The 56,186-nt window shown below is 51.8% G+C and carries 57 protein-coding genes, 4 tRNA genes, 6 pseudogenes and 1 riboswitch (2 of these 68 running past the window's edge); of the genes and pseudogenes, 51 read left to right on the top strand and 16 right to left on the bottom strand.

The genetic code is table 11. The features are described 5' to 3' along the window. From H3L92_RS11045 to H3L92_RS11035, 3 genes are all read left to right on the top strand, one after another. On the top strand, positions 1 to 724 hold the 3' portion of the coding sequence (locus H3L92_RS11045; RefSeq protein WP_085366759.1) for a shikimate dehydrogenase family protein. The gene continues 119 nt to the left of window position 1, outside the view; 724 of the gene's 843 nt are visible here — the last part of the coding sequence; the start codon falls outside the window, past its left edge; the stop codon is at positions 722 to 724. Between the two features lie 74 nt (positions 725 to 798). Next, positions 799 to 2,136: an MFS transporter gene (locus tag H3L92_RS11040; protein ID WP_085366760.1), complete on the top strand. Its 1,338-nt coding sequence runs from the start codon at positions 799 to 801 to the stop codon at positions 2,134 to 2,136. 115 nt (positions 2,137 to 2,251) lie between these two features. Then, positions 2,252 to 3,604: a M16 family metallopeptidase gene (locus H3L92_RS11035; RefSeq protein WP_085366761.1), complete on the top strand. Its 1,353-nt coding sequence runs from the start codon at positions 2,252 to 2,254 to the stop codon at positions 3,602 to 3,604. A 262-nt stretch (positions 3,605 to 3,866) separates the two neighbouring features. On the opposite strand, the gene prfB is transcribed toward H3L92_RS11035, so the two are convergent. The 4 genes and pseudogenes from prfB to ftsY form a co-directional block, all read right to left on the bottom strand. Beyond that, complete coding sequence (prfB, locus tag H3L92_RS11030) at positions 3,867 to 4,970, bottom strand: peptide chain release factor 2 (protein ID WP_085366777.1); 1,104 nt, start codon at positions 4,968 to 4,970, stop codon at positions 3,867 to 3,869. A gap of 129 nt (positions 4,971 to 5,099) precedes the next feature. Then, positions 5,100 to 6,014, bottom strand: a complete 915-nt coding sequence (ftsX, locus tag H3L92_RS11025; RefSeq protein WP_085366762.1) for a permease-like cell division protein FtsX — start codon at positions 6,012 to 6,014, stop codon at positions 5,100 to 5,102. Continuing rightward, entirely contained in the window at positions 6,011 to 6,664 is a 654-nt protein-coding gene (gene ftsE, locus H3L92_RS11020; protein WP_085366763.1) for a cell division ATP-binding protein FtsE, read from the bottom strand. Before ftsE ends, ftsX begins: the two co-directional genes overlap by 4 nt. 207 nt (positions 6,665 to 6,871) lie before the next feature. Then, positions 6,872 to 7,792 (bottom strand): annotated as a pseudogene (ftsY, locus tag H3L92_RS11015) (signal recognition particle-docking protein FtsY); the annotation flags it as partial. A gap of 623 nt (positions 7,793 to 8,415) precedes the next feature. Here ftsY and H3L92_RS11010 point away from each other — a divergent pair. Beyond that, positions 8,416 to 9,747 carry a M16 family metallopeptidase gene (locus H3L92_RS11010; RefSeq protein WP_085366765.1) on the top strand — a complete coding sequence of 444 codons (1,332 nt, stop codon included), beginning with the start codon at positions 8,416 to 8,418 and terminating at the stop codon, positions 9,745 to 9,747. Between the two features lie 77 nt (positions 9,748 to 9,824). On the opposite strand, the gene H3L92_RS11005 is transcribed toward H3L92_RS11010, so the two are convergent. Continuing rightward, positions 9,825 to 10,259 carry a YiiD C-terminal domain-containing protein gene (locus tag H3L92_RS11005; RefSeq protein ID WP_085366766.1) on the bottom strand — a complete coding sequence of 145 codons (435 nt, stop codon included), beginning with the start codon at positions 10,257 to 10,259 and terminating at the stop codon, positions 9,825 to 9,827. Positions 10,260 to 10,519: 260 nt separating this feature from the next. On the opposite strand from H3L92_RS11005, the gene H3L92_RS11000 reads away from it, so the two are divergent. From H3L92_RS11000 to H3L92_RS10990, 4 genes and pseudogenes are all read left to right on the top strand, one after another. Then, on the top strand, positions 10,520 to 11,014 hold the full coding sequence (locus tag H3L92_RS11000; protein ID WP_085366767.1) for a hypothetical protein: 495 nt from the start codon (positions 10,520 to 10,522) through the stop codon (positions 11,012 to 11,014). Positions 11,015 to 11,048: 34 nt separating this feature from the next. After that, positions 11,049 to 11,189: pseudogene (locus H3L92_RS13445) on the top strand (lipoprotein signal peptidase); the annotation flags it as partial. A 40-nt stretch (positions 11,190 to 11,229) separates the two neighbouring features. Further along, a riboswitch (TPP riboswitch) is annotated at positions 11,230 to 11,330 on the top strand. 116 nt (positions 11,331 to 11,446) lie between these two features. After that, positions 11,447 to 12,664 (top strand): NRAMP family divalent metal transporter, encoded by a 1,218-nt coding sequence (locus tag H3L92_RS10995; RefSeq protein WP_085366768.1) that lies wholly within the window; start codon positions 11,447 to 11,449, stop codon positions 12,662 to 12,664. A 99-nt stretch (positions 12,665 to 12,763) separates the two neighbouring features. Further along, positions 12,764 to 13,093 carry a hypothetical protein gene (locus tag H3L92_RS10990; RefSeq protein WP_085366769.1) on the top strand — a complete coding sequence of 110 codons (330 nt, stop codon included), beginning with the start codon at positions 12,764 to 12,766 and terminating at the stop codon, positions 13,091 to 13,093. Between the two features lie 394 nt (positions 13,094 to 13,487). On the opposite strand, the pseudogene H3L92_RS10985 reads toward H3L92_RS10990, so the two are convergent. Next, a pseudogene (locus tag H3L92_RS10985) lies at positions 13,488 to 14,612 on the bottom strand (FUSC family protein); the annotation flags it as partial. Positions 14,613 to 14,813: 201 nt separating this feature from the next. Between H3L92_RS10985 and H3L92_RS10980 the strand changes: the two are divergent. Further along, positions 14,814 to 15,371, top strand: coding sequence for an RDD family protein (locus H3L92_RS10980; RefSeq protein WP_182115349.1), 558 nt, complete (start codon positions 14,814 to 14,816; stop codon positions 15,369 to 15,371). Positions 15,372 to 15,380: 9 nt separating this feature from the next. On the opposite strand, the gene H3L92_RS10975 is transcribed toward H3L92_RS10980, so the two are convergent. The 3 genes from H3L92_RS10975 to H3L92_RS10965 all read right to left on the bottom strand — a co-directional run bounded on the left by H3L92_RS10975 (position 15,381) and on the right by H3L92_RS10965 (position 18,708). Next, a complete protein-coding gene (locus tag H3L92_RS10975; RefSeq protein ID WP_085366772.1) occupies positions 15,381 to 16,808 on the bottom strand; it encodes a cryptochrome/photolyase family protein in 1,428 nt (475 codons plus the stop codon). A gap of 148 nt (positions 16,809 to 16,956) precedes the next feature. Further along, complete coding sequence (locus H3L92_RS10970) at positions 16,957 to 18,141, bottom strand: exonuclease domain-containing protein (protein ID WP_211276426.1); 1,185 nt, start codon at positions 18,139 to 18,141, stop codon at positions 16,957 to 16,959. A gap of 138 nt (positions 18,142 to 18,279) precedes the next feature. After that, a complete protein-coding gene (locus H3L92_RS10965; RefSeq protein ID WP_085366773.1) occupies positions 18,280 to 18,708 on the bottom strand; it encodes a surface-adhesin E family protein in 429 nt (142 codons plus the stop codon). A gap of 188 nt (positions 18,709 to 18,896) precedes the next feature. On the opposite strand from H3L92_RS10965, the gene recQ reads away from it, so the two are divergent. Continuing rightward, complete coding sequence (recQ, locus tag H3L92_RS10960; protein ID WP_085366774.1) at positions 18,897 to 20,726, top strand: DNA helicase RecQ; 1,830 nt, start codon at positions 18,897 to 18,899, stop codon at positions 20,724 to 20,726. A 350-nt stretch (positions 20,727 to 21,076) separates the two neighbouring features. Here recQ and rsmD read toward each other — a convergent pair whose 3' ends face one another. Beyond that, positions 21,077 to 21,628, bottom strand: coding sequence for a 16S rRNA (guanine(966)-N(2))-methyltransferase RsmD (gene rsmD / locus H3L92_RS10955; protein WP_085366775.1), 552 nt, complete (start codon positions 21,626 to 21,628; stop codon positions 21,077 to 21,079). An 88-nt stretch (positions 21,629 to 21,716) separates the two neighbouring features. Between rsmD and H3L92_RS10950 the strand changes: the two genes are divergently transcribed. From H3L92_RS10950 to H3L92_RS10850, 21 genes are all read left to right on the top strand, one after another. Then, complete coding sequence (locus H3L92_RS10950; protein WP_085366776.1) at positions 21,717 to 23,408, top strand: type IV secretory system conjugative DNA transfer family protein; 1,692 nt, start codon at positions 21,717 to 21,719, stop codon at positions 23,406 to 23,408. Between the two features lie 189 nt (positions 23,409 to 23,597). Further along, a complete protein-coding gene (locus tag H3L92_RS10945) occupies positions 23,598 to 25,400 on the top strand; it encodes a hypothetical protein (RefSeq protein WP_115336238.1) in 1,803 nt (600 codons plus the stop codon). 10 nt (positions 25,401 to 25,410) lie between these two features. Continuing rightward, positions 25,411 to 25,830, top strand: coding sequence for a UCP033725 family protein (locus H3L92_RS10940; RefSeq protein ID WP_245945437.1), 420 nt, complete (start codon positions 25,411 to 25,413; stop codon positions 25,828 to 25,830). A gap of 42 nt (positions 25,831 to 25,872) precedes the next feature. Then, positions 25,873 to 26,058, top strand: coding sequence for a hypothetical protein (locus H3L92_RS10935; protein WP_085367155.1), 186 nt, complete (start codon positions 25,873 to 25,875; stop codon positions 26,056 to 26,058). A gap of 11 nt (positions 26,059 to 26,069) precedes the next feature. Next, positions 26,070 to 26,477 (top strand): UCP033725 family protein, encoded by a 408-nt coding sequence (locus H3L92_RS10930; protein WP_169710499.1) that lies wholly within the window; start codon positions 26,070 to 26,072, stop codon positions 26,475 to 26,477. Beyond that, a complete protein-coding gene (locus H3L92_RS10925) occupies positions 26,470 to 26,727 on the top strand; it encodes a hypothetical protein (RefSeq protein WP_085367154.1) in 258 nt (85 codons plus the stop codon). The genes H3L92_RS10930 and H3L92_RS10925 overlap by 8 nt, the downstream gene beginning before the upstream one ends. A gap of 10 nt (positions 26,728 to 26,737) precedes the next feature. Then, entirely contained in the window at positions 26,738 to 27,151 is a 414-nt protein-coding gene (locus tag H3L92_RS10920) for a UCP033725 family protein (RefSeq protein ID WP_245945436.1), read from the top strand. A gap of 43 nt (positions 27,152 to 27,194) precedes the next feature. Continuing rightward, positions 27,195 to 27,386 carry a hypothetical protein gene (locus H3L92_RS10915; protein ID WP_085367153.1) on the top strand — a complete coding sequence of 64 codons (192 nt, stop codon included), beginning with the start codon at positions 27,195 to 27,197 and terminating at the stop codon, positions 27,384 to 27,386. A gap of 11 nt (positions 27,387 to 27,397) precedes the next feature. Further along, positions 27,398 to 27,844 (top strand): UCP033725 family protein, encoded by a 447-nt coding sequence (locus H3L92_RS13440; protein WP_245945424.1) that lies wholly within the window; start codon positions 27,398 to 27,400, stop codon positions 27,842 to 27,844. Positions 27,845 to 27,974: 130 nt separating this feature from the next. After that, a complete protein-coding gene (locus H3L92_RS10905) occupies positions 27,975 to 28,817 on the top strand; it encodes a hypothetical protein (RefSeq protein ID WP_143824378.1) in 843 nt (280 codons plus the stop codon). Between the two features lie 15 nt (positions 28,818 to 28,832). Then, positions 28,833 to 29,243: a UCP033725 family protein gene (locus H3L92_RS10900; RefSeq protein WP_085367151.1), complete on the top strand. Its 411-nt coding sequence runs from the start codon at positions 28,833 to 28,835 to the stop codon at positions 29,241 to 29,243. Positions 29,244 to 29,285: 42 nt separating this feature from the next. After that, entirely contained in the window at positions 29,286 to 29,708 is a 423-nt protein-coding gene (locus tag H3L92_RS10895) for a hypothetical protein (RefSeq protein WP_085367150.1), read from the top strand. A gap of 10 nt (positions 29,709 to 29,718) precedes the next feature. Then, on the top strand, positions 29,719 to 30,132 hold the full coding sequence (locus H3L92_RS10890) for a UCP033725 family protein (RefSeq protein WP_169710498.1): 414 nt from the start codon (positions 29,719 to 29,721) through the stop codon (positions 30,130 to 30,132). Positions 30,133 to 30,172: 40 nt separating this feature from the next. Beyond that, on the top strand, positions 30,173 to 30,604 hold the full coding sequence (locus H3L92_RS10885; RefSeq protein WP_085367149.1) for a hypothetical protein: 432 nt from the start codon (positions 30,173 to 30,175) through the stop codon (positions 30,602 to 30,604). Between the two features lie 11 nt (positions 30,605 to 30,615). Continuing rightward, positions 30,616 to 31,053, top strand: coding sequence for a UCP033725 family protein (locus H3L92_RS10880; RefSeq protein ID WP_245945435.1), 438 nt, complete (start codon positions 30,616 to 30,618; stop codon positions 31,051 to 31,053). A 134-nt stretch (positions 31,054 to 31,187) separates the two neighbouring features. Beyond that, positions 31,188 to 31,739: a hypothetical protein gene (locus H3L92_RS10875; protein WP_085367148.1), complete on the top strand. Its 552-nt coding sequence runs from the start codon at positions 31,188 to 31,190 to the stop codon at positions 31,737 to 31,739. An 11-nt stretch (positions 31,740 to 31,750) separates the two neighbouring features. Beyond that, positions 31,751 to 32,164, top strand: coding sequence for a UCP033725 family protein (locus tag H3L92_RS10870; protein WP_245945434.1), 414 nt, complete (start codon positions 31,751 to 31,753; stop codon positions 32,162 to 32,164). Positions 32,165 to 32,207: 43 nt separating this feature from the next. Beyond that, a complete protein-coding gene (locus H3L92_RS10865; RefSeq protein WP_115336237.1) occupies positions 32,208 to 32,852 on the top strand; it encodes a hypothetical protein in 645 nt (214 codons plus the stop codon). Between the two features lie 3 nt (positions 32,853 to 32,855). Next, on the top strand, positions 32,856 to 33,269 hold the full coding sequence (locus H3L92_RS10860; protein WP_115336236.1) for a UCP033725 family protein: 414 nt from the start codon (positions 32,856 to 32,858) through the stop codon (positions 33,267 to 33,269). Beyond that, positions 33,262 to 33,543, top strand: a complete 282-nt coding sequence (locus tag H3L92_RS10855) for a hypothetical protein (RefSeq protein WP_147286729.1) — start codon at positions 33,262 to 33,264, stop codon at positions 33,541 to 33,543. The genes H3L92_RS10860 and H3L92_RS10855 overlap by 8 nt, the downstream gene beginning before the upstream one ends. A 201-nt stretch (positions 33,544 to 33,744) precedes the next feature. Further along, positions 33,745 to 34,158, top strand: a complete 414-nt coding sequence (locus H3L92_RS10850; RefSeq protein WP_169710496.1) for a UCP033725 family protein — start codon at positions 33,745 to 33,747, stop codon at positions 34,156 to 34,158. A gap of 58 nt (positions 34,159 to 34,216) precedes the next feature. Here the strand turns inward: H3L92_RS10850 and topA are convergent, their stop codons facing one another. The 6 genes and pseudogenes from topA to H3L92_RS10825 all read right to left on the bottom strand — a co-directional run bounded on the left by topA (position 34,217) and on the right by H3L92_RS10825 (position 40,949). Next, positions 34,217 to 36,526 carry a type I DNA topoisomerase gene (topA, locus tag H3L92_RS10845; RefSeq protein WP_085366991.1) on the bottom strand — a complete coding sequence of 770 codons (2,310 nt, stop codon included), beginning with the start codon at positions 36,524 to 36,526 and terminating at the stop codon, positions 34,217 to 34,219. A gap of 172 nt (positions 36,527 to 36,698) precedes the next feature. Next, the gene (locus H3L92_RS10840; RefSeq protein ID WP_143824373.1) at positions 36,699 to 36,971 is read right to left on the bottom strand and encodes a hypothetical protein; all 273 of its coding nucleotides are present in this window, start codon (positions 36,969 to 36,971) and stop codon (positions 36,699 to 36,701) included. 653 nt (positions 36,972 to 37,624) lie between these two features. Continuing rightward, positions 37,625 to 38,080, bottom strand: coding sequence for a DUF494 family protein (locus tag H3L92_RS10835; RefSeq protein ID WP_085366989.1), 456 nt, complete (start codon positions 38,078 to 38,080; stop codon positions 37,625 to 37,627). Between the two features lie 19 nt (positions 38,081 to 38,099). After that, positions 38,100 to 38,279, bottom strand: a pseudogene (locus H3L92_RS13665) (DprA-like winged helix domain-containing protein); the annotation flags it as partial. A gap of 75 nt (positions 38,280 to 38,354) precedes the next feature. Then, a pseudogene (dprA, locus tag H3L92_RS10830) lies at positions 38,355 to 39,245 on the bottom strand (DNA-processing protein DprA); the annotation flags it as partial. A 423-nt stretch (positions 39,246 to 39,668) separates the two neighbouring features. Beyond that, on the bottom strand, positions 39,669 to 40,949 hold the full coding sequence (locus H3L92_RS10825; protein ID WP_085366987.1) for a LysM peptidoglycan-binding domain-containing protein: 1,281 nt from the start codon (positions 40,947 to 40,949) through the stop codon (positions 39,669 to 39,671). 154 nt (positions 40,950 to 41,103) lie between these two features. Here H3L92_RS10825 and def point away from each other — a divergent pair, with 154 nt between their 5' ends. The 20 genes and pseudogenes from def to rpoB all read left to right on the top strand — a co-directional run. Next, positions 41,104 to 41,607 (top strand): peptide deformylase, encoded by a 504-nt coding sequence (def, locus tag H3L92_RS10820; RefSeq protein WP_085366986.1) that lies wholly within the window; start codon positions 41,104 to 41,106, stop codon positions 41,605 to 41,607. A 25-nt stretch (positions 41,608 to 41,632) separates the two neighbouring features. Next, a complete protein-coding gene (fmt, locus tag H3L92_RS10815) occupies positions 41,633 to 42,556 on the top strand; it encodes a methionyl-tRNA formyltransferase (RefSeq protein ID WP_085366985.1) in 924 nt (307 codons plus the stop codon). Next, a complete protein-coding gene (rsmB, locus tag H3L92_RS10810; RefSeq protein ID WP_085366984.1) occupies positions 42,553 to 43,812 on the top strand; it encodes a 16S rRNA (cytosine(967)-C(5))-methyltransferase RsmB in 1,260 nt (419 codons plus the stop codon). The genes fmt and rsmB overlap by 4 nt, the downstream gene beginning before the upstream one ends. Further along, complete coding sequence (locus H3L92_RS10805; RefSeq protein WP_085366983.1) at positions 43,778 to 44,371, top strand: DUF4390 domain-containing protein; 594 nt, start codon at positions 43,778 to 43,780, stop codon at positions 44,369 to 44,371. The genes rsmB and H3L92_RS10805 overlap by 35 nt, the downstream gene beginning before the upstream one ends. A gap of 3 nt (positions 44,372 to 44,374) precedes the next feature. Further along, a complete protein-coding gene (locus H3L92_RS10800) occupies positions 44,375 to 46,501 on the top strand; it encodes a sensor histidine kinase (protein ID WP_085366982.1) in 2,127 nt (708 codons plus the stop codon). Continuing rightward, a complete protein-coding gene (locus H3L92_RS10795) occupies positions 46,494 to 47,774 on the top strand; it encodes a sigma-54-dependent transcriptional regulator (protein ID WP_085366981.1) in 1,281 nt (426 codons plus the stop codon). Before H3L92_RS10800 ends, H3L92_RS10795 begins: the two co-directional genes overlap by 8 nt. Before the next feature lie 594 nt (positions 47,775 to 48,368). Further along, positions 48,369 to 49,775: an OmpP1/FadL family transporter gene (locus tag H3L92_RS10790; RefSeq protein ID WP_085366980.1), complete on the top strand. Its 1,407-nt coding sequence runs from the start codon at positions 48,369 to 48,371 to the stop codon at positions 49,773 to 49,775. Positions 49,776 to 49,915: 140 nt separating this feature from the next. Beyond that, a complete protein-coding gene (locus H3L92_RS10785) occupies positions 49,916 to 50,167 on the top strand; it encodes a YfhL family 4Fe-4S dicluster ferredoxin (protein ID WP_085366979.1) in 252 nt (83 codons plus the stop codon). Positions 50,168 to 50,296: 129 nt separating this feature from the next. Then, positions 50,297 to 50,380: transfer RNA gene (locus tag H3L92_RS10780), tRNA-Tyr, on the top strand. 37 nt (positions 50,381 to 50,417) lie between these two features. Then, positions 50,418 to 50,491: transfer RNA gene (locus H3L92_RS10775), tRNA-Gly, on the top strand. 9 nt (positions 50,492 to 50,500) lie between these two features. Continuing rightward, a tRNA-Thr gene (locus H3L92_RS10770) sits at positions 50,501 to 50,575 on the top strand. Between the two features lie 48 nt (positions 50,576 to 50,623). Then, a complete protein-coding gene (tuf, locus tag H3L92_RS10765) occupies positions 50,624 to 51,808 on the top strand; it encodes an elongation factor Tu (RefSeq protein ID WP_115336235.1) in 1,185 nt (394 codons plus the stop codon). Positions 51,809 to 51,815: 7 nt separating this feature from the next. Further along, a tRNA-Trp gene (locus tag H3L92_RS10760) sits at positions 51,816 to 51,891 on the top strand. A 445-nt stretch (positions 51,892 to 52,336) separates the two neighbouring features. Next, positions 52,337 to 52,504 (top strand): annotated as a pseudogene (gene secE, locus H3L92_RS13435) (preprotein translocase subunit SecE); the annotation flags it as partial. 2 nt (positions 52,505 to 52,506) lie between these two features. Then, positions 52,507 to 53,043, top strand: a complete 537-nt coding sequence (gene nusG / locus H3L92_RS10750) for a transcription termination/antitermination protein NusG (RefSeq protein WP_085366658.1) — start codon at positions 52,507 to 52,509, stop codon at positions 53,041 to 53,043. A gap of 122 nt (positions 53,044 to 53,165) precedes the next feature. Continuing rightward, positions 53,166 to 53,597: a 50S ribosomal protein L11 gene (rplK, locus tag H3L92_RS10745; RefSeq protein WP_085366660.1), complete on the top strand. Its 432-nt coding sequence runs from the start codon at positions 53,166 to 53,168 to the stop codon at positions 53,595 to 53,597. Continuing rightward, positions 53,597 to 54,292 (top strand): 50S ribosomal protein L1, encoded by a 696-nt coding sequence (gene rplA / locus H3L92_RS10740; RefSeq protein ID WP_085366662.1) that lies wholly within the window; start codon positions 53,597 to 53,599, stop codon positions 54,290 to 54,292. The genes rplK and rplA overlap by 1 nt, the downstream gene beginning before the upstream one ends. 232 nt (positions 54,293 to 54,524) lie before the next feature. Further along, positions 54,525 to 55,025, top strand: coding sequence for a 50S ribosomal protein L10 (gene rplJ, locus H3L92_RS10735; RefSeq protein ID WP_085366664.1), 501 nt, complete (start codon positions 54,525 to 54,527; stop codon positions 55,023 to 55,025). A 51-nt stretch (positions 55,026 to 55,076) separates the two neighbouring features. Continuing rightward, entirely contained in the window at positions 55,077 to 55,451 is a 375-nt protein-coding gene (gene rplL / locus H3L92_RS10730) for a 50S ribosomal protein L7/L12 (protein WP_085366665.1), read from the top strand. Between the two features lie 249 nt (positions 55,452 to 55,700). Next, positions 55,701 to 56,186 carry the beginning of a DNA-directed RNA polymerase subunit beta gene (gene rpoB, locus H3L92_RS10725; protein WP_085366667.1) on the top strand. It continues 3,693 nt past the right edge of the window, so the window shows 486 of its 4,179 coding nt (coding positions 1-486); its start codon is at positions 55,701 to 55,703; its stop codon lies beyond the right edge, outside the window.

Below are 56,186 nucleotides of genomic sequence, written 5' to 3'. Positions count from 1 at the left end.
TGCGGTGGTGGTGCCGTTTTCGTGCGAGGCGCACAATTATCCGGCGTTTTTGAAAGCCGTGTTCGGCAACACTAATACCGCCGGCGCGCTGATTACCATGCCGCATAAAGTGGCCACCGTGGGGTTAATCGACCGTGTTGCGCCGGCGGCGGAAATTGCCGGTTCGTGCAACGCCGTGCGCTTGGGGGCGGACGGCAGGCTCGAAGGCGATATGTTCGACGGCGAAGGCTTCGTGCGCGGTATACGCCGCAAAGGCTTTGCGCCGCAGGGAAAATCGGCGCTGATTTTGGGCTGCGGCGGCGTAGGCTCGGCGATTGCGGCTTCGCTGGCGGCGGCGGGGGCGGCAAGGCTGGCGCTGTTCGACGCGCGCGCGGAGTCGGCCGCGGCGCTGGCAGGCCGTCTGAACAAGCATTATCCGGCGCTGGCGGTGGAAACCGGCGGCAATGATGTGCGCGGTTTCGATTTGGTGGTAAACGCCACGCCGCTGGGCATGTATGACGGCGACCCGCTGCCCGCCGACGTGTCGCGCCTGTCGCCCGAAACGTTTGTGGGCGAAGTGGTGTTGCGCGAAGCCACGCCGTTTGTGCGTGCGGCGCAGCAGCGGGGCTGTACGGTGCAGCTGGGCACGGATATGCTGTTCGAGCAGATTCCGGCCTATCTGGAATATTTCGGCCTGCCCTCAACCACGCCCGAAAACCTGCGCCGTTTGGCACAATTGGATTGAAACCCATATAGGCCGAGGCCTTTGCAAAAATACCGTAAGGCCGTCTGAAAACAACCCGACCAGAGTGACTGCTTATGACAACAACCAACGAAATCAATGTGCGCGAGCTGATTGATCACCGCCCCGTGGGCGCCTATCAGAAACTGGTGATCTTTTTATGTTTTCTGATTGTGGTGATGGACGGCTTCGATGTGGCCATTATGGGCTTTGTGGCGCCCTCGCTGAAAGAAGACTGGCAGTTGAGCAATAACGCGCTGGCGCCCGTGTTGAGTGCTGCGCTGGCGGGTTTGGCGGTGGGGGCGATGATTACCGGCCCGCTGGCTGATAAGTTCGGCAGGCGCAAGGTGTTGATTGCCAACGTGTTTACCTTCGGTTTGTTCACGCTGCTGGTGGCCTCGGCAAACTCGCTCAACCATATGATTGTTTACCGTTTTATCGCCGGTTGCGCGATGGGCGGCATTATGCCGAGCGTAGCTACGCTGGCCACCGAGTTTTCGCCCGCCCGCAGCCGTGCGTTTTTGGTAACGGTGGTGTTTGCCGGCTTTACCGTGGGTGCGGCGGGCGGCGGTTTTCTGGCTGCCGGTCTGATTCCGCATTACGGCTGGCACAGCGTGTTTTGGGTGGGCGGGATTGCGCCGATTGTGCTGAGTATTCTGTTGGTGTGGATGCTGCCCGAATCCATCGGTTTTCTGGCGCACAAAAAACACAAGCCCGAACGCATACGCAAACTGGTGGAACGCTGCGCCCCCGGCTCCACCACCGAACACAGCACCTTCGTGCTGCCGCTGCCCGCCGAGGCCGCGGCCGGCGAAGCGCCGATTAAAACCGTGCTCAACCCGCATTACCGCTTCGGCAGCATTATGTTGTGGTCGGGCTATTTCATGCACCTGTTTCTGGTGTATCTGTTGGGCAGCTGGATGCCCACCATGATTAAAGAATCGGGCATGACCGCCTCGCAGGCCAGCATTATTTCGGCCATGTTCCAGCTCGGCGGCCCGCTCGGCTCGGTGATGCTGGGTTGGCTGATGGACAGGTTCGAGCCGCACCGTGTGCTGGGTTTGTCGTATCTCACCGGCGCGGTGGTGTTGGTGGCCATCAGCAACGCCGGCCAGCAATATCTGCTGTTGTGCGTGTTGGCGTTTGTAGTCGGCGCGGCCTTCAACGGCGGCGGCACGGGCATGAACGCCTTGTCGAGCATGTTTTTCCCGCTCTCCGCCCGCGCCACCGGCAACGGCTGGATGCACGGATTGGGGCGCATCGGCGCAATTCTTTCCGCATTCGTGGGCGCGTGGATGCTGAACCTCGGTTGGGGCTTCGCCACCGTGGCCGTCGCCCTGACCGCGCCCGCCGCCGCCGTGGCCGTGCTGCTGGGCTTGAAACGCGCGTATTACCGCCGCAAAGAAGCGGCATAAACAAGCCCGCAAAGGTCTCAGGCCGTCTGAAAATATTGTTCAGACGGCCTTTGCCTTTACAGCCTTATTCAAAAACGTTTAACCTTGCGTTTTCCGCCCGATTAGAAAGTATGCCATGCCTTTGAAACCGACCGCAGCCCTGCTGATGCTGACCCTGCTGCCGCTTGCCGCCCATGCCGCCGTGAATATCCAGCGCTGGCAAACGCCCGAAGGAACCCAAGTGCTGCTGGTGGAGCGGCATCAAAACCCGATTGTTGATGTGCAGATCAGCTTTAAAGGCGCAGGCAGCGCCTTCAACCCCGAAGGCAAAGGCGAAGTTTCCGAATTTACCGCCGCACTGCTGACGGGCGGCACGCGGCGGCTCGACGAAGAAGCCTTCAAAGAGCAGGCCGACGGTTTGGCTGCCAGCATCAGCAGTGACGGCGGCGAAGAAGGTGCAACCGTTACCCTGCGCAGCCTGAGCCATCCCGCCAAACTCAAACCCGCTGTTAACCTGCTCAATCAGGCGCTCACGCAGCCGCGTTTCGATACCGCCGTGTTCGAGCGCATACGCAAACAGAGCATCACCGCGCTGCAACAGCAGGAAACCGACCCCGGCTTTATCGCCGATCGCGCACTCGCCCGCCTGAACTACGGCAGCCACCCCTACGGCCGCCCCGCGCAAACCAGCGTGGAAAGCATACGCCGCGTAACGCTCGACGACATCCGCGCGTTTTACCGCAGCCGCTACGGTAAAAACAATGCCGTCGTAGCCGTGGTGGGCGACCTCAACCGCCGCCAAACCGAAGCCCTGGTGCGGCAGGCGTTAAACGGCCTGCCTGCGCGCAGCAGCCAAAGCAGCGCCGTGCCCGCCGTGCCCGAACACCGCGCGGCGCATCAGAATATCCCGTTTGCGGGTGAGCAGGCGCAAATCGTGATGGGTATGCCCTTGATCAAACGCCACGATCCCGATTATTACGCACTGGTGGCCGGCAACTACACCCTCGGCGGCGGCGGTTTCGACAGCCGTCTGATGAAAGAATTGCGCGACAAACACGGCTACACCTACGGAGCGTCCAGCAGCCTCGCCCCTTCCTCTGAGGCCGGGCCGCTGACCATAGGCTTTTCCACCCAAAAAGCCAACACCGCCGCCGCGCTGGCCGCCGCCCGCAAAGTGCTGGCCGACTTTGCGGCGGAAGGGCCGACCGAAGAGGAGCTGCAACAGGCCAAAGCCAACATCACCGGCAGCTTCCCGCTGCGTTTCGACACCAACGCCAAACTGCTCGGCTATCTGAGCCTGATAGGTTTTTACAACCTGCCCGACGATTATCTCGAAGCCTATCCGAAAGCCGTTTCCGCCCTCACCGCCGAACAGGTCAAATCGGCGTGGCAGCGGCGTGTGAAAGCGGAAAACATGAATATCGTGGTGGTGGGCGCGGAGCAGGGCGCGGCAACGGCGGCGGATTACCGCCCGATAAAGCGGCGGTAGGCGGTGGCGGGAAAGTGTGGAAACAGGCGGGAAAACACTTGCATCGTCATACTCGGGCTTGACCCGGGTATCCCTATTTCTTTCAATCCAAAAAGATACTCGGCCCAAGCCCGAGTATGACAAAATCAAATATTCAGACGGCCTAAACAACTTGCAACGCTCCCGGCCTTAATGAGTTTGGCAAAGCGCTCAACTTGCAAAAATTTCAGGCCGTCTGAAAAGAAACAACCTTTTCAGACGGCCTGTTTGGTTTGCAGCCCGGCTACACGCCCTGTTTCAAACTGGCTTCGATAAAGCCGTCCAAATCGCCGTCCATCACGGCTTTGATGTTGCCCACTTCGTAAGAGGTGCGCAAATCTTTGATGCGCGACTGGTCGAACACATACGAGCGGATTTGGTGGCCCCAGCCCACGTCGGATTTGCCGTCTTCCAGCGCCTGCTTTTCTTCGTTGCGCTTGCGCATTTCCAGCTCGAACAGCTTGGCTTTGAGCATATTCATGGCTTCGTCGCGGTTGCGGTGTTGCGAGCGGTCGTTTTGGCACTGCACCACGATGCCGGTGGGGTTGTGGGTGATGCGCACGGCGGAGTCGGTTTTGTTGATGTGCTGGCCGCCCGCGCCGGATGCGCGGTAGGTGTCGATGCGCAGGTCGGCGGGGTTGATTTCCACTTCGAAGCTGTCGTCCACTTCGGGGTAAACAAACACCGAGGCAAACGAGGTGTGGCGTTTGTTGTTGGAGTCGAACGGCGAGTAGCGCACCAGGCGGTGGATGCCGGTTTCGGTGCGCAAAAGGCCGTAGGCATATTCGCCTTCGAGCTTGATGGTGGCGCGGTTGATGCCGGCGATGTCGCCTTCGTCTTCTTCGAGCACTTCTACCTTGAAGCCCTTGCGCTCGGCATAGCGCAGATACATGCGGTAGAGCATACCCGCCCAGTCTTCGGCTTCGGTGCCGCCGGCGCCGGCGGTGATGTCGATGAAGCAGTTGTTCACATCGGCCGGCTGGTTGAACATGCGTTTGAATTCCAAATCGGCCATCATCTGCTCGAGTTTGGCGATGTCTTCCTGCACGGCGGCGAAGCCGGCTTCGTCGTTTTCTTCCACCACCATTTCGAGCAGCTCGCGGTTATCGTCGATGCCGGCGGCGATGTTGTCGAGCGTGAGCACGATGCCTTCGAGCACTTTGCGCTCTTTGCCGATTTCTTGGGCTTTTTTGGGGTCGTTCCAAAGGTCGGGGTCTTCGGAGAGGCCGACCACTTCTTCGAGGCGGTCTTTTTTGCCGTCGTAATCGAGATAGCCGCGGATGTCGCTGCTGCGGCCGGCAAGGTCGCCCAGCATGGCGTTCAATTGGTTGACGGTTTCGGCTTCAATCATGGTTTTCTCTTGCTAAGGTCTTTATTTAAGGGGCGTATTGTACTGGATTTTACGGGGGCGGGCTATGGAGAAAGGCCGTCTGAAAAGGGTTTCAGACGGCCTGTAGTGTTTTTTGCTCTTGTCTGTTCAGCGTTTGGCTTTAAACCCAAGCAGGTGCTGTTGGGTGGCCAGCCATGCGCCGGCGATGCCGAGGGCGGCCACGGCGGCGAGCACCAGCAGCACTTCCCAAAAATAGAAGAAACGCCATTCGATATTCAGCCCGTAGGGCTTGAAAATCTGATCGACCAGCGGTTTCGACACGTTTACCAGCCAGGCACATAGCCCCAGGCTCACGGCCACGGCGAGCACGCTCTGCCAGGCGGCCAGGTAAAGGAAGGGGCGGCGGATAAACGAGGCGGGCGCGCCCAAAAGTTTGGTGATTTCGATTTCTTCTTTTCGGCTCAAGATTTGCAGGCGGATGGTGTTGTGCGCCACCAAAACGAAAGCCACGCCGAGGGTGAAGGCGAGAAACCAGAAAACCTTGTGCGCGAAGTCGTTGATTTGGTAGAGCGTTTGCATCCATTCGGTGTCGAGCTTGGCTTCTTCCACCATCGGCAGCTCGGCCAAATCTTTTTGCAGCGCCTTCATTTCTTCGGGCGGCGTGGCGGGGTCGGGGGTAACGATGAATACGTCGGGCAGCGGGTTTTCGTCGAGCATCGACACCAAATCTTGCCCGCCCATGCTGGTTTGCAGCTCTTGCAGGCCTTTTTGTTTGCTCACGAATTCGTTTTTCTGAATGCGTTTGTCTTGCGCGAGCAGGTTTTTCACGGCTTCGGTGTCGCCCGTGTCGGCGCCCAGCTCCATATAAACGGTGATTTGCGGCGATTCGTTGAGTTTGCCGACTACGGCCTGCGAGCTTTGCACGCCCAGATAGAGCGCGAGCGGCAGCGTCATCGCCACCGCCAGCATCAGCAGGATCAGCAGCGTGCCCACGGGCTGTTTCAGCAGTTTGCGGGCAGCGTTGGCGGCGGCGTCAAGGTGGAGCGATACGTATTGGCTCATGATGTGAACCTGCCTTCCTGCAAGCGCAGAATGCGGTGGCCGTAGTCGGCCATCAGGGTTTCGTCGTGCGCGGCCACGATTACGGTGGTGCCGGCTTCGTGGAAGGTTTTGAACAGTTCCATAATGTCTAGGGCGTAGGCGCGGTCGAGGTTGGCGGAAGGCTCATCGGCAATCAGCAGGCTGGGCTGGTGCACCACGGCGCGGGCGATGCACAGGCGCTGCTGTTCGCCGCCGGAAAGGGTGATGGGGTCGGAAAGCTCGCGGCCGCCCAAGCCCACTTTTTCGATGGCGATGCGGGCGCGTTTGTCGGCCTGTTTGGCATCGTAGCCGATGATGCGCAGCGGCAGCAGCACGTTTTGCAGCACGTTGCGGTCGTAAAGGATTTTGTGGTCTTGGAAAACGATGCCGATGTGCTGGCGCATAAAGCCGATTTGGTTGTCGTTTAAGTCGCCGATGTTTTGGTTGTTCATCCACACCTTGCCTTCGGTGGGTTTGGTGATGCCGGCGATGAGTTTGAGCACGGTGGATTTGCCCGCGCCCGAATGCCCGGCCACGAAAATCATTTCGCCTTTGCTGATTTTGAAGCTGACGTTTTTCAGCGCCTGAAAGCCGCCGGGATAGGTTTTGGAAACTTGTTCGAAACGAATCATAGGTTTATCCGGTGAAGTTGGTTTCAGACGGCATCAGGCCGTCTGAAAGGTTATGTGCGATTATACCGAATAATGTTGCGCCGTTCAGCCGGGCGCGACGGGCGGAGAAGATAGGAAACAAACTGTTTCGAGAAAACCGTTTTGGGTAAAAAACGCCCGCACGGCAGTGTGCGGTGCGGGCGGAAAGGTTTTCAGACGGCCTCGAAGCTAGTCGAGCAGTGCATCAACAAACGCTCTGGCGTCAAACGGGCGCAGGTCGTCGATGCTTTCGCCCACGCCGATATAGCGCACGGGAATCGGGCGGTTGCTGGCGAGCGCGGCGAGAATGCCGCCTTTGGCGGTGCCGTCGAGCTTGGTAACAATCAGGCCGGTGAGGCCCAGCGCGTCGTCGAAGGCGGTAACCTGGTTGACGGCGTTTTGGCCGATGTTGGCATCGAGCACCACGATGATTTCGTGCGGTGCGTCGGGCATGGATTTTTGCAGCACGCGCTTCACTTTTTTGATTTCTTCCATCAGGTGCAGCTGCGTGGGCAGGCGGCCGGCGGTGTCGGCCAGCACGATGTCGATGCCGCGCGCTTTGGCGGCTTCAACGGCATCGAAACACACGGCGGCGGAATCGCCGGTGGTTTGCGAAATCACGGTAACGCCGTTGCGCGCGCCCCATTCCTGCAACTGCTCGCGGGCGGCGGCGCGGAAGGTGTCGCCCGCAGCCAGTAGCACCGATTTGCCCTGCGATTGGAAATATTTGGCGAGTTTGCCGATAGAGGTGGTTTTGCCCGCGCCGTTGATGCCGGCCAGCATAATCACGAAAGGTTGGCCGTTGTCGGGGATAACCAGCGGTTTTTCGAGCGGTTTGATTAAATCGTAGATTGCGTCTTTGAGAGCGCCGCGCAATTCGTTGCCGTCTTTGAGGCCGCGCAGCGACACGCGTTTGCGCACATCCTTCATCAGATAGTCGGTGGCTTCCATGCCCATATCGCTGGTGATCAGCACGGTTTCCAGCTCTTCGTATAAATCTTCGTCGATCTGCCCGCCGCCGAACACGCCCGCCAGCGATTTGGCCATTTGGTCGCGCGATTTGGTAAGGCCTTTTTTCAGGCGCGCCGCCCAGCCGAGTTTGGCAGGTTCGCCCTCTTCGGCGGCTGCGGCAGCCGCGGCGGCAGGCACGGGCGCGGTAACGGTGGCGATGCTGTCGGGCTGTTTCAGGGTTTCGGCCATTTCGCTGCCGCTGAGTGTTGCGGCCGCTTCGGCAGGCGCGGCTTCGTTTTCAGACGGCCTGATGTGAATCTTGGCCACCGGCGCGTTGGGGTTATATTGCTCGGGCAGGTTGGCTTCGGGGTTGACGATGTCGGCCACCAATTGACCGACCGGGTTGTTTTGCAGGTGTGTTTCAACCGCTTCGAGCTGCGCTTCGGTGAGCGGGGCAGGGGCTTCCTCTGCCAACGGGGAGCCGCTTTCCGCTTCGGGCACGGCGGGCGTTTGCACAGGCTCGGCGGCGGGTTCGGCGTTATCCTGCTTTTTTTTGCGTTTAAAGAAGCTGAACATGGGTTTGGCCTTGTTTTGAAAATGGTTGCAGGGGTGGATTGTAACGTATTTTCAAATAATGGCTATGCCCCGAAAGTACAAGATACAGCGGGAACAAACACTGCTTCGCCAGGCCGTCTGAAAACAAGCGTTCAGACGGCCTCAAGCCTTGTTTAATCGGCAGGCAAAAGTTATCATGCCCCGCAATCCATTCCGAAAGAACCACCATGCTGCGCCGAACCGTTTTCCTGATGCTGCTTGCCGCCGCCCCCGCGTGGGCGCAAACGCTTTCGCAAACGCTGCCCAACGGCATGAAAGTGATTGTGAAAGAAGACCGCCGCGCGCCGGTGGCCGTGTCGCAGCTTTGGTATAAGGTGGGCAGCGTTGACGAGCAGCAAGGCAAAACCGGCTTGAGCCACGCGCTCGAGCACATGATGTTCAAGGGCACGCCTGCCGTGCCTTCGGGCGAATTCAGCCGCCGCGTATCGGCTTTGGGCGGCCAAAACAACGCCTACACCAACCGCAGCGAAACCGTGTATTTCGAAAACGTGGCCGCCAAAAACCTGCCCGAAGTGCTGAAAATGGAAGCCGACCGCATGGCCAACCTCAATTTCAGCGACAAAGAATTCGCCAACGAAATGAGCGTGATACGCGAAGAGCGCCGCCAGCGCACCGAAGACAACCCCTTCGGCAAGCTGTGGGAACACATTTACCTCAACAGCTACCAAACCCCCGCCCTGCGCGCGCCCGTTATCGGCTATATGAACGATCTGCACGCACTCAAAGCCGACGATTTGCGCCAATGGTACCGCCAATGGTATGCCCCCAATAACGCCGTGTTGGTGGTGGTGGGCGATGTGGACGCACGGCAAACCCTCAAAACCGCCGAACGGCTGTTCGGCGCGATTCCCGCCAAGCCCCTGCCGCCGCGCAACACCGTGAGCGAAGCCGCCGAAACCCGCCCCGCGAGCGCACAAACCGAATCGGCCGTAACCCGCCAGCCCGTGCTCGCGCTTTCCTACCGCGTGCCCAAACTTACCCGCATCGACGACAAAATGCCTTATGCGCTCGACGTGCTTTCCGACGTGCTCGGCGGCAATGCCTCCAGCCGCTTCGACAAAAACCTGGTGCGCGGCAGGCAGGCCGCGCTCGACATCGGCGTGAACTACGATATGTTCAGCCGCGAAATGCCTCTGTTCAGCATCATCGCCATGCCCGCCGGCGGCACGGGCGAACAAGAGCTGCTTGAAATGATACGCAGCGAAATCGCCGACATCGCCCGCAACGGCATCAGCCGCACCGAGTTGGAACGGGTGCGCACGCAGGCGGCCGCTTCCGAAATCTATGCCAAAGATTCGATGAGCGCCCAAGCCTCGCTGATGGGCAGGCTCGAAGCCCGCGGCTTCAGCTACGGCGACGAAGCCGAACTGCGCCGCCGCCTGCAAACCGTTACCGCCGCCGACGTGCAGGCCGCCGCCCGCCTGCTCACCCCCGAGCGCTCCAGCGTGGTGGTGGTGCAGCCAGCGCAGGTGCAGCCGGAATATGTGAAGAAGCCCTAACCTGCCGCGCAGGGTTTGCGCCGGAAACCGTTGGAAAAATTGAAAGGCCGTCTGAAATGTTTCAGACGGCCTTTTTATCAAGCCAGCACCACATATTTCCCCTCGAATTCCGCCGCCAAAATCCCTTCGCTGAACAGGCGGCAGGATAGGGTGATTTTGCCTTTGCCGCGCTCGGTCAGCATTTTCGTGCATTGCGCCCATGCTGCCGGGTCGGCGGTTTCGCACACGGCGGTTAAGTCGCCGGCGGCGGGTTTGAGATAGCGTGTGCGGCCTTCCTGTATCACGATTTTGCCGCGGTATTCGGGGTAGTTGAGGTGCACGAGCGACCAGCCGCACAAGGTGGCGAGCATGGCGATGCTGCCGCCGAACACGGTTTGGTGGTGGTTGCGGTTAACGGCGATGGGCGCGAGCAATGCCACCCGTGCGGGCGAGCTTTCGGTTACGGCCAGCGACAGGGCGGCAGAGGCGGGAATGTTGCGGTGAAGAAAGTTTTGCAGTTCGGCGGGGGTCATGGTGCTTCCTAATTCGGCGGGGCGGATATTATAAAACCTGCGGCGGCAGTTGCCCCACTTTTTGCCGTTTGGTCACGAGATTGAAACAAACGTTGGGTTTGATTGTGTTGTGAAAAGTGAAGCAAATATTCTAGCCGTGAGCGGGGCTTTATGCTTGAATGGCAGCCGTATATGCCGCATTCGGGGCGCAATGTGCAGGTTCTGCCGTTAAGTGCTTCGATTTCCGGCGGCAGGGTTTCGATGTTTTGGAGCAACCGACTATGAACAAATTATGCAGATCCATTCTGATTCCCGCCGCCGTGCTGGCATTCAGCGGGGCAGCCTATGCCGAAACGCAAACGTGCAACGGCACGCTGGCGGATATTTCGATAGACGGCGATGTGTTGGTGCCGGCCAGGCAAAGCTGCACCTTAAACGGTACGGGCGTTAAAGGCAATGTGAAGGTTGGGCGCGGCGGCAACCTGCAAGCGTTCGGCGCCATCATCGACGGTGATATCCAAGCCGACAAGGCCGGTGCGGTTACGGTTGAGCGCGCCCGTGTCGACGGCGACATACAGGTGAAGGAGTCGGATGCGATAAAAGTGGCGGATACATGGATTGACGGCGATTTGCAATTGTTCGACAACAACGCCGGTGCGTCTGTGAACGGCAACCGTATCGGCGGCAACCTGCAATGCAAAGGCAACAAAGGCCGCATCGGCGGCTCGGGCAATCAGGTTAAAGGCAATAAAGAAGACCAATGCCGCCGCCTGTGATCCGGCCCACCGTTTGTAAAACCGCCCGAGACCTTTGCAAAACCCTCAGATGCGGCGCATTTCTACGTTGTGCGCTGCTCGCTCGCTTGCCTATCTACTTGATATGTCTGCGCTCGCTGCGCTGCTACGCCTTGAACTGCATCCGCATCTGAGGGTTTTGCAAAGGTCTCCGCCCGTGCGCATTTACGCCGGGTGCTTTCCGTGTTTTAATCACCAAACAGAAACAGGGGTGCCGCGCCGTTTTCGGGCGCAGCTGAGAGTTACCCTTACACCCGATCAGGATAATGCCTGCGTGGGAAGTTTCGGCCTATTGTATTTTTCAGACGGCATCAGGCTTTATCAGGCCGTCTGAAACCGCAGCAACGGCGCTCCTGTTTCTTTCTATAAACGAGAAACAGGAGCATTTTTTATGACTGCCGGAAAGGAAATTTGATGAACAAACCGAGCTTCTTCCAAACATTCGGCCCCGGCATCATCATGGCCTCGTCGGCGGTGGGCGGTTCGCACATTATCGCCTCCACGCAGGCGGGGGCGTATTACGGCTGGCAGCTGGCCGGGCTGATTGTGCTGGTGAACGTTTTGAAATATCCGTTTTTCAGCATTGCGTTCGATTATGCCGCCCTGCACGGCAAAACCCTGCTCGAAGGCTATGCCGAACGTGGGCGCGCTTATTTGTGGCTGTTTCTGGCATTCAACCTGTTTGCCACGGTGGTGAACATCGCAGGCGGCACGCTGTTGTCGGCGCTGCTGCTGGGCATGGTGCTGCCGCAGGGCATCAGCCTGAACGTGCTGAACCTGATTGTGTTGGCGAGTTTTGTGGTGCTGCTGTTTTCGCACCAATACCGGCGGCTGGACCAAGTGTCGAAAATCATCATGCTGCTGTTGAGCGCGGTAACCGCCGCCGCTTTGCTGATGGCTTTCGGCAAGCCGCCCCCGCCGCCGGCGGCGGGCTTTACCGATCCTTCGCCGTGGACGCTGGCCGCCGTGCCGTTTCTGGCCGCGCTGATGGGCTGGATGCCCGCGCCGATGGAATTGAGCGTGGCCGGTTCGATGTGGGTGAAAGAAAAAAAACGCCGCCACGCGGGCTACCGTGAAAGGCGCATGGTCGATTTCAACACCGGCTACGCCGTTACCATCATATTGGCGCTGATGTTTATGATGCTCGGCGCGCGCGTGCAATACGGGCAAAACGTGCCGCCTTTGAGCGGCGGGAAGTTTATCGGGCAGTTTGTGGATATGTACACCGCGGCCATCGGCGGGTTTATGTATGTTCCGATGGTGCTGGCGGCGTTTGCCTGCATTTACGGCACCACCATCGTGGCGGTGGACGGTTATTCGCGCTGCAACCGGCAAGCGGTGGATTTGCTGCGGGGCAGGCCGTCTGAAGTTTCGGAAAGCGACGGCGTTTTGCGCGTGTGGATTATTGCGGCGGCGGTTGCGGCGTTTGTGCTGATTCAGTTTTTCAGCGGCGCGGTCGGCAAGATGATACCGTTTGCGATGACGGCTTCTTTTCTTTCCTCCCCCGTGTTTGCGTGGCTGAACCTGGGGCTGGCGGGCAGCCTGCCCAAACAGTCCGGCCTGCTGCCGCTGGCCTGGCTGGGGTTGGTTTATCTGGTGGCGATGGCGGCGGTTTATCTGTTGTGGGCGTGAAGGCGGCCGGATCGCCGGTTTTTGATTCAACACGGTTCGTTGCCGCCCGATTTGTGCCACAATGGAAGCCGTTGATATCGGAACCATCGGAGACACACTATGATGAATATCGTCAACCAACTGCCTGTGCCCGTGCTGCCCATCGACCGCGACCGGGCCGATTATGCGGTGTCGAAAAACCGGCTCAGCGATTATTTTATCCGCAACCCCGCGCTGTTCAGGCTGGCTTTGCAGCCCGAGCGCACCGAGCAGGCCGTGCGCATGGCCGCCCATGCCTGCGGGTTGTGGTTTGATCTTTGGCAAAATCCCGAAAGCCGCAAACGCGTGATTGTGGTGGCGAATAAAGATGTGATGCCGTTCGGCACGATGTTCCGCCAGGCGCTGCAACGCGAAGTGGTGCTAGCGGCCTTGAAACGGCGCAGCGGGTAGCAGCGTAGGCCGGGCATTTATATCCGACATTCCGTTATATTTTTCGGTTTTGTCGGGCATAAATGCCCGACCTACTCATTACCGAACGGTTTTCAGACGGCCGCAAGGCTTGGCAAAATATTCCGCTAACTTGTTTAAAAATAACGTCATACTCGGGCTTGACCCGAGTATCTTTTTATTTTTTAAAAATAGCCGGATACTCGGGTCAAGTTTGAGCATGACGAAAACGGTAGAAAAACAGGTCTTGCCAAGCCTTGCGGCCGTCTGAAAACATTTTGCGCGCCTATAGTGAATCCACTTACTCCGTTACGGCGTTGCTGCGCCTTGTCGTACTGCCTGTACTGCCTGCGGCTTGCTGCCTTGTACCGAAGTAATTGAATTCACTATATCCCTGCCCGTGTGCGCCTTTATCAATCAAATGCTTGCGCAGTTTGCGCAATTCTTTCGGCTCCAGCCACTTCTGCCGCGTGCGCACCAGCATCATCACCAAATTGGCCAGCTCGATGCGGATATTGATACTCAGCCAGATAAAACCCTGCCATTCAAACGGCAGCCGCTGCGAAAGGGCGCGCAGTTGCGGGTCGATGGCGGTGGAAATGTGAATGCGGTGGGCATAGCGGCCTTTGAGCATGTGCGACGTGAGGTGCAGCTCGTGTTGCAGGGCGGCGAAATGGCGGTTGAGCAGCGCTTCTTCCTCTTCGCTCATGTCGGGGCGCGGCAGTTTCAGCACGGCGTGCAGCAAAAGGTCGGTGCTGCTGACGATTTTGCGGTGGGTGTGCTGTATGGTTTCCATCATGGTGAGGCTGATGCGGCTCTCTTGCGCGGTGGGGGTGAGATGGCTGCGGCTGCGCACCAGGCGGTTGTTGATCTGTTTGATCTTTTTCTGGTTTTTGCGCCACCGCTGCCTGCCCATGTATTCGCCGTTGCCGATTTCGGCCAGCACGCGGCTGGCGGCGGTGAGGTTGTCGGCCAGCAGAAAACGCCACATCAGGGTGGATTTCAGCGGCATCAGTTTGGCGGCGGCCACGGCGATGGCGGCACCGAGCAGCACGTTGAGCGCGCGCATCATGCTGTCGTGCAGCCATTCGCCGTTGTGAACGCCGCCCGCCAGCATACACATGGTCAGCCCCGCCAGCATGGGGATATAGCCGTTTTTCCCCACCGCCAGCCAGCCGGCCACGGCGCTGAACACGCCGATTATCAGGTAAAACGCGGCGTTGTCGTGCAGGTGGTTTTGGTTCAGCCACAAAATCAGCAGGCCGGCGGCCAGGCCGATCAGGGTGCCGAGCATACGTTCGACGGCTTTGGAATAAATCGCGCCCTGAAACTGCAACATACCCAGCACCACAAACACGGTGATGCTGATCCACTCGCCGTGCATCAGGCCGAAGCGGCGCGCAATCAGGGTGGCGCACAACACCGCCAAGCCCAGCCGCACTGCATGGATCAGGCGGCTGTAGCGGTAGCGTTTGTAGGGGTTGAACCAGCGTTCGGCGGCTTGTTGCAGCAGGGTTTTCATAATGGCACGGGGCGGGCGGGGCGGATAAAAAAGTGCATTAGAACACAAGGTTTGCGCCTGCGGCTTGCGTTAAGTCAGGCGGATGGGGCGGCCGTCTGAAAAGTTTCGGGCGGCACATATTATGAATATCGAACTGAACTTAATTGTTTCTCTGTGATTCTAACAGGCTTTGGGAGCACTGCTATGGGTGAACGGGCCGATTTGAAAACATTTAAATTTGAAGAATCAAACTTCCGCGTGGCGCCGGTGAGTGACAGGTTTGCGGCATTTACAATAGATTGCATTTTATTGTGGATAGTGGTGCTTTGCACCATGAACGATGCTGTGATGGCCGGTGATGCCAAAGCCATTGAAGATGCCCTCCGTGCGCCTTCTGTGTTCCAGTACTCGGTTTATGCCCTGATACAAATCTGCATTATCTGCATTTTCGGCCGTTCGGCAGGCAAATGCGCGCTTTATCTTGCTCCCATCAATATCCGCACAGGGCAGCGGACCAGTGCGCTGGAATATCTCCTGCTCCGAACGCCGGCATGGCTTATTTTTAGCAATTTTTTGATTTTCGATGATTTTTTAGACGGATGGCCTATTTGGATCAACTGCCTGATGATTGTGTTCGGCTCCAACAGCCGCGGCATCCACGATTTTATCGCCGGAACGGTTATCGTGGATATGCCGCCCGACTCAAAAAAAGGCGGCTCGGCAAAACAGCAGGGTGATGCGCCGCCGCATCAGCCGGACACGGTCGGAAAGCAGGCATAGCAGCGGTTTTCAGACGGCCTTTTCAGGCTGCTTGAAGAGAGCCAGTGCCCGCAAACGCTGTTCGCCGTGGTTAACGATGGGGGGCGGGTAGCCGTGGGTGCGTATGCTTTCTTTCGCCAGCCACGGGGCGTGGATAACGTCTTTGCCCAAGTGCGCCAGCTCCGGCACATGGCGGCGGATAAAGCGGCCGTCGGGGTCGAACTTCTGCGATTGCAGCACGGGATTGAAAATGCGGAAATACGGCTGCGCGTCGCAGCCCGTGCCGGCCGCCCACTGCCAGCCGCCGTTGTTGGCGGCCAAATCGTAGTCAATCAGCTGCTCGGCAAACCACGCCTCGCCCAGGCGCGGGTCGGTGAGCAGGTCTTTCACCAGAAAGCCCGCCGCCAGCATACGCAAACGGTTGTGCAGCCAGCCGCTGCCGGCCAGGCAGCGCATGGCGGCATCGATAATCGGGTAACCGGTTTGCCCGTTTTTCCACCGCTCGAACCATTCGGCTTTGCCCGGCCAGGCCAGATTGCGGTATTCGGGGCGGAAACTTTCCCGCGCCGCGTTCGGGTGGTGGTAGAGCACCTGCTGGAAAAATTCGCGCCAAATCAGCTCGCCCAGCCATGCCGATGCGCCTTCGCTGTCGTGTTGTCGCGCGAGATAAACCAGATGGCGGGGCGAGAGCATACCGTGGGCGATATAGGGTGAAAGGCGGGCAGTGCCGCTTTTGGCGGGGAAATCGCGCTCGAGGCGGTAGCACCCGATATGGTTGAGAAACCGCCCTAACTGCGCCTGCGCGGCTTCTTCGCCGCCGGCAAACAGGGTGGTGCGCTCGTCGGGGCCGATGCCGAGGGCGGCAGGATCGGGCAGCGGCGGGGCGCGGCGGGCGGATTCGGGCAGGCGCGTTTGCAGTGCGGCAAGGTCGTGCCAGTTGTCGGCGGGCGCCCAGGTGCCGAAACGTTGGGCATAGGTTTGCAGCCAGGCGGTTTTGTAGGGTGTGTAAACCAGATAGGGGCGGCCGGTATGCGTCATCACGGCGGCTTTGGGCAGCACGGCAAAATCGTCAACCTGCACGAGTGCTCGGCCCGAGCGGTCGAGTGCGCGGCTGACGGCGTTGGTTTCTTCCCTGCCTTGCGGCTCGTAGCTTTCGGCGCACACCACGGCCTCGGCGGCAAGCGTTGCGGCCAGCTGCGGAATTTCGTTTTCGGCGTGCCCGTGCAGCACATACAGCGGCACGTTTTTGGCCGACAAGGCCGCTTGTAACGCCGCCACGCTGTCGTAGATAAAACCCAAACGGCGCCCGTTGCGCGCGAGGGCGGCCTCTTCGGCGGGGGCGAACACAAACACGCCCGCCACGGGCAGGCCGCGGCGTATGGCGGTTTGCAGGGCGGTGTTGTCGAACAGGCGCAAGTCGCGGCGGAACCACACCAGCGTAATCGGTTGAGCAGTCATAGGCCGTCTGAAAGGTTGGCGGTGCGGTTATTGTAATGGGTTTTTGTAAAGCTTGACCACCGGTAGTGGTTTGTGTGAAGAATTTTGAGTAATGGGGTGGTTAGAACATTAGGTCGAAACCTTTGCAAAATTTATTTATGCAATAAAATTACTTCTCAATATCTAGATGCTTCATCATTTCACAAAACACCAAACAACTAGAAACCGACCTTAATTTATCTATTTTCATATTTAATTTGTCAGCAGTGCACGACAAATTATATAAACCATTTTCCACTCCCAAACTATTCAAGTTGTAGAATACTTCATTTACAGATAACTCAATAAAATCAATTTCAGGCAATCCATATTTCTTATTTTCAAGATTGATGTTCTTTATTGTATTATTATTGATACAGAATACTTTTTTACTATCTAGTAAACTAAATACCAATTCATATAATTCATCCCACTTAGGAAAGTTTGAGAATTCAGCCGCTGATTTACCAATGAATTTCAAATATTTTGTATTGTCTGATATTTTTCTTTTTGGACAAACAAATGTATCAAGTAAAATGTTTCCCTGAGTGTCAATAATACCAATTTCAAGAATATTTTGACTTTTTATATTTCCTGAAACATTGAAACCGACAACAACTGCATCATCAAAAAGAAGAGAAGTTTTCCTTTTAAATTCATTGATCACTTCTTCTCGCATCAATTCAGGTGAATTGACGCCATTAATTGACTTCAAAACAGATAAAGTTGCCTTACAGTCCGTCAATGCCCTATGATTTTCTCCGCTAAATTTGTTTCCAGTAAACCTAACTGCTTTATATAATGACTGTTTGTGATACCGGCCAGGAAATGTATAACTTTTCTCACCATACCATTCGGAATAATGGTTCATCGCACAAAATGCAGTATCAATAGGAGCCTGTAAATCATATTTATCACAGGTTTGGCGAATCAACCTTAAATCAAAATCTGCATTATAAATAACCACCTGCTTACCGGATAAAATTTCAACTATTCTTGGATACATTTCTTTCCATGTTGGTGCACCATCTAACATTTCATTGGTAATGCCGTGAATCCGAACCGCTTCACACCAGTCAGGCATAGGCTTAGATGGCCTAATTAACGTATTCAGTAAAACATTGTCATCTATATCAATGATTGCAATTTCAATAATCTCTGCGTCATCATCAAGTCCCGTCGTTTCGGTATCCAAAACGACATAGTTATCGAATAGATCATTTTGATTATTTGCTGGCAGCGCATTTCCTCTTTCTTTTCTGAAAATCATCCAGACAGCAGTAATAGCAAAGACCAAAACTACAAACAATAGCATTATATTCCCCTTGTGATATTAATAGCGTTTATATCAACATTTTAAACTTAGGTCTTTTAGTTTTGTCTTTTGAACTTTACAAATATTTTAAGCCGTCTGAAAACGTTCAGACGGCCTTTCAAGCATTCGGTTTGCGGGTTATTGCCCGCACACCATTTCAAACTGTTTTTCGTTTACCGAGCCGCCGATGATGCTCATGGGGCGGATGCCGGCGGCGGTGTAGGTTTGGTTCAGCAGCACCGTGCCTTTTTCGTCCAGCAGTTGCAGGGCGGTTAAGCGGTAGGTTTTGTTGGTGCAGTGCATTTCCCAAGTGCCGACGGCGGTTTTATATTTGGGCGTGTTCACATAGCGTTCTTCATCGGTTTTCTGCACCACTTTGCGGTCGCGGAAAGTAACCAGGTTGCCGTTTTTGCGGATGCTGGCCTTATCGATATAAGCCCGGATGTTGCCGTTGGAAGTGGTGCCGATTTTTTCCCAACTGCCGCTCACCGAAGGGCCGGACGTGCCCGCACAGGCGGCCAGCAGCAAGGCAACCGCTGCGGCGGCGGAAAAGCGAAAAGCGTTCATAAATTCCTTTCAGACGGCCTTATCTGCCGCTCGGTTAAAACTGCATAATGTTAAGCCTTTTTATGTGAGGCGGCAAAAAAATAAACAAAACCGTGTAAAAAAAGCCACTTGAATTTTCAGACGGCCTGTTGCGAAAAACGTTAAAATACCCACTTTCCGCCCGTTACGCCCTTTTGCGAAAGCCGCCCATGCCCCAAACCGCCGCCCGAATTTTGCACGATGTGTTCGGCTACCCCGGATTCCGCGGCAGCCAGGCCGAGATTGTGGACACGCTCGCTGCGGGCGGCAGCCTGCTGGTGCTGATGCCCACCGGCGGCGGCAAATCGCTGTGTTACCAGATTCCCGCGTTGATGCGCGAAGGCGTGGCTGTGGTGGTGTCGCCGCTGATTGCGCTGATGAACGACCAAGTGGCCAACCTGCACGCCGCAGGTGTGGCGGCGGCCAGCGTGCACAGCGGCACTTCGCCCGACGAAGCCCGGCAGATTGCCGACGATATACAGTCGGGCCGTCTGAAACTGCTTTATGTTGCGCCCGAGCGCCTCGTTAGCGAGCGTTTTCTGCGCTTTCTAGACCAACACCCCGTCAGCCTGTTCGCCATCGACGAAGCCCACTGCGTGAGCCAGTGGGGGCACGACTTCCGCCCCGAATATCAACAGCTCGGCATTTTGGCCGAACGCTACCCCAATGTTCCCCGCATCGCGCTTACCGCCACCGCCGACGCCGCCACCCGCGCCGACATCAAACACTACCTGCATCTGAACGATGCGCCCGAATTTATCGCCAGCTTCGACCGCCCCAACATCTATTACCAGGTTATCGAAAAAAACAACGGCAAAAAACAACTGCTTGATTTTATTACCAAGCAGATGGCAGGGCAGAGCGGCATCGTTTACTGCCTGAGCCGCAAAAAAGTGGAAGACACGGCAGCCTTTCTGTGCGAACACGGCCTCGACGCCGTTCCCTACCACGCCGGCCTGAGCATGGAAACGCGTGAAGCCAACCAGCGGCGCTTCACCCGCGAAGACAACATTATCGTGGTGGCCACCGTTGCCTTCGGCATGGGCATCGACAAACCCGACGTGCGCTTCGTTGCCCACCTCGATATGCCGCAGAGCGTCGAGCATTTCTATCAGGAATCCGGCCGCGCCGGCCGCGACGGCCTGCCCGCCGCCAGCTGGCTGTGCTACGGCCTCAACGACTGGGTGGTTCTGCGCGAACGCATCCAAACCGGCGAGAGCAGCAGCGAGCAGAAACAAATCGAGCTGCAAAAACTCGACGCCATGCTTTCCGTGTGCGAAACCGCCGCCTGCCGCCGCGTGCTGCTGCTGCAACATTTCGGCGAGCAGAGCCAACCCTGCGGCCATTGCGACAACTGCCTGCACCCGCCCGTGCGCTTCAACGGCACCGTGATTGTGCAGAAACTCTTAAGCTGCGTGTACCGCGTCGGCCAGCAGTTTGCCGCAGGCTATGTGATTAACGTGCTGCGCGGCAAAAACGACGACTGGATCGCCCGCAACCGCCACCACGAATTATCCACCTTCGGCATCGGCGCCGATTTTAGCGACAAAGAATGGCGCGGCATCGTCCGCCAGTGCATCAGTTTGGGCTATCTCACCGTCAACCCGCTGCACCACCAGGCGCTGGTGCTCACCGAAAAGGCCAAAGCCGTGCTCAAAGGCAGCGAAGAAGTGTGGCTGCGCCCGCTCAAGCGCGAAAAAGCCGCCACGCAGAAACCCAAAGAAGAATGGCTGCGCACCGAGCGCGAAGAGCGCATCTGGCAGGCGCTGCGAAGCTGGCGGCTGGCGCGCGCGCAGGCAGAGGAAGTGCCCGCCTATGTGGTGTTCGGCGACAAAACCCTGCGCGACATCGTTGAAAAACTGCCCGCCACGCCAAGCGATCTGCACGACATCTACGGCATGGGCGAAGCCAAAATCAACAAATTCGGCAGCGACATCATCGAGATTTGCCAAACGTTTATCCAAAACGATCAGGCCGATACCTTTGCAAAACTACCTTGAGGCCGTCTGAAATGCCTAAATTCCGTCATTCCCGCGTAGGCGGGAATCCAGTCGTTTTTTTGTAAACTATTGAAATAAAATACTTGATGGTTTAAAGGCTGGATTCCCGCCTACGCGGGAATGACGATAATCAGATGTTTCAGACGGCTTGAGACCTTTGCAAAAATACGTTTCCATACTGAATTCATTTATGCTTCGTCATGCCTGTGCTCAACCCGGTTATCTGTTATTTCTTTTGAAACAACAAGATGCTCGGGTCAAGCCCGAGCATGACGCAAGTGTTTTAAGGTATCGAAAAAATTTTGCAAAGGTATCGGCCTAAACGGCTTGCAAAGACCTCATTCAGTGATTTAACTATATTCCAACAAAGCAAACTTGCTCATCCCCGCCTTGCCTTCGCGATACGGCGCAAGCCAGTCGGGAAACGGCGGCAGGCTGCCCGCTTCAATATAAACCATCGCCCCGATATTCAGACGGCCTTGCAGCAACGCAAACAAATCCGGCCATTGCTGCCAGCTGAAAGGCGGGTCTAGAAATACCGTGTCGAACGTTTCGCCGCAATGTTTCAGATAAAGCAGGCCGTCTGAACACACGGTTTCAACCTGTTTCAAACCCAGATCGCGGATATTGCCCTCAATGGTTTGCAGCGTGCGGCGGTTGTTTTCCACCAGCACCACCGAAGCCGCATTGCGCGAAGCCGCCTCCAGCCCCAGCGCGCCGCTGCCGGCAAACAAATCCAACACGGCCTGGCCGGTTAAATTCTGCCCAAGCCAGTTGAACAAACGCTCGCGCACACTGTCGGGTGTGGGGCGCAGGCCGTCGGCATCGTTGAAATGCAGTTTCCTGCCGCGGCAACTGCCGCCGATGATGCGGATCTGGTTTTGGTGTTTGCTGTGTTTCATGGTAATGTATTACAGTTAAATGGCAAATAAATCATAGAATGTCGGTGAGCATCACTGATATTCTGAATGGCATAAAAGGATGTTTAAAATGATATTGACTTTAAGGCAGAAAATCCTGCTTGCCCTATTATTTTTATTTATGGCTTTTTTTATAGGGACTTATTTTTCAGGTTGGATTTTGTTATTGTGGATTAAAAATAATGATAGTTTGAGCTTTATCACGATTTTCAAGTATTTGTATTACTATGGCGGGCATGCGTCTTATGGGACGACGGTTATGGTATCGGCTGTTTTAGGGTACGGTATAGTATTCCTGTCGACATTCGGCTTGATTTATTTTGTATTGTTCCGCAACAAGCACAATTTATATGGAAAAGCTAGATTTGCAAAGTCATCGGAGTTAAAAAAAGCCGGATTTTTCAAATCAAGCAATACCGGCATTGTTGTTGGTAAGAAAGACGGTAAATATCTTTTTTACAGCGGCCAGCAATTTGCCCTGCTCGCAGCACCTACACGCTCTGGTAAAGGTGTGGGGATTGTTGTTCCAAATCTATTGAGTTATCAAGGATCAATTGTTGTACTGGATATCAAACAGGAGAATTTCAAACTTACCAGTGGCTTTCGCCGCCAATATGGGCAAGAAGTTTATTTGTTCAACCCGTTTGCGGAAGATAAGCGCAGCCACCGCTGGAATCCCTTAAGCTATGTTTCCACCGATCCGAATTTCCGTGTTTCCGATTTAATGAGTATTGCCAATATGCTTTATCCGATAGGTGAGAACCCTAAAGATCGCTTTTGGCTTGGCCAGGCACAAAACGTATTTTTGGCATTGGCACTATTTTTATTCGAATCAAGTGAAAACGATAAAAAACTTGCTTCTACATGTACTATGGGAGAGCTGCTCCGTACTGCTTCGGGGGACGGAGGTGACTTGCGTGAATATTTTCAGGGGTTGGCTTCTTTGCCTTTTCTCAGCGAAACCTGTAGAACGGCATTTGCGGGCATACTTGGTCAAGCAGAGGAAACATTCGGCAATATCATGGCAACTTTCAAAGAGCCTTTACTGCCATGGTTGAATCCCGTAGTCGATGCGGCAACAAGCGCAAATGATTTTCTGCTGACAGACGTCCGCAAACGCAAAATGACAATATACATTGGTGTCCAACCCAATAAACTGGCTGAGTCACGGTTGATTATTAATTTGTTTTTCAGCCAATTGATTAATCAAAACACCAAAGAACTCCCTCAAGACAACACGGATTTAAAATACCAATGCCTGTTGCTGATGGACGAATTTACTTCAATTGGTGCTGTTGACATTATTGCAAAATCAGTAAGTTATATGGCAGGTTACAATATCAGGCTCTTTCCGATCATTCAATCGCTGGCACAGCTTGATGCCGTATATGGTAAAGAAGTCAGCCGAACGATTGTTACCAACCATGCGCTACAAATAATCTACACACCGAGGGAGCAACGGGATGCCAACGAATATTCGGAAATGCTGGGTTACACGGCGGTGAAGAAGGCCAATACCACAAGAGGCACGGGCCAGCAGAGTATCAATGTCGGTGAAGAGCGCCGCTCACTGATGCTACCGCAAGAATTGAAAGCCATGCCTAATACCAAAGAAATCTTTATTTATGAAGGGCTGGAGCATCCTGTAATGTGCGATAAAATCCGATATTATGAAGATTCTGTGTTTGCTAAACGGGTGGTTAAAGAAGCCCCTGTTCCCGATCTGATAATACAAGTACAAAAAACAGCTGTTAAAACCTGAAGCCGGATGAGATAGCAGATTTTTCATCACGAACCCGAATTTTTGATAAATCCAAGTATCAGGCCGTTTGAAAACAAGTAGTGCAGTTTCTGCAAAACTGAAAGTTTCAGACGGCCTAAATGATTGAACTTCCCATAAAAGCCGTTGTCCTAAGCCGGAATCACCAAACAGTCACAGGAGCCTTTAAATATGGAACTTTCATTCGGGCGTTCCCAAAGCCTGAGCCAAGAGCAGCAATTACAGCAGCAGATGGAGCGGCAGCAGCAGCGGGAGCAGGAAATAGAACAAAGCATACCGAAGCTGAAACAGGAAGCGGCAGGGCTGTTTAAAAGCAACGAAGAAGTCCGCAGCGCAGTTTCCCGCTATACGCCCGAACAGCAGGAAGCACTGAGCAGCGCGGTTGGAGAGGCCGCGGCCAGGGCAGGTGCCCGCAATCCCCATATCACCGGCATACGGGTAGACGAAGACAACAACATCGTCGGCAGGGTCAACAAACACTACCCGTTCAAAACCAATATAGACCAAGCCGTTGCCACCGCCCGCAGGACAGATATGCCGGAAGAGGTCGTAGAGCTGCCCAGTATCACCGTTGTAGGCAAACGGCGCACGCCCAAAGAGCAGGAACAAAACATATGGGACCAAGCCGGCAGCTGGCTGGACAAAAACCTTGCCGAGCCGGTAGCCGAAGGCTACCGCAACTATATCAAAGAGCCGCTGGCCGAAGCCGTTAAGATAGAAGAAGACGACTGGGAGATTACCCGCAGCTTCAAACGCGGTGCCACCGCAGTAGGCGGAGCCGCACTGAGCGCAGTCGAATCGGTAGGGGAAGGCATAACCGAAACAGGCAGGCTGGCCAAAGAAGGCGCATCGCTGCTGCACGACAAAGCCGCGCTGGGGCTGGACAGGCATATAGACGTACTCGACGATAACGAAGCCCGGGCGGCACAGGAGCGTACCGACAGCCGCGAGCAGGCCATAGCACAGACATGGGAACACACCAAAACCACCGCCCAAGAATATTGGAACAACCCCGAACAACTGAAAACAGACCTTTCAGACGGCCTCGAAAGCATGAAGGCAGGGGCGGAGCGCTGGCAACAGGCAGTGGATGCTGCCGATCTGCACCAAGCGGTGGAAGAGAGCAAGCCGGTAACCGATATAGCGGGGATAGCGCTGGGCGGTCTGGGGGTAGCCAAAGGAGCCGGCGCATTGAGCAGGAAGATGGCGCGGGAAGCAGCGGAAGAGGCGGCGGAAAGGGCACGGGCGGAGCTGCATCGTGATAACCTGAAAGACATAGGCGATTGGGGCCGGGACAAAGGGTTGCCGCAGGAAAGCTTTGTATATAAAAACCTGCCCGACTCGCTAACGCGGGAGAACCTGCAATTCGAAGAATTCAAAAACCTGACGCGCACGCATATGGACGATATGACGGAGGAGCAGGTCGGACAGATGAAGCGGATACGGGACGACGTTCCGCCGATTACCCGCGATACGGTGGTAACGAAAGTGATGCCTTATGAGTATCTGGAGGGGTATCTGAAAGCGGATAATCCGTACAATACCATCGGCGGTTTTGTTGCCCGACAAGCTGACACAGGGCATTTAGCCGGACAGGATTTAAAGCAGACCATCGATAATTTTGCTCTGGATTATAAAAAATGGGACGGTTCGGATTCCGATTTTGTTCAGGCTTTAAGCAAAGGGGAAAACCGTTATATTCTGTTTGAAGGAAGATTAAACGAGCCGCATACGGCCGAAATACCGCGTGGCGAGCGTTTCGGCGGCAGGCATACCGATGCGCTGCCGTGTACGTTAAATGGGTTTATTGCGTGCCGTTCAGATGAGATTATTCCGGAATTTAAATTTGAAAGAGAGAATGCGCAAACTCCTGAAAACGGTTCGGTGATTTGGGTAATTGAAAACGGAGAAAAGCGTAAGGCGGCGGTGTTTGATCGAAATGAGATGAAATTCGTACCTTATGATGGTAATTGAAAGGAAAATTATGATTCGTAATGATACATATACAATATATCATGATAAAGAATATAGGATATGGAATAATCAAGGATTAGGAAACTTAGTATCATATGATGCTTCTGACTTAAATAATGGTTTTGCTGAATATAAACCTGAAAAACAACTTAATCCAAGAATTTTTGTCAAGATGGTCTCTCCGGAAGAAGTGGGAGAGGTTTATTCAATCAAACCATATTGCCTGTATCAAGGTTATGAATTTTTCATTCTTAGGGAAGAAAATGGCCATTATATTTTATCTGAAAGCCACACGGTTACAGGTGGGCCGTTAATCGAAAAATTCGATTTTAAGAGGGTGGGGAAATACGAATATGAAAAAGCAGTGAAAAAAGAAGATGTCGATTTGGTTTATGAGAAAAAGACACTGATGCCTAATTTTTTCAAATAGCCAAAAATGCCTGTCTGAAAATTTTCAGACAGGCATTGTACATTGAACGGCTTTATTGCCTGCCGCTCGGATGAGATATTACCTGAATTTCATGTTTATGGAGACGATCAATATCCTGCCCACGGTTCGGTAATTTGGGCTGTTGAAGACGGGGTGAAGCGGAAAGCGGCGGTGTATGATGATGAGAAGAGAAGATTTATGATTTACGACGAAAATCAAAATAAATAAAGGATGGAGATATGTCAATAAGATATGATTTTTATACCATATATCATGGTAAGGAATATAGGGTTGTAAACAGAGATGGTTTTGCAAGGCTAATATCACATGATATAAATGATTTAGAAAATGGTTTTGTGGAATCAGAACCGTACAATGGATTGAGATATTTTATTAAAATGGTACCTCCATCCGAAATAGGAGATGTTTATAAAATTTCAACTTATGCGCTTTACCAAGGATATGAATTTTGGATTAGATGGGCAGGCGATGGAAATTATATTCTAAAAGGAAACAATAATACGGCTTTAATGGAAAAACTGGATTTCAAACGTGTTGATAAATATGATTATGAAAAAATCGTAAAGCAAGAAGATGTTGATTTAGTTTATGAAAAGAAAACGCTGCTGACAGATTTTTTTGATTGATATAAAAGGCCGTCTGAAAAATAATTTTCAGACGGCCTTTATTTATTATCTTGTTATGGGTATTTTGAACGGATTTATTGCCTGCCGTTCGGATGAAATCCTGCCTGAATTCGAAGTTAAAACTAAGGAAAATTCCCCGCAATATCCGACCCACGGTTCGGTGATTTGGGCTGTTGAAGACGGGGTGAAGCGGAAAGCGGCGGTGTATGAGTTTAAAGATAAGAGATTTGTTCCGTATATTGAAGAGTAAGGATATTGATATGGCTATCAGATATGACATATATACTGTATATAAAGGTAAAGAGTACCGTATAGGTAGAGTGGACGATCATTATGAGATTGTAGGCTATGACCCGGGTGATTTGGATTTAGGGTTCATTGAATACAAACCTGAGAGGAAGAGTAACCCGAGAATTTTTTTCAAAGAAGTTTCCCCATCCGAAATAGGAGATGTTTATGAAATTTCAACTTATGCGCTTTACCAAGGATATGAATTTTGGATTAAAAGGGAAGAAGAAAACAGGTATCTTCTCAAAGGTAATAAAAATATCACATTAATGAAAAAATTAGATTTCCAACGAGTTGATAAATATGGCTATGAGAAACTAGTAAGAAAAGAAGATTTGGATTTGATTTATGAAAAAAAGACACTAATGCCTAATTTTTTCAAATAGCCAAAAATGCCTGTCTGAAACTTTTTCAGACAGGCATTCTATATTGCCATGTACTTTAAACGGTTTTATCGCGTGCCGTTCGGATGAGATTATTCCGGAATTTAAATTTGAAAGAGAGAATGCGCAAACCCCTGAAGACGGTTCGGTCATTTGGGTGATTGAAAACGGTGAGAAGCGTAAGGCAGCGGTGTTTGACGGTGAGAATAAACGTTTTTTCCCATACAATAATGAATAAGGATATTGAAGATGACCATTAGAAATGATACTTATACCATGTACAAAGGTAAGGAATATCGTATTTTATATCATGATGGAATGGCTAAATTAGTTTCCAAAAATGCTGAGGACTTAGAAAAAGGATTTGTTGAAAAAGTTTATGATGCAAAGCAATTCAAATATACTCCTAAACAATTAGCAGAAAAAATTTATACCTTGATAGTTCCTCCTAATGAAGTGGGAGAAGTTTATTCAATCAAACCATATTGCCTGTATCAAGGTTATGAATTTTTCATTCTTAGGGAAGAAAATGGCCATTATATTTTATCTGAAAGCCACACGGTTACAGGTGGGCCGTTAATCGAAAAATTCGATTTTAAGAGGGTGGGGAAATACGAATATGAAAAAGCAGTGAAAAAAGAAGATGTCGATTTGGTTTATGAGAAAAAGACACTGATGCCTAATTTTTTCAAATAGCCAAAAATGCCTGTCTGAAAAATTTTCAGACAGGCATTTTGTTCGGTAGACAGCTTCGGTTATTTCGGAGGGTTTGGGGAACGCCAAAGAAGGTTTCGAACGGTGGCATCAGGCAGTCGAAGCCGGTGATTTGAACCGCGCGGTGGAAGAAGGCAAACCCGCCGCCGATATTGCCGCCGCGGCGCTGGGCGGGGCGGGACTGGCCAAAGGCGGCATCAGCCTGAGCCGCAAAATGGCGGAAGAAGCCGCCGAGAGGGCACGGGCGGAAACTTACCGCAGCAATCTGCAAGACATAGGAGAATGGGGTCGGGACAAAAACCTTGCGCCGGAAAGCTTCGTTTACCAAAAACTGCCCGACTCGCTGACGCGGGAGAACCTGCAATTCGAAGAATTCAAAAACCTGACGCGCACGCATATGGACGATATGACGGAGGAGCAGGTCGGACAGATGAAGCGGATACGGGACGACGTGCCAATGATAGACGATAATACCGTCGTAACGAAAGTGATGCCTTACGAATACTTGGACGGTTTTATGAGTGGTAGGAATACCCAAATCGGCGGTTTTGTTGCACGGCAGGCGGATACGGGCCACTTAGGCAGTCAAAATCTGAAGCAGACGATTGATAATTTTGCTTTGGATTATGAGGGTTCAAAATTCACAGAGGCAGCGGCAAATGGGCAAGACCGGTATTTGATATTTGAAGGCAGGTTAACCGATACAAGCGAAGACGGTTATTTAGATATTCCCATGGGTAGCCGCTTTGGAGGTCACCATAAGGATGGACTTCCTTGTACACTGAACGGGTTTGTAGCTTGTCGATCTGATGAAATTCTGCCTGAATATAAAATATTAAAGGATGGACGCTATCCTGAGCATCGTGCAACGATTTCTATTGTAGAGGATGGTATAAAGCGGGAAGTTTTGATGTTTGATGAGAAAGAGATGAGATTTATTCCTATGAATGATTAAGGAAAGGATATAAAAGTGAGTGTTAAATCAGGAAGATATGCCATATATAATGGAAAAGAATATCGAATATCAAAAATTGATGGGCATTATGAAATTATTTCAAATGATGAAAAAGATTTGGAAAAAGGCTTTATTGAATATAAGCCAGAAAAGAAGTTGAACCCCCGAATTTTTTTTAAAATAGTAATTCCATCTGAAATTAAAGAGGTTTATGCTATAAATACGTATGCAATATACAAAGGATTTGAATTTCCGGTTAGATATGAGGAGGAGGGGGAATATATTTTGGTTGCGGATTATAGTCCTTTGATTGAGAAATTACAGTTTGACCGTGTGGATAAATATGGCTATGAAAAAAAAGTAAAAAAAGAAGAATTAGATTTGGTTTTTGAGAAAAAAACCTTAAGGCCTAATTTTTTCAAGTAGTCCCAAAATGCCTGTCTGAAAAAGTTTCAGACAGGCATTTTCATGTGCAATACCATCGGAGGTTTTGTTACGCGCAAAGACGATTACGGCCATCTGATGGGGCAGAATCTTGAGAATACCTATAAGCATTTGGCATTGTATTATCCGGATTCGGTCTATACCAAGGCGTTGGAAAACGGGCAGGACAGGTATTTGGTGTTTGAAGGAAGGCTGACTAAACCCAAGCAATCTGAAATCCCATACGGAAATCGGTTCGGCGGTAACAATGAAACAGCCCCACCTTGTACATTAAACGGCTTTATCGCTTGCAGATCGGATGAAATCTTGCCTGAATTTGAAGTAGACGGTAAAAAGAATTATCCCGAAGACGGCTCGGTAATTTGGGTGATTGAAAACGGTGAGAAACGTAAGGCGGCAATATATAATTTCAAAGATAAAAAATTTGTTCCATTCACGGAAGAGTAAGGAAATTTAAATGGCTATTAGAAATGATATTTATACATTGTACAAAGGAAAAGAATGCCGTATAGGAAGAGTAGATGGGCATTATGAGATTGTTTCCTATGAGGCAGAATCGTTAGATATGGGTTTTACGGAATACAAGCCTGAAAAGAATCTGAATCCGAGAATTTTCTTTAAGATAGTCTCTCCAGAAGAAGTGGGAGAAGTTTATGATATTGGAACCTTTGCAATTTATCGGGGCTATGAATTTTGGATTGAACTTGAATGGCCTGATGAATATGTACTGTTAGGTAATAATAATTTAGTACTTATGAATAAATTACAATTTAAACGAGTAGATAAATTTGAATATAAGAAAATTGTCAAAAAAGAAGACGTTGATTTGGTTTACGAAAAGAAAGAGTTGATAACGGATTTTTTTGATTGATACAAATGCCTGTCTGAAAAGTTTTCAGACAGGCACTTTCATGTGTAATACCATCGGCGGTTTTGTTACGCGCAAAGACGATTACGGTCACCTGATGGGGCAGGGTTTGCAGGATACTTATAAGCATTTGGCACTGGATTATTCCGATTCGCCGTATACCAAGGCGTTGGAAAACGGACAGGACAGGTATTTGGTGTTTGAGGGGCGGTTAACAAAACCCGAGCAGTCCGAAATTCCATATGGGAAACGTTTTGAAGGTGTACATGAAACTTTATCGCCCTGTACATTAAACGGGTTTATTGCCTGCCGTTCGGATGAAATCCTGCCTGAATTCGAAGTTAAAACTAAGGAAAATTCCCCGCAATATCCGACCCACGGTTCGGTGATTTGGGTTATTGAAGATGGAGTAAAGCGGAAAGCGGCGGTGTTTGATGGTGAGAAAAAGCGTTTTTTCCAATATATTAATGAATAAGGATATTTGATATGGCAATTAAGAATGATATTTATACTACATACAAAGGTAAAGAATATCGTGTTTTATATCATGATGGAATGGCTAAACTAGTTTCAAAAAATGCTGAGGATTTAGAAAAAGAATTTATTGAAAAAATTTATGATACTAAACATTTAAAATATACCCCCGAAGACTTAGCCGAAAAAATTTACACCTTGATAGTTTCTCCTGAAGAGGTAGGAGATGTTTATGAAATTGCAACATATGCTTTGTATCAAGGCTATGAATTTTGGATTAAGCATGAATCGGAAGATACTTATCTTTTGAAAGGCAATATCAATACGGCATTGATGGAAAAATTAGATTTTAAAAGGGTAGATAAGTATGATTATGAAAAGAGGGTTGATAAGAAAGATGTAGAGTTGGTATATGAAAAGAAAGAGTTGATAACGGATTTTTTTGATTGATACAAAAGCCTGTCTGAAAAGTTTTCAGACAGGCTTTTGTTTGGTAGACAGCTTCGTTTATCGGAACCTGTCCGGTTTGCTGACGCGGGAGAACCTGCAATTCGAAGAATTCAAAAACCTTGACGCGCACGCATATGGACGATATGACGGAGGAGCAGGTCGGACAGATGAAGCGGATACGGGACGACGTGCCAATGATAGACGATAATACCGTCGTAACGAAGGTGATGCCTTACGAATACTTGGACGGCTTTATAAGCGGCAGGAATACCCAAATCGGCGGTTTTGTTGCACGGCAGGTGGATACAGGCCACTTAGGCAGCCAAAATCTGAAACAGACGATTGATAATTTTGCTTTGGATTATGAGGGTTCGAGGTTTACCGAGGCAATGGCCAACGGACAAGACCGCTATTTGATTTTTGAAGGTAAGTTAATGGAGACTCAAGGATTAATAGATATTCCAAGAGGTTATAGATTTGGAGGTAAACATCAGAACTTACCACCATGTACTTTGAATGGTTTTATCGCTTGCCGCTCTGATGAAATATTACCCGAGTATACAATTTTAGAGGATGGAAGATTTCCTGAACAAGGTTCAACTATTTCAGTAATTGAAAATGGGATAAAAAGAAAAATTTTGAAGTTTGATGATGAAGAAATGAAATTCATACCATATAAAAATTAAATAGGAGTTAAATGATGGCCTTAAGAGATGCCTTTTATACTATTTACAAAAGTAAAGAGTACCGCGTAACAAGGAGAAATGGACTTGCTCATTTAATATCAAATGATCCAAACGACTTAAATAATGGATTCATAGAACGTAAACCTGATGAAAGCTTAAATCCGCGCATTTTTGTAAAAACGGTAACCCCATCAGAGATTGGTGATATTTACGAAATTTCTACTTATGCGTTATTTCAAGGGTTTGAATTCCCTATTAAATATGAAGAAAATGGAGAATATATTTTAGTTTCTGATTATAATCCATCGGTTGAAAAATTAAACTTTATTCGTGTGGATAAGTATGAATATGAAAAAACAGTAAAAAAAGAAGAATTAGATTTAATTTATGAGAAAAAAACCTTAAGGCCTAATTTTTTCAAGTAGTCCCAAAATGCCTGTCTGAAAAATTTTCAGACAGGCATTTTGTTTGGTAGACAGCTTCGTTTATCGGAACCTGTCCGGTTTGCTAACGCGGGAGAACCTGCAATTCGAAGAATTCAAAAACCTGACGCGCACGCATATGGACGATATGACGGAGGAGCAGGTAGGCAAGATGAAGCGGATACGGGAAGATGTGCCGCCGATTACCCGCGATACGGTGGTAACGAAGGTGATGCCTTATGAGTATTTGGAGGGGTTGACGAGTGGAACGCACAGCAAGATAGGTAGCTTTATAGCCAGGCAAGTTGATACAGGGCATTTGCAGAATCAAAATCTGAAGCAAACCATTGAAACTTATGCTTTAGACTATGATAAATCGTTGTTTGTTGATGCATTGAAAAGAGGAGAAGACCGTTATTTATTGTTTGAAGGTAAATTAGTAACGCCTAATCAGTCAGTTATTCCATATGGAGAAAAGTTTGGTGGAAATGTAAAAGATGGGTTGCCATGTACTTTAAATGGGTTCATTGGATGTCATTCAAATGATATTCTTCCTGAATTTAAGGATGAAATAGGACAATACCCTAAGAAAGGCTCTACAATTACTTTGATTGAAAATGGAGAACGAGTAAAACAATGGGAATTTGATGATAAAGAAAATACTTTTTTAATTAGAGAAAATAAGGATTAAATTATGAGTTTAAGAGATGCAATGTATACTATATATAAAAATCAAGAATATAGAGTTAATGAAAATAATGGAAATGCTGAGTTAATTTCTAACGATATAAATGATGTAAAAAAGGGTTTTACTGAATATAAGCCTGAGAAAAATTTAACCCCTAAAATATTTACAAAAATAGTAGATTCTTCTGAAATAGGTGATATATATGAAATTAAAACCTATGCTCTTTATAAAGGATTTGAGTTTCCAGTAATCGGTAAAAATGATCAAGGCTATATTTTATTTTCTGGAGGATATAGTGAATTAATGGATAAGTTAGAATTTTCCCGCACCGATAAATATGGATATGAAAAAATTGTAGAAGAAGAAAATTTAGATTTAATTTATGAGAAAAAAACACTAATTACAGATTTTTTTGATTGATACAGATGCCTGTCTGAAAAATTTTCAGACAGGCATTTTCATATGCAATACCATTGGTAGTTTTGTTACGCGCAAAGACGATTACGGCCATTTGATGAGGCAGGATTTGCAGGATACCTACAAACATCTGGCACTGGATTATTCCGATTCGCCGTATACCAAGGCATTGGAAAACGGGCAGGACAGGTATTTGGTGTTTGAGGGTAGGATAATGGAGCCAAAACAGTCTGCTATTCCGCGAGGGGAAATGTTTGATGGTGATTATAATACCTAGCAGCCTTGCACATTAAAACGGATTTATAGCCTGCCGTTCAGATGAAATATTACCTGAATTTCATGTTTATGGAGACGATCAATATCCCGCACACGGTTCGGTGATTTGGGCTGTTGAAGACGGGGTGAAGCGTAAAGCGGCGGTGTTTGATGCCAAAGAGGAAAAATTTGTTCCACATACTGAAAGATAAGGATACTTGCAATGGCGATTAGGCATAATTTTTACACGATGTATGAAGGTAAAGAGTACCGTATAGCAAGAATAGACGGACACTATGAAATTATTACCAATGATGTAGAGGCATTAAATTCGGGTTTTATAGAATATAAGCCTGAAGAAAACTTAAATCCGAGGATATTTTTCAAAATGGTTTCTCCGGAAGAAGTGGGAGATGTTTATAAAATTTCAACTTATGCGCTTTACCAAGGATATGAATTTTGGATTAAATGGGCAGGCGATGGAAATTATATTCTAAAAGGAAACAATAATACGGTCTTAATGGAAAAATTAGACTTCAAACGTGTAGATAAATATGATTATGAAAAAATCGTAAAGCAAGAAGATGTCGATTTGGTTTATGAGAAAAAAACACTACTGACAGATTTTTTTGATTGATAAGAAGGCCGTCTGAAAAATAATTTCAGACGGCCTCTTCATTTAATCGCCACTACCATCACGCTTTCGGTGCGGGCGGTTCGATTTGCTCTTTCCAGCCGCATTCTTTCTGCGGGCAGACTTTTTCCACACCCCAGCGTTTGGTGGTTTTGATGGTTAACACCGGCCATTGGCATTTGGGGCAGGTTTCGGCCACGGGCGGGTTCCAGGTGGCGTAGTTGCAGTCGGGGTAGGTGCTGCAACTGTAAAACAGTTTGCCGTAGCGTGATTTGCGCTCCACCAGATGCCCTTTTTTGCATTGCGGGCATTCGACGCCGGTGTCTTTGGGTTTTTCCAGCGGTTCGATGTGCTTGCATTTGGGGTAGTTGGCGCAACCGATGAATTTGCTGCCGGTGCGGCTGTATTTGTAAACCAGTTGTCCGCCGCATTTGGGGCATTGGCGGCCTTCGAGTTCGGCCTGCTCGGCGGCTTCCTGTGCGGTGCGTTCGGCTGCCTCTTCGGCGGTTTCGTTAACGTTGCGAGTGTAGCTGCATTCGGGGTAGCCGGCGCAGGCAACGAAGCGGCCGTTGCGGCCGAACTTGATTTGCAGTTTGTGGTTGCCGCATTTGGGGCAGGTTTCGTCGAGCTCTTGGGTGGTGAACTTGGCGCGCTCGATGCCTTCTTTTTCTTCAACCTGTTTGTGGAAGCCTTTCCAGAATTTGTCCATCACCGGTATCCACTCGCGTTTGCCGCTGGCGATTTCGTCGAGTTGGTCTTCGAGCTTGGCGGTAAAGTGGTAGTCGACGTATTGGGCGAAGTGTTCGGTGAGGAATTTGTTGACGATTTCGCCGGTGTCGGTGGGGGTGAAGCGTTTTTGCTCAAGGGTAACGTATTCGCGGTCTTTGAGCGTGGAAATGATGCTGGCGTAGGTGGAAGGGCGGCCGATGCCGAATTCTTCGAGCGCTTTAACGAGGGTGGCTTCGTTGAAGCGGGGCGGCGGGGTGGTGAAGTGTTGTTCGCCGTAGATGTTGTCGACGGGCAGGGTTTCGCCTTTGGCCATTTCGGGCAGTTTTTTGTTTTCTTCGCCTTCGTCTTCGTCGTCGGTGCTTTCTTCATACACGCTTAAGAAGCCGGCAAAGGTTTGCACTTGGCCGGTTACGCGGAAGATGCCGTCGCCCACGGCGATATCGACGGTGGTTTGGTCGAATTTGGCAGGAGCCATCTGGCAGGCAACGGTGCGCTGCCAGATCATTTGGTAGAGTTTGAACTGGTCGGCGGTGAGAAACGGCTTCACGCTCTCGGGTGTGCGGTACACCGAGGTGGGGCGGATGGCTTCGTGCGCTTCTTGGGCGTTTTTGGATTTGGTTTTGTATTGCTTGGCCGCGGAAGGCAGATAGTCTTTGCCGATTTTGTTTTCGATGTAGTGGCGGATTTCGGTGAGCGCTTCGTCCGACAGGGTTACGCTGTCGGTACGCATATAGGTAATCAGGCCGATGGCACCCTGGCCGACGTCGATGCCCTCGTAGAGCTGTTGGGCGGTGCGCATGGTACGGTCGGTGGTCATGCCGAGTTTGCGCACGGCATCTTGCTGCATGGTGGAGGTGGTGAACGGCGCGGCGGGGTTGCGGCTGCGCTTTTTCTTTTCGATGGCGGCAACGTGCGCGTTTTTGCCCTGCAAGGCGGCGAGCACTTCGGCTTGTGCGGTTTCAGACGGCAGCGAGAATTGCTCGAGTTTTTCGCCTTTGTATTGCACCAGTTTGGCGGTGAATTTGCTGCGGCCTTTGTGGCTGTCGAGATGCAGCGTCCAGTATTCCTGCGCTTCAAAGGCGCGGATTTCGTTTTCGCGCTCGCAAATCAGGCGCAGGGCGGGGCTTTGCACGCGGCCGGCCGAAAGGCCGCGGCGGATTTTTTTCCACAACAGCGGCGAGAGGTTGAAGCCGACCAGATAATCGAGCGCACGGCGGGCCTGCTGGGCATCGACGAGGTTGGTTTCGATGCCGCGCGGGTGGGCGATGGCTTCGAGCACGGCGTTTTTGGTGATTTCGTGAAACACCACGCGTTGCGGGTTGATGTTTTTCAAGCCGCGTTTGGTTTTGAGGATTTCCTGCAAATGCCATGAAATGGCTTCGCCCTCCCTATCCGGGTCGGTGGCCAGATAGAGGTTTTCGGCTTCTTTGGCGGCGGCGACGATGGCATCGACATGTTTGGCATTGCGGGCAACCAATTCGTATTTCATGGCAAAGTGGTTGTCGGGGTCGACCGCGCCGTTTTTCGGCACCAAATCGCGCACATGGCCGTAGGAAGCGAGAATTTCAAACTCGCTGCCGAGGTATTTTTTCAGCGTTTTGGCTTTGGAGGGCGACTCTACAATCAAAAGGTTTTTTGCCATGGTCGGTTTCCTGAATGTTGTCAAACAAGCAAAATCAAAATAGTTTGTGTTTCAGACGGCCTGAAATGAGGCCGTCTGAAAATATTTTATGGTTGTGCGGCGCGGCGGTTCCGGTGGCTTGCCGCCGCTGCCTATTATTATTTATATGATGCGGCTTTATGGCTTGTCAAAACTATTTTTCGGTTTCAGACGGCCTTTTGCCGGGTTTGGTTTGTTTGCGGTAGAGGTAAACCGCCGCCAGCCCCCATAAAAAGTGGACGGAAAGGGCGGGGGGAACGGTGTGGAAGTTGTAAATGCCTTTGTGCAGCAGGAGTTGGCAGTCGGGCAGGAAAATCAGCGTGATGCGTGCCAGCCAGTCGCCGACTTGCGTGCTCATCACCACCGAGGTCAGCACGATGGAAAGTGCAGAAGCGTAAATCAGGTAAATCAATGGTGTGCGTAACATAATCTCTGTTTTATATTTATCAAGTGTTGCAAAACATATAAGCGGGAGAGTGTGTCTGTGGAGCAGGCGGGCACACGAATGCAGACGCCGTTTCCGGTGTTGCCGGATGGCGTACGTATTCGGTGCGCCCGCAAGCTGCGTGCGCGTGCGGCAGCGGTTGGAGCCGGTGCCGGCGGTGAGGTTGGGTTTTCCGTGCGGCGCAGGTTGCGCCTGTTGCCGCCGGGGAGTGTCGTCAGAAAGCTTGAGAAGCGGATTTTAACCAAAAATACCGCCTCAACGTTTTCTGACGAAACGCCCTAAGTAAGTGTTTGAATTATTGCTATGGTATTTTTATTGTGTTTCAGGTGCCCGAAGGCCGTCTGAAAATGTGTTCAGACGGCCTTCCTGTTTGCTCCCTTATCGTCGTGCGGCAGAGGGCACGTTACCGCACAGGTTTTCCCTTTAATGTATTTGGCGCCGACAATGCCCCCAAACCGGCGGGTTGCCGTGTTTTTTCAGCCTGAAGCCTTTGCGGAGGCCCGGTTGCGTGTTTTTATAGTGAATTCAAATAAAAACTCCGAAATGAAATAACTGCATTCAAACTTGCAATTGGGCGATATGCTAAAGAATCGTTTTACCCTACTTCGGCATTCTTATTTTAATCCACTATAGTTTCAGTGCATCACGGCTTTGCCGTGCAGCGCCATCATCAGCTCTGCGCCGATCAGGGCGGGCAGCTCCGATTTGTGCGCCCACAAAACCAGCAGCGTGAGCACTTTGGCCATATCGACGGTAATGTCTTCGGCCGGCAGGTGCGCCAAGGCGTGTACCACAAATTCGCGCTGTTCGCCGTTGATGGCTTCGGCGCGGTCTAAGAAGTAGAGCAGGTTGATCACATCATGCGGCAGCGCGTCCAACTCTTCGTGGTGGTAAACGCGCATGGCGCCGCTGCTGTAACGGGTTTCGGCAACTTCGGGGCTGTTGGCCAGCACCTCGAGCAACATCAGGGCTTGGTTGATTTCCAAATCGCTGAAACCGATGTCTTCCAGAATCTGCCCCAGGTCCGATGGGGCGGGGCAGGCGTCTAAATCGTAAAAGTGTTTGATTAAAAAGGCGATAACATCAGCCATGATGGTTCCTTGTTTTTTGTTATTTAACCCGCTGGTAGCGTCCGCCCGGCAAGGCGGCAACCCGGTTTTCCAGCTCGAGCTCAAGCAATTGTGCGTAGATTTCGGCTGCGGGCAGGTTGAGGGCCTGCGCCAGGCTGTCGGGGTGTGCCGGGCTGTAGCCTAAAGCCGTTAGGAGCGGGTGCTCGGCGGGCTGTTCGGCAGACACGGCCGCTACTGCGTTTTCATCGTGTTGTGCGGTGTTCCGAACCGCCTGCTGGGCAGGGCGTTCGGGCGGTGTGTACTGCAATAACTGCGGGCATTCCTGAACGATATCGTCCAAGCATTCCACCAGCTTGGCGCCTTCTTTTATCAGCTTGTGGCAGCCTTTACTGTGCGGGTTGTCGATGGAACCGGGAACGGCCATCACTTCGCGCCCCATTTCTGCGGCCAGTTTGGCGGTAATCAGCGAACCGGATTCGGGCGCGGCTTCCACCACCAAAACGGCTTGTGACAGGGCGGCAATCAGGCGGTTGCGGCGCGGGAAATTACCGGCTAACGGGCGGGTGCCCAGCGGAAACTCGCTGATCACCAAACCTTGTTCGGCAATCTGATAGGCCAGCGCTTTATTCGTTTGCGGATAAATGCGGTCTATCCCCGTTCCCCAAACGGTGACGGTGCCGCCGTTTGCCTGCAAGGCACCCTGATGCGCTGCGGTGTCGATGCCGGAAGCCATGCCCGAAACCACGGTTATCCCTTTTTCGCTCAGGGCTTGGCCGAAATCGCGGGCAATCCGCACTGCCTGAGGTGTGGCGTGGCGGCTGCCGACGATGGCGACGGCGGGCCGGTGCAGTAACTCGCTGCGGCCGCGTAAAAACAGCAGCGGCGGCGGCGTGATACCTTCGGTTAACATTAGGGGGAAATCGCTGTCGCCAAGCAGCATCAAACGGCAATGCTCCTGCTCTTCCCATGCCAAGGCCGCTTCTGCGGCGGCCGTGGCCTGCGCGTTATCCCCTTCCCACGCGGCAACGGCCTGTTTGTGGCAAACCAGTTTCCGCACGGTTTCGGCAGGTGCTGCCAAAGCGGCCTTGGCGGAGCCGTAATGCCGTATCAGTGCCAAAAAACTTTCTGCGCCCACATAAGGGGTGAGCGCAAGCTGTATCCAGGCGTATCGTTCTGAATCGTTCATGGCTTAGACCCCGTTATGTTTGCATTCGGTATTTAATAATGCCGGTGATATTTTTTATGTTTGCAATTCTATCTTTTTTGTAATGGTTTGTTAATCACTTTGAAGTTTTATTTACACACGGCTTTTGGCAAAACTTGTTCATGCCGTCTGAAAAATTCTTAACCGCTGCTGTTTCTGCATGGGTGGGAATCTGTGATTTTGTTAAATAGTTTTTATATTTCAATATGTTGTTAAATTTTGGGTAGGCTTGCGTCGGCGCGGGCATGGCGGCAGACCAGATTTCAGGGTTGGTTCTTGAGTTTTGTAAAGGTTTGGTCCTAGTGTTGCAGAAGTGTGAATGTGTGGTGAAAACGGCAACAAAAAAGCACGCTTGGCCGCGTGCTTTTTTCAGGCGGCCTCTGCTGAGGCCGGTTGGCTGCTTTATCAGGGGTTGATATTGCTTTTGATGTTGTATTCGTTGTATTCGGTATCGTGCGATTCCTGCGGCACATTCGGGGCGTGCGGGGTGTCGTTGGCCATATTGTCCAAATCTTGGCCGGGTTCGGATGCGGTGTCGCCGATGCTGATGCTGGTCAGGCTTTCCAGAATAATGGCCGAGGCCAGGTTTTGGCTGGTTCGGTAAACCATCGCCAAGCCGGCTTCTTCGGCGGGAATCGACACATATTTCACCACGCTGCGGCCGCCTTGTTTGCCGTTTTCCAAATCCACTTTCACTTGGCGGCTGCGTTTGTACAGGCCCAATACGGTGCCTTTGTCCAAGCCGTCGGCCTCGCCTTTGTTGAGCGTGATGGTTTGGAACTGGCCTGCTTCGCCGATGCCGTTGAAAATCGATACCACTTTGGCATCGATATGGCGGCTGGGAGCGTGCGGCATCATTTGGAAGCTGTCGCCTTCGTCGGTCATTTTCAGCAGGAAATCGCCTTTGCGCACTTCGGAAACGGCTTCTTCCACCACCAAAGGCTGTGCGGTTTGAGTGGGCACTTTCACCAGCGGGTGCAGGCGGGTGTAGTATTCGTTGTCGGGCAGCGAGCCGGCGTCTTTTTCGCTGCGGGCATCCAGCGCGCTGTTGGTGTAGGGCAGGGTGCTCACGATGCCGCTGAACACTACTTCCTGGCCGAGGTATTTTTTGGTGTCGGGGTCGGTGATGTCTTTAACCGCGCGGTAAACCAGATAGCGGCCGGGTTCGGTGATGCCGTAGGCGTACACACGGTCGCCTTTGCTGTAGAGCATACGGTTGTCGGGGCCGTCGATCAGGCGCGGCGCGTCTTGGGTCTGCATCTGCGGGATCACTTGCGGATGCTGCATAAACATGCGGTAGAAGTTTACGTTAACGGTTTGGATGCCGTAGCCGGCCGACATCTCGCGCACGCGCGGCGCCAGTTTGACTACGGGGATGTTGCCTTCGCGGTAGGAGGCGGCCTTGTCGAAGCCCAATACCGGGCGGCCGTTGACATAACGCAACACCAGCACCTGGCCGGGGTAAATCATATGCGGGTTGCGCACGGCGTTGCGGTTGGCGCCCCACAGGCGGTTCCATTGCCACGGGCTGTAAAGGTATTTGCCCGAAATGCCCCACAAAGTGTCGCCCTGCTTCACCACATAGCGCTGGGGTGCGTCGGGGCGCACTTTCAGAGCGGCGGCCGCGGCTTGGCCGGAAATTGCCAAACCTGCGGCGCAAAGCAAGGTTATAATATGTTTTTGCATGAGTTGTTCCCCTTGAAATCGGAAGCGGTTATCTTTAATTAGCTGTTAACGGTTGGGCTTGGCCGCCCTATGAAATCATGGGTGATATTTTACCACCTAATATTGCCGTTATCATAGCATTAAGCACACATATTTTTACATTTGAGATTAAATTATGGCATTACTTAACATTCTCCAGTATCCCGACGAGCGTCTGCACAAGGTTGCCGCGCCGGTGGCCGAGGTGGACGGGCGCATCAAAACGCTGGTGGCCAATATGTTCGAAACCATGTATGAAGCGCGCGGTATCGGCTTGGCGGCCACGCAGGTTGATGTGCACGAGCGGGTGGTGGTGATGGATTTAACCGAAGATAAAAGCGAACCGCGTGTGTTTATCAACCCCGTTATCACGCATAAAGACGGCGAAACCACTTATGAAGAAGGCTGCCTTTCCGTGCCCGGCATTTACGACACCGTAACCCGTGCCGAGCGCGTAACCGTTGAGGCACTCAACGAAAACGGCGAGAAATTCACCCTCGAAGCCGACGGCCTGCTGGCCATCTGCATACAGCACGAACTCGACCACCTGATGGGGAAAGTGTTTGTGGAGCACTTGTCGCAGCTGAAGCAGAACCGCATCAAAACCAAGCTGAAAAAGCGCCAGAAACACAATCTATAACCTTTCAGACGGCCTATCTATCAATATGAAAGTTATTTTTGCAGGCACCCCCGATTTTGCCGCTTCCGCCCTGAAAGCCATTGCAGCGGCGGGCTTTGAGATTCCGCTGGTGTTAACCCAACCCGACCGCCCCAAGGGGCGCGGTATGCAGTTGCAGGCAAGCCCGGTTAAGCAGGCTGCGCTTGATTTGGGGCTGACCGTTGCCCAGCCGCCGAGCCTGCGCAATGAAGAAGCGCAGGAACTGTTGCGCAAACAACACGCCGATGTGATGGTGGTGGCCGCCTATGGCCTGATTTTGCCGCAGGCCGTGCTCGATATTCTGCAACACGGCTGCTTGAACATCCATGCCTCTCTACTGCCGCGCTGGCGCGGTGCGGCGCCGATACAGCGTGCGATCGAAGCAGGCGATGCCGAAACCGGCGTGTGCATCATGCAGATGGATGCGGGTTTGGACACCGGCAATGTGGTCAGCGAACACCGCTACGCCATCAAAACGGCAGACACCGCCCAAAACGTGCACGATGCTTTGGCCGAAATCGGTGCCCGGGCAATTGTGGCTGATTTACAACGTTTGCAGCAGGAAGGCCGTCTGAAAAGCATACCCCAGCCTGAAAACGGTGTAACGTATGCGCAGAAATTGAGCAAAGAAGAAGCCAAAATCGTTTGGAGCGAGCCGGCCGCGGCGGTCGAGCGCAAAATCCGCGCTTTTAACCCCGTGCCCGGTGCGTGGACCGAATATCAAGGCAAACCCCTGAAAATCTGGCGGGCCGAAACAGTGGCGCAGAGTAGCAAAGCGGGCGAAGTGCTGCACTGCGGTTCAGACGGCCTGATTGTGGCCTGCGGCGATCAGGCTTTGAAAATTACCGAATTGCAGCCCGCCGGCAGCAAGCGTATGAATATCGCCGCTTTTGCAGCGGGCAACCGTATAGAAGCGGGAGAACAGTTGTGAGCATGGCCTTGGCGCAGAAACTCGCCGCCCAAAGCATAGCGGCGGTAGCGGCAGGGCAGAATCTGCAAGACGTGTTGGCCGCCATCCGTGCCGGCCATCCCGATTTGAGCCAGCAGGAAAGCGGCGCTTTGCAAGACATCGCCTACGGCTGCCAGCGCCATAACGGCAGCCTGAAATTCATGCTCGGCAAGATGCTTGCCAAACCGATTACCAACCCGCAGCTCGAAAGCCTGCTGCTGGCGGCGCTCTACCAGCTGCACTACACCCGCAATGCACCCCATGCCGTGGTGAACGAAGCGGTGGAAGAAATCGCCAAAATCGGCAAAGGGCAATACCGTTCTTTCGCCAACGCCATCCTGCGCCGTTTTTTGCGCGAGCGCGACAAACTGGCGGCAGCCTGCAAACACAATGATGTGGCGAAATACAACCTACCCGAATGGTGGATACGGTATCTGCAAAACCACTATCCCAAGCATTGGCACAATATGGCCGCTGCCTGGCAGTTGCACCCGCCGATGGTTTTGCGCGTTAACCGCCGCCGCAGCAATGCCGAAGGTTATACGGCCGCGCTGGCGCAGGCAGGCTTGGCGGGAAAAGTGTTGGACGATTACGCCGTGATGCTTGAAGAAGCCGTGCCGGTTGCCCGCCTGCCCGGTTTTTCAGACGGCCTCGTGTCGGTGCAGGATTTCGGCGCCCAGCAGGCGGCCTATATTTTGAACCCGCAGCACGGCGAGCGCATTTTGGATGCCTGCGCCGCGCCCGGCGGCAAAACCGGCCATATATTGGAGCTGGCCGATTGCGAAGTTACCGCTTTGGATATCGATGCAGGCCGTCTGAAAAGAGTGGCCGACAACTTAAACAGACTGGGTTTTCAGACGGCCTCTTTAAAATGCGCCGACGCGCAGGATTTAAACGCATGGTATGACGGCCGCCCTTTCGACGCCATACTGGCCGACGTTCCCTGCACCGCCTCCGGCGTGGTGCGGCGCAACCCCGACATCAAATGGCTGCGCCGCCCCGGCGATGCCGCCAAAACCGCGCGGCAGCAGGAAAAACTGCTCGACGCGCTGTGGCAGACCCTGACGAAAAACGGCAGGATGCTGTTGGCCACCTGTTCGGTTTTCGTTGAAGAAAACGAACAGCAGCTGCAAAAATTCCTCAACCGCCACGCCGATGCCGAATGCGTGCAATCGCGCGTGCTTTTACCCAACAAACAGCAAGATGGCTTTTATTACGCGCTTATTCAAAAACAGTAAACTACTGTTGCTGCCCGTTCTGCTGGCCGTGTCTTTTCAGACGGCCGCAGAAGGCATCAGCGCGACCCGTATGCAGGCCACACTCACCGCATCAGGGCAGATGCTGGTGAGCAGCCGCTTCAAAACCGACTTGCCCGACCAGCTCAAGCAGGCACTCAACCAAGGCGTACCGCTCACGTTTACCCTGAATTATCAATTGTCTGCCCCCACGATAGCAGCCTACCGCTTCAAGCTCGGCCAGCTGGTGGGCAGCGACAGCTCGATTCAATACAAACTCTCCTACCATCCGCTAACCAACCGCTACCGCGTTGCCGTCGGCACGTTTTCCACAGAATACAACAGCTTGGAAACCGCCCTGCGCGGCGTGGGCGCAGTAGCCAACTGGCGGGTGCTGGGCAGCGGCGCCCTCAGCGGCGTGCAGGCAGGCGAGGCCAAGGCCGAAATCCGCTTGGCGTTGAGCACGTCGCAACTGCCCAAACCGTTTCAAATCAACGCACTCACGTCGAAAAGCTGGCAGCTCGATTCCGGCTGGCAGTCGCTCAATATCTCGCAGGAATAAACCATGCGGTATTTTCTTTTTATCGCCGGCGTGCTTGCATTTATTTCACTCTATATCCTCACGCTGGCCACCGATAACGACAGCATTTTAGGCAACTATTTCTGGTGGATTATCGCCGCCAGCAGCGTGCTGGTGGCCGTGTTGCTGGCGGTGTTGGTGCGTTATATCCGCCTGCTGATGCGCGATGTGCAGCGTGGTGTGTTCGGCTCGCAAATCGCCCGCCGCCTGGCCGGTATGTTTACGCTGGTGGCCGTGCTGCCGGGTTTGTTTCTGTTCGGTGTGTCGGCCCAGTTTATTTCCAACAGCATTAATTCATGGTTCGGCAACGATACCCACGATGCGCTGGAGCGCGGTTTGAACCTAAGCAAATCGGCGCTGAATCTGGCTTTGGATAACAGCGTGCGTAATGCCACCCCGTTGCAGATCGACTTAATCAGCGCCGCATCGCTGGGGCGCAACCTGAGCCGCGCACTGGCAGGCGCGCCCGATACGCAGCAGTTCAGCCAGCTTGCGGTTTACAACCTGCGCACGCAGGCGGTTGATGTGGTGCGCAATCCCGGCAAACTGCCGGTGCCGGTTTTGGACAATGTTACCCGCGATTTGCTGGAAACGTCCGGTTCGGCGCGCAGCATCGAAAACTTCGGCGGCGTGCTGTATGCGCAAGGCTGGCTGGCGGTGAATGCAGGCAACGGCAGCAGCAATGCGCTGTTTTTCCGTCAGCCCATTCCCGAAAACGTGGCAAAAGACGCTACGCTGATTGAAGCGGCGCGCGCCAAATATGCCGAGCTGACTTATGCCAAACAAGGCCTGCAAACGTTTTTTCTGGTGACCTTGCTGGTGGCCACCTTGCTGGCGATTATGCTGGCTTTGGTGATGGCGCTGTATTTCGCCCGCCGTTTCGTCGAGCCGGTGTTGTCGCTGGCGGAAGGCGCACGCGCGGTGGCGCAGGGCGATTTTTCGCAAAAGCGCCCCATTTTCCGCAACGACGAATTCGGCAGGCTCACGCACCTGTTCAACCACATGACCGAACAGCTGAGCATCGCCCAAGAGGCGAGCGAGCGCAACCGCTTGCAGCAGGAAGCCGCCCGCCATTACCTCGAGTGCGTGTTGGCCAGCCTGACCACGGGCGTGGTAACCACAGACGATACAGGCCGTCTGAAAGCCTATAACGAAAGTGCGGAACACATACTCGGTGTTTCATTGAAAGATTTGGCGGGCACCAGTTGGCACGACTGGGCGAAGCAGTCGCCGCAACACGCCGTGCTGGCGGAAACGTTCGCCTCCATCGTGGAAACCGCCCCGGTCGATAAAGCCGTACAGCTGGGCTATGCCGCGCCCGACGAAGCGCGGATTCTGCTGGCGAAAGCCACCATTCTGCCTGACGATAACGATAACGGCATCGTGATGGTGTTCGACGACATCACCATGCTGGTGCGGGCGCAGAAAGAAGCGGCTTGGGGCGAAGTGGCCAAACGCCTGGCGCACGAAATCCGCAACCCGCTCACCCCAATCCAACTTTCCGCCGAAAGATTGGCATGGAAATTGCATGATAAGCTCAGCGAACAAGACGCCCAGATTCTCACGCGCTCCACCGACACGATTATCAAGCAGGTGGCGGCTTTGAAAGAAATGGTGGAAGCCTTCCGCAATTACGCGCGCGCGCCCTCGCTCAAGCTCGAACGGCTTGATTTGAACCAAATTATTGAAGAAGTTTTGTTTTTATATGAAGGCAGTAAGTGTACATTCACGGCCGATTTAAGTAATATAGCCCTTTTCATTGCCGCCGACACCACCGCCATGCGGCAGGTGCTGCACAATATTTTCAAAAACGCAGCCGAAGCGGCCGAAGAAGAAAACACGCCGGCCGTCCGCGTTTGCACGCAGCCGGCGGAAGACAGCAAACACGTGGTGCTCACCGTAACCAACAACGGCAAAAGTTTCAGCAAAGAAATGCTGCATCATGCGTTTGAACCTTATGTAACCGACAAACCCACCGGCACCGGCCTGGGTTTGCCCGTGGTGAAAAAAATCATCGAAGAACACGGCGGCCGCATCAGCCTGAACAATCCGGCGGAAGGCGGCGCGTGTGTCAGAATAGTCTTGCCCAGATTGGTAGAAGCTTATGCGTAGTAGTGATATTTTGATTGTGGACGACGAAATCGGCATCCGCGACTTGCTCTCGGAAATCCTTCAAGACGAAGGCTATACCGTTACGTTGGCCGAAAATGCCGAAGAAGCGCGCCAGCTCCGCCACCAAACCCGTCCGGCGATGGTGCTGCTCGACATCTGGATGCCCGACTGCGACGGTATTACCCTTTTGAAAGAATGGGCGAAAAACGGCCAGCTCACCATGCCGGTGGTGATGATGAGCGGCCACGCCAGCATCGACACCGCCGTCGAGGCCACAAAAATAGGCGCGTTGGATTTTCTCGAAAAACCCATTGCGCTGCAAAAACTGTTGAGCACGGTTGACCGTGCCCTGAAATACGGTGAAATGCAGGCCGCAGCAGGGCTGTCGCTCGATAAGCTCGGAAATAGCCCGTCGATTCAAGAGCTTAACCGGGCCTTAGAGCCGGCCATCAAGCAAAACAAACCCGTGCTGCTAACCGGCGAGAGCGGTTCGCCGTTCGGGCTGGTTGCCCGTTATTTCCAAAAAAACGGCAACCCGTGGGTGGAGCCGGGCAAAACCGAACATATCGTCGATATTCCGATGGAACTGCTGCAAAAAGCGGCAGGCGGGGTGCTGTATTTGGGTGATATTTCCGAATACAGCAAAAGCCTGCAACAGGGCATTGCGTTTTTGCTGAGCAAGGCCGAACGCAGCAATGTGCGCATTATCTGCGCCGCCAGCCAGCAAAGCGAAACGGCCGAGAATCCGGTTATCGATGCCAAGCTGCAAGAAGCCTTGTCGGCCTGTGTGATTAAGATTCCGCCGCTGCGCAGCCAGCCCGACGACATGGTGTTTTTGGTTGAGCGGATTCTGAGCGAGTTGGCCGAAACACAGAAAATCACACCGGTCAAATTCAGCCCCGCCGCATTGAATATCCTGCGCCAATACGATTGGCCGGGCAACTTCGAGCAATTGCGCGGCGTGGTGAAAAACCTCGCGCTGGGTGCGGAAGGCGGTGAAGTGGACGAGCAGGCGGTAGGCGCCGTACTCGGGCAGATGAACCGTGCCCCGGTTTCCGAGATGGTGGGCGGTTTCAACTTCAATATGCCGTTGCGCGAATTGCGCGAAGAATTGGAGCGCCGTTATTTCGAATACCATATCGTTCAGGAAAGCCACAACATGAGCCGGGTGGCCCAGAAAGTCGGTTTGGAGCGCACCCACCTTTACCGAAAACTGAAGCAGCTCGGTATCAATTTTTCGCGCCGCGGCAGCGATAAAAACGCCGACGAATAAACACGAAATATGATTTGACCGAACAGGCCGTCTGAAAGCTTTCAGACGGCCTGAGACCTTTGCAAAATTCAAATTGCTATCTAAAAAATCTGAACTCCGTCATTCCCGCGTAGGCGGGAATCCAGACGCTTGGCATCCAAGTATTTGTTTAATCAATACTTCAATATTTCCATCTGGATTCCCGCCTACGCGGGAATGACGGTATTTAAGCATTTCAGACGGCCTTAAGGTATTTTTGCAAAGGTCTCGGCCTGTGTGTTTTCGCTATAGCCAATCAACTCAAAAAAATACGCACACATCATGCCCGATCAAGCCTGAGTATCACAGAACCGTTGCAAAGCGAGTGGTTTAACTATTAATAGGGAGAAAACAACAAAAATACCGCTTAGCCGGCTGATCTTGTGAAAAATATCACATAAAATGAAAAGAAATGTTATAGAATTGAGTGCCTACACTAAATTTCTAACATAGCGAACCGTAGTGATGCAGCCGCTGAAGCATTATTAAAACGGCAGTTGCCGCAGCTTTCAAACGGTATCTGCAACCGGCGGTTCGCGAATATTTTTATATTGATTTTTTGATTGGTTTGAAGCTATGAAACACACACAACGCTATCTTCCCGTGATTATCGGTGCGGTATTTGCCATGCAGGCACACGCTTCCGGCTATCATTTCGGCACCCAGTCCGTTTCGGCACAAAGCACCGCCAACGCCGCTGCCGCGGAAGCCGCCGATGCGTCAACCCTGTTTTACAACCCCGCCGGCCTGACTAAGCTGGAAAGTTCCGAAATCTCGGCCTCATTAAACCTCGTTTCTCCCAGCGTGAAATACAGCGAAGGCCAGGCCGTTTATAACGGCGGCACCACCGTAAACAACAGCAGCGGCAGCGGTAAAATCGCCAAAGATTTGGTGTTTGCCCCGCATATCTATGGCGCCTACAAAGTGAACGACGATGTGGCCGTCGGATTGGGCGTTTATGTACCGTTCGGCTCCAAAACCGAATATGCCCACGATTCCGCCCTGCGCTACAATCTGAATAAAACCGAATTGACTACTGTGGCAGTAGAGCCTGCCGTGGCGTTCAAACTAAACGAAAAACACTCGGTTGCAGTGGGCGCCATCGCACAATACAGCTCGGCCGGCCTGCGGAAGTATGCCGACTGGGCGGCATCGGCACGGCAAACCGCCCTCAATCCCGATCCCGCCGGTGCCGGCAGCATGGACGGCTATGCCGAAGTTAAAGGCAAAGACTGGGGTTTCGGCTACCATCTGGCATGGATGTGGGATATTAACGACCGCACCCGCGTGGGCGTAAACTACCGTTCGCGTATCAAACATAATCTGGAAGGCACGGCGGATTGGACGGCGCAAGGTGCCGTGGCGCAACGCCTGTATGCCGCCCGTATCGGCCAAACATTGGAAAACGGCGGCACCGGTTATGTGCCGCATGAAAAAGCCAGCCTGAAAATCACCACACCCGAATCGTTGTCGGTACACGGTATGTATCGTGCAGGCGAGCAGTGGGACTTGTTCGGCGACGTAACATGGACGCGCCACTCGCGCTTCAACCGCGCCGAATTGCAGTTTGAAAACGCCAAACGCACCGCCAGCGGCCAGCCGTCCAACCAAACCGTTATCGAGCCCAACTGGCGCGACACTTACAAAGTATCGCTCGGAGCAGCATACCAAGTCAGCGAACCGCTGCAACTGCGCTTCGGCATGGCTTACGACCAATCACCCGTGCGCAGTGCCAACGAGCGCCTCGTTACCATGCCCGACAATAACCGGATTTGGTACTCGCTGGGTGCGAAATACGACATCGGCAAAAAACACACATTAAACGCCGCATACAGCTATGTGCATATCCAAAAAGGCGATGCTGTCGTGCAGGGCAAAGCATCCAATGCACAAGTCGTTACCGTAGACAGCAATGTTTCTTCATCCGCCAGCTATAAAAGCCATGCCCATATCGTAGGTTTGCAATACAACTACCGTTTTTAAAACATAAAACACCAGAGGCCGTCTGAAGGTTTTCAGACGGCCTCTGGTGTTTTATGCCGAAGCGGAAGGCAATGGTTTGAAAGCAGTTTATGTTATAATCCGCCTTCGGTTTTGAACTCAATATTTTTAAAGGAAAAAAAATGTCGCTCTTTATTACGGATGAGTGCATTAACTGTGATGTCTGCGAGCCGGAATGCCCCAACGACGCCATTTCGCAAGGGGAGGAAATTTACGAAATCAACCCCAATCTCTGCACGCAATGCGTCGGACACTACGACGAGCCTCAATGCCAGCAAGTGTGCCCGGTGGACTGCATTCTGATCGACGAAGAAAATCCCGAAAGCCCTGAAGAGTTGCAGGCAAAATACGAACGGATTGTTGCAGAAAAGTAAACCGTTCGGAGGCCGTCTGAACAAAAATAAATTTATTTAAAATTACCGCGTTAAGATTAATTAATAAAAAAACGCAAAAATCATCTTGACGGGGTTTTGAGAAGTCTCTAATATTGCGTTTCTCTTTTTGGAGGGATTCCCGAGCGGTCAAAGGGGGCAGACTGTAAATCTGTTGCGTAAGCTTCGAAGGTTCGAATCCTTCTCCCTCCACCAAAAATCCAATCAAACTTGGAGCAGAGAAATACAGTAAGCGGGTGTAGCTCAATGGTAGAGCAGAAGCCTTCCAAGCTTACGGTGAGGGTTCGATTCCCTTCACCCGCTCCAAAAAAATCAGCCCATGTAGCTCAGGGGTAGAGCACTCCCTTGGTAAGGGAGAGGTCGGCAGTTCAATTCTGCCCATGGGCACCAATCCATTCATTCACCCAAACTTAAAGCTTTAGGAATAGGAAAATTGCCATGGCTAAAGAAAAATTCGAGCGGAGCAAACCGCACGTAAACGTTGGCACCATCGGTCACGTTGACCATGGTAAAACCACTTTGACTGCCGCACTGACCACCATTCTGGCCGAAAAATTCGGCGGTCAGGCTAAAGGCTACGACCAAATCGACAATGCCCCGGAAGAAAAAGCCCGCGGCATCACCATTAACACCTCACACGTAGAATACGAAACCGAAGGCCGCCACTACGCCCACGTAGACTGCCCGGGCCACGCCGACTACGTTAAAAACATGATTACCGGTGCCGCCCAAATGGACGGCGCGATTCTGGTGGTATCCGCTGCCGACGGCCCTATGCCGCAAACCCGCGAACACATCCTGCTGGCCCGTCAGGTAGGCGTACCCTACATCATCGTATTCATGAACAAATGCGACATGGTTGACGATGCCGAGCTGCTGGAGCTGGTTGAAATGGAAATCCGCGACCTGCTGTCAAGCTACGACTTCCCCGGCGACGACTGCCCGATCGTACAAGGTTCCGCCCTGCGCGCCTTGGAAGGCGATGCCGCTTACAAAGAAAAAATCTTCGAACTGGCCGCCGCTTTGGACAGCTACATCCCCACGCCCGAGCGTGCCGTAGACAAACCCTTCCTGCTGCCGATTGAAGACGTATTCTCAATTTCCGGCCGCGGCACCGTGGTAACCGGCCGTGTAGAGCGCGGTATCATCAACGTAGGCGACGAGATCGAAATCGTCGGTCTGAAAGCCACCCAAAAAACCACCTGTACCGGTGTGGAAATGTTCCGCAAGCTGCTGGATCAAGGCCAAGCCGGCGACAACGTAGGCGTACTGCTGCGCGGCACCAAACGTGAAGAAGTAGAGCGCGGCCAAGTATTGGCCAAGCCCGGTTCCATCACCCCGCACACCAAGTTCAAAGCAGAAGTGTATGTGTTGAGCAAAGAAGAGGGCGGCCGCCACACTCCGTTCTTCGCAAACTACCGTCCGCAATTCTACTTCCGCACCACCGACGTTACCGGCGCGGTAACTTTGGAAGAGGGCGTAGAAATGGTAATGCCGGGTGAAAACGTAACCATCACCGTAGAACTGATTGCGCCGATCGCCATGGAAGACGGTTTGCGTTTTGCGATTCGCGAAGGCGGCCGCACCGTAGGTGCAGGCGTGGTATCTTCTATCATTGCTTAATTATTAGAGGCCAGTAGCTCAATTGGTAGAGTATCGGTCTCCAAAACCGAGGGTTGGGGGTTCGAGACCCTCCTGGCCTGCCAATAAAAAATTAACCGGCCTTTGTGCCGGTTAATTTTTTACCATTTAAAACGGGTCATTGTTTTATGGCTGATAATTTCAAGCAAATATGTTTTGTTTGTTTGGGTTGCTGTTTGATGTAACGGAAGGCTGTACTGCTGCCTTTCACTAAATATTGGAAAAGAGATGGCTGAAAATATACCGCAGGATAAGGAAGAAAAGCCCGGCCGGCTTGTGCGGACGGAGAGTAAGTTATCTGAGCATCATCATGGTTCCGGTTCCAAAGGGGCTGATATTTTCAAGCTGGCAATCGCAGTCGCATTGGTTGCGGTGGGGTTGTGGGCTTTTTATGGCGTGCAGAATTTATCGGTATATGTGCGGGCGTTGTTTCCTGTGGCCGGTGTGATTGCAGGCTTGTTAATAGTGTTTTATTGGTGCGACTTCGGACGCCGTTTGATTGCTTATGTGCGTGATTCGGTTGCCGAATTTAAAAAAGTTGTCTGGCCTCCCCGGAAAGATGCTGTTCGGATGACATTTTTTGTTGTGGTTTTTGTAGCTGTGTTGTCACTGTTTATCTATGCGGTAGATAGTTTGATTTCATGGTTGTTTTTTGATTTGTTGTTGAAGAGGGGATAAAAATGTCTAAACGTTGGTATGTTGTGCAGGCTTATTCCGGCTTTGAGAAAAACGTGCAAAAAACTTTGAAAGAGCGTATTGCGCGTGAAAATATGGGTGACTACTTCGGGCAGATTCTTGTGCCGGTGGAAGAGGTAGTTGATATTAAAAACGGTCGCAAAACCATTAGTGAGCGTAAGTTTTTTCCCGGTTATGTACTGATTGAAATGGAAATGACCGATGATTCCTGGCATTTGGTAAAAAGTACGCCCAGGGTTTCCGGTTTTATCGGTGGAACTGCTAACCGCCCGATGCCGATTTCGCAAAAAGAGGTTGATGCTATTTTGCAACAAGTCCAAACCGGTGTCGAAAAGCCGAAACCTAAGGTTGAATTTGAAGTCGGTCAGCAGGTTCGGGTAAATGAAGGCCCGTTTGCCGACTTTAACGGTATCGTTGAAGAAGTCAATTACGAGCGTAACAAGCTGCGTGTGTCAGTGCAGATTTTCGGCAGGGAAACACCTGTCGAGCTTGAATTTAACCAAGTGGAAAAAATCCAGTAGCTGTCGGTTAAATTGTTGGCAAACAGATTGATATTATATTTTTTACAAAGTATAATATTCGATCTGTTTTTTGGGGAGCGAAACTTTTTCGCGCTATACCCGTTTATTAGGAGCTATTTAAAGTGGCAAAGAAAATTATTGGTTACATCAAACTGCAGATTCCTGCAGGTAAAGCTAACCCCTCTCCTCCGGTTGGTCCGGCGTTGGGTCAGCGCGGTTTGAACATCATGGAGTTTTGTAAGGCATTTAATGCCGCGACTCAATCTATGGAGCCGGGTTTGCCGATTCCTGTGGTGATCACCGCATTTGCAGACAAATCATTCACATTTGTGATGAAAACCCCGCCTGCTACCATTTTGCTGAAAAAAGCAGCAGGTTTGCAAAAAGGCAGTTCAAATCCGTTAACCAACAAAGTGGGTAAAGTAACCCGCGCACAGTTGGAAGAAATTGCAAAAACCAAAGAACCCGATCTGACAGCTGCCGACTTGGATGCTGCTGTTCGTACGATTGCCGGTTCCGCCCGCTCTATGGGCTTGGATGTGGAGGGTGTGTAATGGCTAAGATTTCCAAACGTTTGAAAGCATTGCGTGCCTCCGTAGAAGCCAACAAGCTGTATGCGATTGATGAGGCGATTGCTTTGGTGAAGCAGGCTGCCACTGCGAAATTCGATGAGTCTGTTGACGTTTCTTTCAATTTGGGTGTGGATCCCCGTAAATCAGACCAAGTTATCCGTGGTTCGGTTGTATTGCCCAAAGGTACCGGTAAGGTAACGCGTGTTGCTGTATTTACCCAAGGCGCAAATGCCGACGCAGCTAAAGCGGCCGGTGCAGATGTAGTAGGCTTCGAAGATTTGGCCGAAGAAGTGAAAAAAGGCAATCTGAATTTCGATGTGGTGATTGCTTCTCCCGATGCTATGCGTATTGTCGGTCAGCTGGGTACGATTTTGGGTCCCCGCGGTTTGATGCCGAACCCGAAAGTGGGCACCGTAACGCCGAATGTGGCCGAAGCAGTAAAAAATGCCAAAGCAGGCCAAGTGCAATACCGTACCGATAAAGCAGGTATCGTACACGCTACCATTGGCCGTGCTTCCTTTGCCGAGGCTGATTTGCGCGAAAACTTCGATGCTTTGTTGGACGCTATCGTGAAAGCCAAACCTGCTGCGGCCAAAGGCCAATATTTGCGTAAAGTGGCTGTGTCCAGCACCATGGGTTTGGGCGTGCGCGTTGATACTTCAAGCGTAAACAGCTAAAAATTTTCAGACGGCCTATGCGGCTGTTAAAGTATAGGCCGTCTGAATTTGGGCTACTTAATTTTTAAGTAGATGTCCAAGACCGTAGGGATCGCAAGATTTAATCGTAACAGCCCTACGCAGACGGTAGTCCTGAATCGAATAATCAAGTATTTCTTGTGAAATGTCTTTTTAGGTTGCCGCGCTGGTGAAATACGTTTGTATTTCTTTGTTTAACAGTGGGAGGTAGACCTTGAGTCTCAATATTGAAACCAAGAAGGTGGCCGTTGAAGAGATTAGTGCAGCGATTGCCAATGCACAAACTCTGGTGGTTGCCGAATATCGCGGTATCAGTGTTGCCAGCATGACAGAGCTTCGTGCCAATGCCCGTAAAGAAGGCGTGTATCTGCGCGTTCTGAAAAACACATTGGCCCGTCGCGCAGTAGAAGGTACTTCATTTGCCGGTTTGGCAGACCAAATGGTTGGTCCGCTGGTTTATGCCGCTTCTGAAGATGCCGTGGCCGCTGCAAAAGTGCTGCATCAATTCGCGAAAAAAGACGACAAAATCATTATCAAAGCCGGTTCTTACAATGGCGACGTGTTGAACGCTGCCCAAGTAGCCGAGTTGGCATCTATTCCGAGCCGCGAAGAGCTGTTGTCCAAACTGCTGTTCGTTATGCAGGCGCCTGTTTCAGGCTTTGCCCGCGCGCTGGCTGCCCTGGCTGAGAAAAAAGCTGCTGAAGAAGCCGCTTAAGCATTTTGTTTCGATTAAAATTTTTAATACAATATTTGGAGTTTAAATAGCATGGCTATTACTAAAGAAGACATTTTGGAAGCAGTTGGTTCTTTGACCGTTATGGAACTGAACGACTTGGTTAAAGCTTTTGAAGAAAAATTCGGCGTTTCTGCTGCTGCCGTTGCTGTTGCCGGCCCTGCCGGTGCCGCTGCCGGTGCTGCCGCTGAAGAGAAAACCGAGTTTGACGTGATCCTGGCTTCTGCCGGTGACCAAAAAGTTGGCGTAATCAAAGTGGTTCGTGCAATCACCGGCTTGGGCTTGAAAGAAGCCAAAGACATGGTTGACGGCGCACCCAAAACCGTTAAAGAAGGTGTTTCTAAAGCTGAAGCTGAAGACATCCAAAAACAACTGGAAGAAGCCGGCGCGAAAGTCGAAATCAAATAATCCCGTTGTGGCGAATAAAGGCTGGCAGATTTTGCCAGCCTTGTTTTGCTTTTTATTGATGAAAAACAGAATATTTACATTCATTAACACTTGGCTACTGTTTTCATTGAAAATAAATGTAAATATTTTGAGGTGCGGTCATTTTGCAAAACTGCTTGAATACGCAACCGCCCGATTTCCGATTGCTGCCGAGTTTTCGGCAGCTTCAATATCTTGATTTAAAAAGCCCTCCCTATTCTGGAGTTTTCTATGAGTTATTCTTTTACCGAGAAAAAACGTATCCGTAAGAGTTTTGCCAAACGGGCCAATGTATTGGACGTGCCGTTTTTGCTGGCAACTCAGCTGGATTCTTATTCCAAATTTTTGCAGTTGGACAAACCGTTCGACCAGCGCAACGATGACGGCCTTCAGGCGGCCTTCAACTCTATTTTCCCGATTGTGAGCCACAACGGTTATGCGCGTTTGGAATTCGTGCACTACACCTTGGGTGAGCCGCTATTTGATATTCCCGAATGCCAGTTGCGCGGCATCACTTATGCTGCTCCGTTGCGCGCACGCATCCGTTTGGTAATTTTGGATAAGGAATCTTCCAAGCCTACGGTAAAAGAAGTGCGTGAAAACGAGGTGTATATGGGTGAAATCCCGTTGATGACACCCAGCGGTTCGTTTGTGATCAACGGTACCGAACGTGTGATTGTGTCGCAGCTTCACCGCTCGCCGGGCGTGTTTTTCGAG

Source organism: Neisseria dentiae, assembly GCF_014055005.1.
GTDB classification, from domain to species: domain Bacteria; phylum Pseudomonadota; class Gammaproteobacteria; order Burkholderiales; family Neisseriaceae; genus Neisseria; species Neisseria dentiae.
This window is presented reverse-complemented; position numbering and strand designations above follow the sequence as displayed.

What these genes read in the sequence shown, in the direction of transcription:
- fmt (WP_085366985.1), top strand. Translation starts at nt 41,633, where the DNA reads ATGAAAGTTATTTTTGCAGGCACCCCCGATTTTGCCGCTTCCGCCCTG.
- topA (WP_085366991.1), bottom strand. Translation starts at nt 36,526, where the DNA reads ATGGCAAAAAACCTTTTGATTGTAGAGTCGCCCTCCAAAGCCAAAACG.
- H3L92_RS11010 (WP_085366765.1), top strand. Translation starts at nt 8,416, where the DNA reads ATGCTGCGCCGAACCGTTTTCCTGATGCTGCTTGCCGCCGCCCCCGCG.
- H3L92_RS10785 (WP_085366979.1), top strand. Translation starts at nt 49,916, where the DNA reads ATGTCGCTCTTTATTACGGATGAGTGCATTAACTGTGATGTCTGCGAG.
- H3L92_RS11005 (WP_085366766.1), bottom strand. Translation starts at nt 10,259, where the DNA reads ATGACCCCCGCCGAACTGCAAAACTTTCTTCACCGCAACATTCCCGCC.
- ftsX (WP_085366762.1), bottom strand. Translation starts at nt 6,014, where the DNA reads ATGAGCCAATACGTATCGCTCCACCTTGACGCCGCCGCCAACGCTGCC.
- H3L92_RS10965 (WP_085366773.1), bottom strand. Translation starts at nt 18,708, where the DNA reads ATGAACGCTTTTCGCTTTTCCGCCGCCGCAGCGGTTGCCTTGCTGCTG.
- H3L92_RS10875 (WP_085367148.1), top strand. Translation starts at nt 31,188, where the DNA reads ATGGACGATATGACGGAGGAGCAGGTCGGACAGATGAAGCGGATACGG.
- H3L92_RS10800 (WP_085366982.1), top strand. Translation starts at nt 44,375, where the DNA reads ATGCGGTATTTTCTTTTTATCGCCGGCGTGCTTGCATTTATTTCACTC.
- H3L92_RS10895 (WP_085367150.1), top strand. Translation starts at nt 29,286, where the DNA reads ATGTGCAATACCATCGGAGGTTTTGTTACGCGCAAAGACGATTACGGC.
- H3L92_RS10950 (WP_085366776.1), top strand. Translation starts at nt 21,717, where the DNA reads ATGATATTGACTTTAAGGCAGAAAATCCTGCTTGCCCTATTATTTTTA.
- H3L92_RS10920 (WP_245945436.1), top strand. Translation starts at nt 26,738, where the DNA reads ATGGCTATCAGATATGACATATATACTGTATATAAAGGTAAAGAGTAC.
- recQ (WP_085366774.1), top strand. Translation starts at nt 18,897, where the DNA reads ATGCCCCAAACCGCCGCCCGAATTTTGCACGATGTGTTCGGCTACCCC.
- H3L92_RS10835 (WP_085366989.1), bottom strand. Translation starts at nt 38,080, where the DNA reads ATGGCTGATGTTATCGCCTTTTTAATCAAACACTTTTACGATTTAGAC.
- H3L92_RS10860 (WP_115336236.1), top strand. Translation starts at nt 32,856, where the DNA reads ATGAGTTTAAGAGATGCAATGTATACTATATATAAAAATCAAGAATAT.
- H3L92_RS10975 (WP_085366772.1), bottom strand. Translation starts at nt 16,808, where the DNA reads ATGACTGCTCAACCGATTACGCTGGTGTGGTTCCGCCGCGACTTGCGC.
- H3L92_RS10805 (WP_085366983.1), top strand. Translation starts at nt 43,778, where the DNA reads ATGGCTTTTATTACGCGCTTATTCAAAAACAGTAAACTACTGTTGCTG.
- H3L92_RS13440 (WP_245945424.1), top strand. Translation starts at nt 27,398, where the DNA reads ATGACCATTAGAAATGATACTTATACCATGTACAAAGGTAAGGAATAT.
- H3L92_RS10850 (WP_169710496.1), top strand. Translation starts at nt 33,745, where the DNA reads ATGGCGATTAGGCATAATTTTTACACGATGTATGAAGGTAAAGAGTAC.
- H3L92_RS10840 (WP_143824373.1), bottom strand. Translation starts at nt 36,971, where the DNA reads ATGTTACGCACACCATTGATTTACCTGATTTACGCTTCTGCACTTTCC.
- H3L92_RS10945 (WP_115336238.1), top strand. Translation starts at nt 23,598, where the DNA reads ATGGAACTTTCATTCGGGCGTTCCCAAAGCCTGAGCCAAGAGCAGCAA.
- H3L92_RS10790 (WP_085366980.1), top strand. Translation starts at nt 48,369, where the DNA reads ATGAAACACACACAACGCTATCTTCCCGTGATTATCGGTGCGGTATTT.
- H3L92_RS10890 (WP_169710498.1), top strand. Translation starts at nt 29,719, where the DNA reads ATGGCTATTAGAAATGATATTTATACATTGTACAAAGGAAAAGAATGC.
- rsmD (WP_085366775.1), bottom strand. Translation starts at nt 21,628, where the DNA reads ATGAAACACAGCAAACACCAAAACCAGATCCGCATCATCGGCGGCAGT.
- H3L92_RS11040 (WP_085366760.1), top strand. Translation starts at nt 799, where the DNA reads ATGACAACAACCAACGAAATCAATGTGCGCGAGCTGATTGATCACCGC.
- H3L92_RS10795 (WP_085366981.1), top strand. Translation starts at nt 46,494, where the DNA reads ATGCGTAGTAGTGATATTTTGATTGTGGACGACGAAATCGGCATCCGC.
- def (WP_085366986.1), top strand. Translation starts at nt 41,104, where the DNA reads ATGGCATTACTTAACATTCTCCAGTATCCCGACGAGCGTCTGCACAAG.
- H3L92_RS10885 (WP_085367149.1), top strand. Translation starts at nt 30,173, where the DNA reads ATGTGTAATACCATCGGCGGTTTTGTTACGCGCAAAGACGATTACGGT.
- H3L92_RS10970 (WP_211276426.1), bottom strand. Translation starts at nt 18,141, where the DNA reads ATGCTATTGTTTGTAGTTTTGGTCTTTGCTATTACTGCTGTCTGGATG.
- H3L92_RS10870 (WP_245945434.1), top strand. Translation starts at nt 31,751, where the DNA reads ATGATGGCCTTAAGAGATGCCTTTTATACTATTTACAAAAGTAAAGAG.
- rplA (WP_085366662.1), top strand. Translation starts at nt 53,597, where the DNA reads ATGGCTAAGATTTCCAAACGTTTGAAAGCATTGCGTGCCTCCGTAGAA.
- H3L92_RS11035 (WP_085366761.1), top strand. Translation starts at nt 2,252, where the DNA reads ATGCCTTTGAAACCGACCGCAGCCCTGCTGATGCTGACCCTGCTGCCG.
- H3L92_RS10940 (WP_245945437.1), top strand. Translation starts at nt 25,411, where the DNA reads ATGATTCGTAATGATACATATACAATATATCATGATAAAGAATATAGG.
- H3L92_RS11000 (WP_085366767.1), top strand. Translation starts at nt 10,520, where the DNA reads ATGAACAAATTATGCAGATCCATTCTGATTCCCGCCGCCGTGCTGGCA.
- tuf (WP_115336235.1), top strand. Translation starts at nt 50,624, where the DNA reads ATGGCTAAAGAAAAATTCGAGCGGAGCAAACCGCACGTAAACGTTGGC.
- H3L92_RS10990 (WP_085366769.1), top strand. Translation starts at nt 12,764, where the DNA reads ATGATGAATATCGTCAACCAACTGCCTGTGCCCGTGCTGCCCATCGAC.
- rplL (WP_085366665.1), top strand. Translation starts at nt 55,077, where the DNA reads ATGGCTATTACTAAAGAAGACATTTTGGAAGCAGTTGGTTCTTTGACC.
- H3L92_RS10930 (WP_169710499.1), top strand. Translation starts at nt 26,070, where the DNA reads ATGTCAATAAGATATGATTTTTATACCATATATCATGGTAAGGAATAT.
- H3L92_RS10995 (WP_085366768.1), top strand. Translation starts at nt 11,447, where the DNA reads ATGAACAAACCGAGCTTCTTCCAAACATTCGGCCCCGGCATCATCATG.
- ftsE (WP_085366763.1), bottom strand. Translation starts at nt 6,664, where the DNA reads ATGATTCGTTTCGAACAAGTTTCCAAAACCTATCCCGGCGGCTTTCAG.
- nusG (WP_085366658.1), top strand. Translation starts at nt 52,507, where the DNA reads ATGTCTAAACGTTGGTATGTTGTGCAGGCTTATTCCGGCTTTGAGAAA.
- H3L92_RS10880 (WP_245945435.1), top strand. Translation starts at nt 30,616, where the DNA reads ATGGCAATTAAGAATGATATTTATACTACATACAAAGGTAAAGAATAT.
- H3L92_RS10825 (WP_085366987.1), bottom strand. Translation starts at nt 40,949, where the DNA reads ATGCAAAAACATATTATAACCTTGCTTTGCGCCGCAGGTTTGGCAATT.